45 protein-coding genes (2 of these 45 cut by a window edge) are annotated in these 57,671 nt (G+C 60.7%); 11 read left to right on the top strand and 34 right to left on the bottom strand.

Translation table 11 applies throughout. The features are described 5' to 3' along the window. Nucleotides 1-1,150, top strand: the 3' portion of a protein-coding gene (locus DMP08_RS00485) for an FAD-dependent oxidoreductase (RefSeq protein WP_123191057.1). It extends 563 nt beyond the left edge of the window; only the last 1,150 of its 1,713 coding nucleotides appear in the window; the start codon falls outside the window, past its left edge; its stop codon occupies nt 1,148-1,150. 65 nt (nt 1,151-1,215) lie between these two features. On the opposite strand, the gene DMP08_RS00480 is transcribed toward DMP08_RS00485, so the two are convergent. From DMP08_RS00480 to DMP08_RS00430, 11 genes are all read right to left on the bottom strand, one after another. Then, nucleotides 1,216-1,437 carry a hypothetical protein gene (locus tag DMP08_RS00480; protein WP_123191056.1) on the bottom strand — a complete coding sequence of 74 codons (222 nt, stop codon included), beginning with the start codon at nt 1,435-1,437 and terminating at the stop codon, nt 1,216-1,218. A 90-nt stretch (nt 1,438-1,527) separates the two neighbouring features. After that, nucleotides 1,528-3,120, bottom strand: coding sequence for a helix-turn-helix transcriptional regulator (locus tag DMP08_RS00475; protein ID WP_123191055.1), 1,593 nt, complete (start codon nt 3,118-3,120; stop codon nt 1,528-1,530). A gap of 484 nt (nt 3,121-3,604) precedes the next feature. Beyond that, complete coding sequence (locus DMP08_RS00470) at nt 3,605-4,462, bottom strand: hypothetical protein (protein ID WP_123191054.1); 858 nt, start codon at nt 4,460-4,462, stop codon at nt 3,605-3,607. 312 nt (nt 4,463-4,774) lie between these two features. Next, entirely contained in the window at nt 4,775-6,037 is a 1,263-nt protein-coding gene (locus DMP08_RS00465) for a 4Fe-4S dicluster domain-containing protein (RefSeq protein WP_123191053.1), read from the bottom strand. A 4-nt stretch (nt 6,038-6,041) separates the two neighbouring features. Further along, on the bottom strand, nt 6,042-7,085 hold the full coding sequence (locus DMP08_RS00460) for a 4Fe-4S binding protein (protein WP_123191052.1): 1,044 nt from the start codon (nt 7,083-7,085) through the stop codon (nt 6,042-6,044). Nucleotides 7,086-7,089: 4 nt separating this feature from the next. After that, nucleotides 7,090-7,731 carry a 4Fe-4S dicluster domain-containing protein gene (locus tag DMP08_RS00455; protein WP_123191051.1) on the bottom strand — a complete coding sequence of 214 codons (642 nt, stop codon included), beginning with the start codon at nt 7,729-7,731 and terminating at the stop codon, nt 7,090-7,092. Beyond that, nucleotides 7,731-8,441, bottom strand: a complete 711-nt coding sequence (locus tag DMP08_RS00450) for a TorD/DmsD family molecular chaperone (RefSeq protein ID WP_123191050.1) — start codon at nt 8,439-8,441, stop codon at nt 7,731-7,733. Before DMP08_RS00450 ends, DMP08_RS00455 begins: the two co-directional genes overlap by 1 nt. 14 nt (nt 8,442-8,455) lie before the next feature. Further along, nucleotides 8,456-9,217, bottom strand: coding sequence for a MarR family transcriptional regulator (locus DMP08_RS00445; protein ID WP_123191049.1), 762 nt, complete (start codon nt 9,215-9,217; stop codon nt 8,456-8,458). Nucleotides 9,218-9,259: 42 nt separating this feature from the next. After that, nucleotides 9,260-11,047, bottom strand: a complete 1,788-nt coding sequence (locus DMP08_RS00440; protein ID WP_123191048.1) for a DEAD/DEAH box helicase — start codon at nt 11,045-11,047, stop codon at nt 9,260-9,262. Between the two features lie 122 nt (nt 11,048-11,169). Then, nucleotides 11,170-11,703: a LysR family transcriptional regulator gene (locus tag DMP08_RS00435; protein WP_123191047.1), complete on the bottom strand. Its 534-nt coding sequence runs from the start codon at nt 11,701-11,703 to the stop codon at nt 11,170-11,172. 6 nt (nt 11,704-11,709) lie between these two features. Beyond that, the gene (locus DMP08_RS00430) at nt 11,710-13,173 is read right to left on the bottom strand and encodes a helix-turn-helix transcriptional regulator (protein ID WP_123191046.1); all 1,464 of its coding nucleotides are present in this window, start codon (nt 13,171-13,173) and stop codon (nt 11,710-11,712) included. A 376-nt stretch (nt 13,174-13,549) separates the two neighbouring features. On the opposite strand from DMP08_RS00430, the gene DMP08_RS00425 reads away from it, so the two are divergent. The 4 genes from DMP08_RS00425 (at nt 13,550) to DMP08_RS00405 (ending at nt 21,994) form a co-directional block, all read left to right on the top strand. Then, entirely contained in the window at nt 13,550-16,603 is a 3,054-nt protein-coding gene (locus DMP08_RS00425) for a molybdopterin-containing oxidoreductase family protein (RefSeq protein WP_123191045.1), read from the top strand. A gap of 3 nt (nt 16,604-16,606) precedes the next feature. After that, nucleotides 16,607-17,239, top strand: coding sequence for a 4Fe-4S dicluster domain-containing protein (locus DMP08_RS00420; protein ID WP_123191044.1), 633 nt, complete (start codon nt 16,607-16,609; stop codon nt 17,237-17,239). Beyond that, nucleotides 17,239-18,108, top strand: coding sequence for a dimethyl sulfoxide reductase anchor subunit family protein (locus tag DMP08_RS00415; RefSeq protein ID WP_123191043.1), 870 nt, complete (start codon nt 17,239-17,241; stop codon nt 18,106-18,108). The genes DMP08_RS00420 and DMP08_RS00415 overlap by 1 nt, the downstream gene beginning before the upstream one ends. Nucleotides 18,109-18,508: 400 nt before the next feature. Beyond that, a complete protein-coding gene (locus DMP08_RS00405; protein WP_123191041.1) occupies nt 18,509-21,994 on the top strand; it encodes an EAL domain-containing protein in 3,486 nt (1,161 codons plus the stop codon). On the opposite strand, the gene DMP08_RS00400 is transcribed toward DMP08_RS00405, so the two are convergent. The 5 genes from DMP08_RS00400 to DMP08_RS00380 form a co-directional block, all read right to left on the bottom strand. Further along, nucleotides 21,991-22,866: a dimethyl sulfoxide reductase anchor subunit family protein gene (locus DMP08_RS00400; RefSeq protein ID WP_123191040.1), complete on the bottom strand. Its 876-nt coding sequence runs from the start codon at nt 22,864-22,866 to the stop codon at nt 21,991-21,993. The genes DMP08_RS00405 and DMP08_RS00400 overlap by 4 nt on opposite strands. A gap of 9 nt (nt 22,867-22,875) precedes the next feature. Further along, nucleotides 22,876-23,541, bottom strand: coding sequence for a Tat proofreading chaperone DmsD (dmsD, locus tag DMP08_RS00395; RefSeq protein WP_244596705.1), 666 nt, complete (start codon nt 23,539-23,541; stop codon nt 22,876-22,878). 21 nt (nt 23,542-23,562) lie between these two features. After that, nucleotides 23,563-24,180 (bottom strand): 4Fe-4S dicluster domain-containing protein, encoded by a 618-nt coding sequence (locus tag DMP08_RS00390; protein ID WP_123191038.1) that lies wholly within the window; start codon nt 24,178-24,180, stop codon nt 23,563-23,565. A gap of 171 nt (nt 24,181-24,351) precedes the next feature. Then, a complete protein-coding gene (locus tag DMP08_RS00385) occupies nt 24,352-24,966 on the bottom strand; it encodes a 4Fe-4S dicluster domain-containing protein (protein WP_123191037.1) in 615 nt (204 codons plus the stop codon). Between the two features lie 29 nt (nt 24,967-24,995). After that, the gene (locus DMP08_RS00380; protein WP_123191036.1) at nt 24,996-27,443 is read right to left on the bottom strand and encodes a DMSO/selenate family reductase complex A subunit; all 2,448 of its coding nucleotides are present in this window, start codon (nt 27,441-27,443) and stop codon (nt 24,996-24,998) included. 633 nt (nt 27,444-28,076) lie between these two features. Between DMP08_RS00380 and DMP08_RS00375 the strand changes: the two genes are divergently transcribed. Then, nucleotides 28,077-29,651 carry a helix-turn-helix domain-containing protein gene (locus DMP08_RS00375; protein ID WP_420541178.1) on the top strand — a complete coding sequence of 525 codons (1,575 nt, stop codon included), beginning with the start codon at nt 28,077-28,079 and terminating at the stop codon, nt 29,649-29,651. A 176-nt stretch (nt 29,652-29,827) separates the two neighbouring features. Here the strand turns inward: DMP08_RS00375 and nrfD (DMP08_RS00370) are convergent, their stop codons facing one another. From nrfD (DMP08_RS00370) to DMP08_RS00355, 4 genes are all read right to left on the bottom strand, one after another. Beyond that, nucleotides 29,828-30,694: an NrfD/PsrC family molybdoenzyme membrane anchor subunit gene (nrfD, locus tag DMP08_RS00370; RefSeq protein ID WP_123191034.1), complete on the bottom strand. Its 867-nt coding sequence runs from the start codon at nt 30,692-30,694 to the stop codon at nt 29,828-29,830. Nucleotides 30,695-30,701: 7 nt separating this feature from the next. After that, nucleotides 30,702-31,238, bottom strand: coding sequence for a 4Fe-4S dicluster domain-containing protein (locus tag DMP08_RS00365; RefSeq protein WP_123191033.1), 537 nt, complete (start codon nt 31,236-31,238; stop codon nt 30,702-30,704). 1 nt (nt 31,239) lies between these two features. Continuing rightward, the gene (locus DMP08_RS00360; protein WP_123191032.1) at nt 31,240-33,435 is read right to left on the bottom strand and encodes a molybdopterin-containing oxidoreductase family protein; all 2,196 of its coding nucleotides are present in this window, start codon (nt 33,433-33,435) and stop codon (nt 31,240-31,242) included. Nucleotides 33,436-33,583: 148 nt separating this feature from the next. Then, the gene (locus tag DMP08_RS00355; protein ID WP_244596704.1) at nt 33,584-34,318 is read right to left on the bottom strand and encodes a molecular chaperone TorD family protein; all 735 of its coding nucleotides are present in this window, start codon (nt 34,316-34,318) and stop codon (nt 33,584-33,586) included. Between the two features lie 128 nt (nt 34,319-34,446). On the opposite strand from DMP08_RS00355, the gene DMP08_RS00350 reads away from it, so the two are divergent. Then, nucleotides 34,447-36,003: a helix-turn-helix domain-containing protein gene (locus DMP08_RS00350; protein ID WP_244596703.1), complete on the top strand. Its 1,557-nt coding sequence runs from the start codon at nt 34,447-34,449 to the stop codon at nt 36,001-36,003. 300 nt (nt 36,004-36,303) lie between these two features. Here DMP08_RS00350 and nrfD (DMP08_RS00345) read toward each other — a convergent pair whose 3' ends face one another. The 4 genes from nrfD (DMP08_RS00345) to DMP08_RS00330 form a co-directional block, all read right to left on the bottom strand. Then, complete coding sequence (nrfD, locus tag DMP08_RS00345; RefSeq protein ID WP_123191030.1) at nt 36,304-37,170, bottom strand: NrfD/PsrC family molybdoenzyme membrane anchor subunit; 867 nt, start codon at nt 37,168-37,170, stop codon at nt 36,304-36,306. A gap of 6 nt (nt 37,171-37,176) precedes the next feature. Next, complete coding sequence (locus tag DMP08_RS00340; protein WP_123191029.1) at nt 37,177-37,710, bottom strand: 4Fe-4S dicluster domain-containing protein; 534 nt, start codon at nt 37,708-37,710, stop codon at nt 37,177-37,179. A gap of 1 nt (nt 37,711) precedes the next feature. Further along, nucleotides 37,712-39,901, bottom strand: a complete 2,190-nt coding sequence (locus tag DMP08_RS00335; RefSeq protein ID WP_123191028.1) for a molybdopterin-containing oxidoreductase family protein — start codon at nt 39,899-39,901, stop codon at nt 37,712-37,714. A 66-nt stretch (nt 39,902-39,967) separates the two neighbouring features. Beyond that, nucleotides 39,968-40,573, bottom strand: a complete 606-nt coding sequence (locus tag DMP08_RS00330) for a molecular chaperone TorD family protein (protein WP_161555391.1) — start codon at nt 40,571-40,573, stop codon at nt 39,968-39,970. Between the two features lie 259 nt (nt 40,574-40,832). On the opposite strand from DMP08_RS00330, the gene DMP08_RS00325 reads away from it, so the two are divergent. Together DMP08_RS00325 and DMP08_RS00320 are read left to right on the top strand one after the other, a co-directional pair. Beyond that, entirely contained in the window at nt 40,833-42,455 is a 1,623-nt protein-coding gene (locus DMP08_RS00325) for a helix-turn-helix domain-containing protein (protein WP_244596702.1), read from the top strand. 20 nt (nt 42,456-42,475) lie between these two features. Continuing rightward, nucleotides 42,476-43,144 carry an aspartate/glutamate racemase family protein gene (locus DMP08_RS00320; protein ID WP_123191025.1) on the top strand — a complete coding sequence of 223 codons (669 nt, stop codon included), beginning with the start codon at nt 42,476-42,478 and terminating at the stop codon, nt 43,142-43,144. Nucleotides 43,145-43,165: 21 nt separating this feature from the next. Here the strand turns inward: DMP08_RS00320 and DMP08_RS00315 are convergent, their stop codons facing one another. The 3 genes from DMP08_RS00315 to DMP08_RS00305 form a co-directional block, all read right to left on the bottom strand. Continuing rightward, the gene (locus tag DMP08_RS00315; RefSeq protein WP_244596701.1) at nt 43,166-43,897 is read right to left on the bottom strand and encodes a SanA/YdcF family protein; all 732 of its coding nucleotides are present in this window, start codon (nt 43,895-43,897) and stop codon (nt 43,166-43,168) included. A gap of 150 nt (nt 43,898-44,047) precedes the next feature. Further along, complete coding sequence (locus tag DMP08_RS00310; RefSeq protein ID WP_123191201.1) at nt 44,048-45,103, bottom strand: NADH:flavin oxidoreductase; 1,056 nt, start codon at nt 45,101-45,103, stop codon at nt 44,048-44,050. A 32-nt stretch (nt 45,104-45,135) separates the two neighbouring features. After that, nucleotides 45,136-46,539, bottom strand: coding sequence for a helix-turn-helix domain-containing protein (locus DMP08_RS00305; RefSeq protein WP_123191023.1), 1,404 nt, complete (start codon nt 46,537-46,539; stop codon nt 45,136-45,138). A gap of 239 nt (nt 46,540-46,778) precedes the next feature. On the opposite strand from DMP08_RS00305, the gene DMP08_RS00300 reads away from it, so the two are divergent. Further along, the gene (locus DMP08_RS00300) at nt 46,779-48,593 is read left to right on the top strand and encodes a flavocytochrome c (RefSeq protein WP_123191022.1); all 1,815 of its coding nucleotides are present in this window, start codon (nt 46,779-46,781) and stop codon (nt 48,591-48,593) included. 84 nt (nt 48,594-48,677) lie between these two features. Here the strand turns inward: DMP08_RS00300 and leuS are convergent, their stop codons facing one another. Continuing rightward, nucleotides 48,678-51,251, bottom strand: a complete 2,574-nt coding sequence (gene leuS, locus DMP08_RS00295; protein WP_123191200.1) for a leucine--tRNA ligase — start codon at nt 51,249-51,251, stop codon at nt 48,678-48,680. Between the two features lie 435 nt (nt 51,252-51,686). On the opposite strand from leuS, the gene DMP08_RS12705 reads away from it, so the two are divergent. Further along, nucleotides 51,687-52,940, top strand: coding sequence for a Fic family protein (locus tag DMP08_RS12705; protein ID WP_123191020.1), 1,254 nt, complete (start codon nt 51,687-51,689; stop codon nt 52,938-52,940). A gap of 139 nt (nt 52,941-53,079) precedes the next feature. Here the strand turns inward: DMP08_RS12705 and yaaA are convergent, their stop codons facing one another. The 6 genes from yaaA to DMP08_RS00255 form a co-directional block, all read right to left on the bottom strand. Continuing rightward, nucleotides 53,080-53,835 carry a peroxide stress protein YaaA gene (yaaA, locus tag DMP08_RS00280; RefSeq protein WP_123191019.1) on the bottom strand — a complete coding sequence of 252 codons (756 nt, stop codon included), beginning with the start codon at nt 53,833-53,835 and terminating at the stop codon, nt 53,080-53,082. Between the two features lie 5 nt (nt 53,836-53,840). Beyond that, complete coding sequence (locus tag DMP08_RS00275; RefSeq protein WP_123191018.1) at nt 53,841-55,055, bottom strand: amidohydrolase; 1,215 nt, start codon at nt 55,053-55,055, stop codon at nt 53,841-53,843. A gap of 106 nt (nt 55,056-55,161) precedes the next feature. After that, entirely contained in the window at nt 55,162-55,941 is a 780-nt protein-coding gene (locus DMP08_RS00270; RefSeq protein WP_123191017.1) for a zeta toxin family protein, read from the bottom strand. A 1-nt stretch (nt 55,942) separates the two neighbouring features. Beyond that, a complete protein-coding gene (locus DMP08_RS00265) occupies nt 55,943-56,512 on the bottom strand; it encodes a helix-turn-helix domain-containing protein (protein ID WP_123191016.1) in 570 nt (189 codons plus the stop codon). A 178-nt stretch (nt 56,513-56,690) separates the two neighbouring features. Continuing rightward, complete coding sequence (locus tag DMP08_RS00260; protein WP_123191015.1) at nt 56,691-57,608, bottom strand: thiamine pyrophosphate-dependent enzyme; 918 nt, start codon at nt 57,606-57,608, stop codon at nt 56,691-56,693. A 2-nt stretch (nt 57,609-57,610) separates the two neighbouring features. Next, a protein-coding gene (locus DMP08_RS00255; protein WP_123191014.1) for a transketolase C-terminal domain-containing protein crosses the window boundary here: on the bottom strand, nt 57,611-57,671 show its 3' portion. 1,160 nt of this gene lie beyond the right edge of the window; the window shows 61 of its 1,221 coding nt (coding positions 1,161-1,221); its start codon lies beyond the right edge, outside the window; it ends in the stop codon at nt 57,611-57,613.

Raw genomic sequence — 57,671 nt, 5'->3', positions numbered from 1 at the left:
GTGCCTGGGCGAATACAACCCCGACGGCCCCAATTACGGAGCCTATGCGCACCTCGAGGTAATGAGCGAGGTCCTGAACGAGTTGGGCGGTCAAATCATGTTCCTCACCCCAGCGAACATGCTGGTCCAGGACGAATCCGGCAAGGTGACAGGCGTTATAGCCGAATCCAAGGACAAGGGCACCATCCAAATCAACGCCAGCAAGGGCATCGTCATGTGCACTGGCGGCTACGGCGCGAACGACGAGATGCTGCAGGATCTGTGCCCCGGCAACTCCAACTGGTGCGTCCTGCGCGACAGCATCAACGAGGAAGGCGACGGCATCCGCATGGCGCTGTGGGCGGGCGCAGAACTCGAGGCCGGCGGCGGCTGCATGATCTGGAACCGCGGCATCATGTTCGACGATACCGAATTCGACGGCTCCTACTCGGGCGGCGACATCTTCTTGCCCGGCAGCCAGCCGTTCCTGCACGTGAACGCCAACGGAGAGCGCTTCATGAACGAGGATCAGTGCTATCCCATGAGCTACGCCGGCGGAGCGAACCAGCCGGGACACTTCTCTTGGATCGTCTGGGACGGCAGCTATTGGGAAGACATCCAGAAATTCGACACGTGCGGATGCTCTCGTCTGGCCCCGGCTCCTTCGGGAACCGCGTTCAATGCCGACGTATACGACTGCGAGGCCATCACGAAAGAGCACTTGGACTCGTTCTGGCTGGAGCCGCGCATCGAGTCCGGCGCGCTCAAGAAGTGCGACACGCTCGACGAATTGGCCAAAGCCATGAAGTTCGACGCCGACCAGACCGCAGCCTTCAAAGCAACTATCGAGCGCTACAACAAGCTGGCTGAAGCGGGCGAAGACACCGACTTCGGCAAGCCGGCCTACCGTCTAAGCGCCGTTGACCAGCCGCCGTTCTACGCTGCGCGCATCGCCGGCGAGCTGTTGGTCACCATCCATGGCGTGATCACGAACACCGACTCGCAGCCGCTGCGCAAGGACGGAAGCGTGATCGAGGGTCTGTACGTATGCGGCAACGACCAGGGCGGCTTCTACCCCCACAACTACCCCAGCAACTTCACGGGCATCAACGCGGGCCGCACCGCCACGTTCGCCCGCATCGCCGCCAAGCACGCCTTGGGCGTTGCGTAAGCGCACGGCATCGGAGCAACCCTCCCTCCCAAGCAGGAAGGCCCCGTCCGGGGCCTTCCTGGCTTTCAGAGCTTGGCGAGCGTCTTGCTGCACAACTCTTCGACCGGCTTGGCAAGGCGCCTCCTCAGTTCGCCTGCACCATCGCAATCCCCCAAATCGACGAACATGGCGGACACTCGGCTTGCCGATCTCGTTTTCTCCCCAGCCTCATCGGCGCAGAATCGCACGGCGCCAGGACACTCGAATCCTACGTGCCCGAGCAAAGCAAACAGGCTGTTGTTCGACACCCGACACGCCAAACTCTTTGCCCATATATGTACAAAATAATGCACTTACAAGGATGTGAAGAATGTTGCACTTAAAATGCTACCGGGTCGCTAATGCACCAAGTCGATGAGTTCCTGACGAGAATGAACGTCGAGCTTGGCATAGACGTGCTTGGCATGGGTTGCGGCAGTCTCGCGCGAGATCACCAGGGCGTCGCGCACGTAAGGGATAGAGCGTCCGCGCGCCAGCAGATCGAACACTTCGGTCTCACGCGGGGTAAGGCCACTGCGTTCCGCAAGCTCAAGAATACGGGTGCTCAGCTCATCAGTGCCAGCCGTAGCCGCATCCACGTCCGCAGCGGCGTCCGTGCATCCCGCATGCGCAGACGCCACCGAACCGGAAGAAGCCTCAAGCGACGCGAACTCCTCCTTGCGCGCGTCGAAAGCAAACGCACGCCCGTCGCTCAGCACGAACATGGTGGAACTCACCAATAGCGCGATAGACACAGCTGCCACCTGGTCAATCGAAAACGCGTTCGCCGCCACACCGGATTCAACCAGCACAAGCGCGACCACGCCCAGCAGATCGCCAAGATGCACGAAAATCCACCCTAAGCCATACGATTGCACCGGTGTAGCTGCACCTTGCACGGCATAGCGCGCGAAATACATCTGCGTGATCAAGCAGAACGCGAACCGTGCGGCAATGGCCACTACGTAAGCAACGTACGCACCCGTCTCCTCTCCCAACACGATGAACGCAGCGAAGCCCACGACAAGAGCCGGGCACATCCATCGGTACAGAAACGACAGGGAAACGCGACGCGGCCCCGCCGTAGCCGATAAGCCAACCATCAGCATGAACACGATGCTCACGACAATCGCCATCTGGGAAGCCGTTGCATCCTGCCCCGCAGCTCCCGTCCAAAACGAACCTCCGACGCACACGAACAAGCATGCCGCAAGAATGCCAAACCCAGCCCGACCCATCGATTTCAACACGCGCGGCAGCCCTTTTCGCGCGCTATCGTGCGCCTCGACAAACGCGCGCCGTTCGGTAGCGCTTCGGTACTCGGCCGGCGCATCGCATTCCTGCGCATCGCGCCAAGAAAGCAAGAGGCATAGGCCCGAAAGAAGAGGGAGCGTCGTCACCACCGCAAGCGCTATCCAGCCCTGCATCGCAGAAACCGCAAGCACGAGCACAGCGGCCATCACCGCCGACGTCGGCGCAAGAAACTCTACTTCCTCCTGCGTCACCTTCGCGTAGTACTCGCCCCACATCACCCACATGAAACCACTGCCGAAGCCCGTGAGCACCGCACCCGTCACGAACAGCATCGTCGTTGCAGCGAAGCTGGGCAACTCGCAGAACAAAAGCGGCGTAGAGATTGCCGTAGCCAACGGCGCAACCCAGAACAACGACGCATGCTGCGTGGGCGACCCCAGCCGCTTTTCCAACACCACGATAAGCGCCAGCATGGCAACCGACATGGACACAGGCAGCCCCGTAAAGAACAGATCCCAACCCGCGCCTACCGTCAGCATCGAAGCCTTCGCACCGGTATAGCCGCTCACCGCATTGGTGTAGAACACGCAAAACACCCAAGCGAGCAAAAACGCCCAGCCCAAACGCCGAAGCGGCGAGAACCGCTCGACCGCCTCCACGAGCGACCGCTCGCGCCGTCCTTGCACGCTCTCAACCATGCGTCCCGTCCCCTTTCACCGTCGCTCACGCCCTGACTTTGTACCACAGCGGGCAGCACTTGGCAAAAGAGTTCGCACCGAAAGGGCAGCTGTCACAATGGGCGAACAGTCGACCGCACAAGATGGGGGCGCCCGACAAGAAGAAGAGCCTTCGCACCGCCGGCGATCCCCGCGCTATGCTGCCTCCCGACGACCCGCTCGGCGATCCGCGCGACGCGGAGCCGGAACTGTTGGAATTTGACGCTCGCCCCGCAGAGCCCTTCCAGAAAGCTGGGCGCAAATCGGCACCCATGACAATTTTCACCAGCATTTTTCGCCATGCGAAGGCTCGTGAAATTCCGTCATCTGGGGTTTTAGATGCTGTTGGTACCGAAAAACTCGTTCCAAACGCTCGAAAATTGTCATGGGTGCCGATTTGCGCCCAGCCTTCCCCGGTGCCGTTCGGGGCGACGGCCCGCAACGCCACCAGCCTGCGAGCAAACGCCTATCCTGCAGCGCGCATGACCAGGCGCTTGACGTCCTCGCGATACTCCGGCCGCACCAGATAGTACGCATACGCCTCAAGCACCGTAGCGAACGGCACGCCACGCCCGACGATCTTGAAGTGCTCGATGCGGTACGCATCATGCAGCGCACGCGCTTCGTCGTCGGTAAACATGACCGGATGACCAGGCTTGTGGTCGAAAAAGTCGGCGCGCTGCGCGATGCACTCGAACGGCCGCATGGCGCCCGACATCTGGTCCTGGCTGTTGTGGAGATAGTGCTCCTGGCGATGCGGGCAATTGCGCTGGCAAAACTCGTTGACCATCACCTCCACCCGGGCGGCATCCTCGATGGCCGCAAGGAAAGCCGGGTCTTTGTGGCGATTGTAGTTGAGCACCACGTAGTCGTAGCGATCAAGCATGCGGTTCACCGCGTCCGCATCCTCGATCGCGCGCGTGGTGGACAGCACCAGCTTCATTCCGAAGTTCGCGCGAATGTAATCGCCCACAGCATCCGCATACACGATAGCCTCAGCTCCGTGCCGCGCGCCGGCTTCCAGAATTTCGTTGAAGTACGCGTCGCTCAGATGCTCGCTTTTGGCAAGCATGTTCGTGAACGTGATCCGCGGCTTCACCCCGTGCTCGCTCAACAACGAGAACGCCTCGTCCATCTGCGCCTTCGACGCACGTTCGCGCACGTAAGCGCGACCGCCGTTCATGATGCAATCGGGAAAGCATCCGTACACGCTGTCGATGGCAACGCCGTCCTGGAACCAATCGGGGCGCTGTTCAAGCAGCCTGATGAAGAACAGGTTGAGCCCCAATCCCACCGTGAAATCCGGCAGCGTGTACTTGATCATACCCATCCTCAATCTCTTCCAGAAAACGTGTCGAATCATCTGCCCCGCAACGATAACCCGGCTCCCACAAACAGACGCCAGAACCAGGTTGACCCAGCAAGCCAGCGAGGGGGGGGGTTCCATCGGCTATCGGACCAACAAACCAGGTTGGCGTAGTAAGTCAGCGAGGGCCGTTGGGATGCCCGAGGTTGCGCCGTTTCGCGGCCGAGCGTGCTTTTGCACGCGAGGGTAAGCGAAAAAGGGGCAAGATTGGGTATCCCAACGTCCCGCAGCGTCGAGCAGTTCCGACGGCCGCCAGGCCGCCGGAACTGCTTAGAACATGCACATTTCCAAATCCTCGCCGATCATGGAATGCACCTTATCGTACATCGACGCGGGTCGGTTCGGCGTCCACGAAGGACGCTCCATCGCGTAGCACACGGCCTCTTTGCCCATGAACTGCCTGATGGGAACAAGGCCGCTCACTTTGATGGCCTGCTCGGGACAGATGCGCTCGCACAGGCGACACTGCATGCAGGCGCTCGGACGATGGATGACGCCGAACGCGTCGCTCTCGTCCATCTTCACGATGGCCCCGGTCGGGCAGAACACGGCGCACATGCGGCATGCGCTGCATTTCTCCGCATCGATCGAAACCGCACCGATCACGCGCGTCTCCACCTGGTCGGCCACAGGTTCTCCGATGTGCTTCAGATAGTTGTACAGACGCAAGCGCCTTGTGGGAACGAAATGCGACAGCGTGCCGTCCTTGTTCACCTTTCGATAGGCAACAGGCACCGGCTTCGCATCCTCCCCTAAAACCGCAGCAACCTCCTGCTGCACAGCCGCACCCGCCGCTCGCGCCGACCCGTCCTTCGCCGTGCGCAGAAAGTCGCGCCGCGACACGCCTCCCGCATCGCGCGAAACGCCCCCCTGGACGCAGCGCACGCGCTCCGGCACCTGGTCAACCAGGTCAACAGGCATGTTTGACCCGAACGCCTCCAGCATGCTGCACGCACTATCAACCACCTGGCGAACCAGCGCGCCGCCAGGCGCATGCGCGCACGACGCGCAATCCCCGCACACAAGCGTAGCGTCAAACGCCTTGTAGGCAGCTATTCCCACCAGCGCCGACTCGTCCACGCGGCCCAGGCACGGCAACGCCACCACGCACGCCGCGTCGTAAGCCGGCTCTTCGCAACCGTGCGCGCCGAACGGCTTGCGCGTCTTCTGCGCAGTCGCCGCAGCCTGAGCCTCGAAAGCGACCAGCGCGGCTTCGCACGCGATGACCGGATGTCCCTTCGTAGCCACGATCGATCCTTTGATCAAGGAGGTCAACTCGTCATCGGTGGGGTTGCGAATTTCGATGGCGCAGGTCGGGCACGCAGTGGCGCACGTCCCGCAGCCTATGCACCGATCGGGCTCCACCTTCAGCTGGTTGTCGCGATACGCTATCGCACCCGACGTGCAGGCCTCCACGCACCGCAAGCACGACGCGTTTCTATTGCGCACCGAGATGCACCGCTCTTCACGCACGGCCAGCGCATCGCTTTCGATAGCGCCCAACATCGCCAGCAAACCGTCGATCAAGGACATAGCGCTACCTCCCTTCCGCCTCGAACGAGGCCGCCTCGTCAGCAGGACCATCCGCCCGAACAGGCTCGGCTTCGCCAGTAATCATCGATATCTGCGCTGTCTTTTTCGGAAACAGGGGAAACGTGATGGCATGCTCGGGGCAAACGTCTGCGCACGCCCGACACTTGCTGCAATCGTTGAGCGTCGTCTCCCCCGCCGCAACGTCGTGCAAGTTGATGCCCTCAGGGCACGCCTTCTCGCACAGGTTGCACGCCTTCCCCTGCGACTCGCGCAGGCACGTCTCCGCGTTCACCTGGGGGCGAAACGTTCGGTTCAACCCGCTGAACAGGGAAAGCAAAGCTCCTAGAGGGCAGAAACGCTGACACCATTTCGGCAGCAACAGTATCTCGATAAGGATGATGGCGGGAAACGCGAGCACCGTCCACGTGACATCGCCGAACGCGAACAAGCGCATGACCAGCAACACCGTGGCAAACGTCAGGCCGATAGGACAGATCAGGCAGAACACGGGAAAACCGAAGATCAGCGTCGAGCCCAGCGCGGCCGCCAGAATGCCGTGACGGCTGTCTATCTTGACGCCCTTGCTCTTTCCGCACGGAGACGCGCAGGTTGCGCACCCGCCCAAAGCCTTGCGCTCGGACGCCGTCAAGGGAGCAGGCTCGAGAAACGCCTCCGCCTCCGCGGCATCCGACGCCTCCGCAGCCAGGTGAGCCGCGCCTTCGGCTGCGCGCTTGCCGGGAGCCTTCTTGTCCTTCTTTCGGCGCAAGCCCGACATGAAGTGGACCGGGCACACCCACGAGCAGAACACCTTTCCCAGAGCAATGCAGGCCACAAGCACGGCCACCACGCTCACAACGGCCATCGGGATGGCCGTCCGCTCCGCTATCATAGCCAAAAGCGCGCCCAGCGGGCACAAAAGCGTAATGGACTCGAACCCGATGCCGCACAGGTTGCCGATGCCGCCCGCCGTGAAATACCCCATGGCGACAACCGCAACAACGGCCAGCATGATCAGAAAGCGAAGCCGGTACGTGTTGAACTTCTTCATAGCCTTACGCCTCCACTTCATCGACCGGCCTGATGACGATGGCGCGATCGGTCGCGCCCACGCCAATGGAGCCCGCACTCAACGAAATGCACGCCAGCTCGCACGCGCCGCATCCGTTGCAGGCGTCCATGTCCACTACGGGAACGCCGTCGTAGCCCAGCTCGATCGCCTCGTACTGGCACACGTCCACGCATTCGTGGCACCCCATTCCGCGCTGCGCCAAGCACCAATCACGCACGAGCACCGCTTTGCCGATGATGGCTTTCGACGGATCAGGACTCGAAAGCGCATGGGTGGGGCACACGGCCACGCACTTCGGACCGCCCGGCTCGTTTTCGCAGAAATCGCACCAACCCGCCTTGAAATCCATGCGCGGCGTACGGGCGTTCAAGATGCCGTCTTCCAGATGAGCAGGGGCGATGGCATGCTTCGGGCATATTTCTCGGCACCGCTCGCAATGCAAGCAGCCTCGAACAAGCTGCTCTTCGTCCTGGCCTCCCGGAGGGCGCAGCAACGTCTTGCTGGGAAGGTACTTCACTCCGCCCAGGCCGATGACGGCGCATGCCCCCACCGCCCCCAAAGCGAACGTGCGGCGCGACACCGCAGGGCCGGCGCCGGATTCAACCTCTTCGTCATGAGCGGCCATTACGCAACCTCGCCCTCGACAGCAGCGACCGCTTCCTTCCTTTCGGCCAAAACAGCGTCAAGGAACTCCAGGTCGTTCTGCAAAAAGCCCAACGTCAGCTTGCCCAGCCCGCGATAGAAGTCGGTCTTGGGGAATTTTTCCATGTCCTTCGCCATCATGGGGTACCACGCCAACAAATGATCTTCCAGGAAGTTGCGCTGCGACAAAAGCAGCTTGAAGCACGCGTCCTCGTCATCGGCCTCGCATGCCGAAACGGCGCGCTCTATAAGAATCTGCTCGAATTCCAACTCCAGCGCAATGTGGTCCTCGCCCTCTTTCCAACTTTCCTGCTTGTCCAAGCCGGCGGCGTGGTACAGCACCAGCACCTCGTCGCGCGCGTCCTGCATCATGAGGCGCTTCGGGCTGGTGTACACCGACTCGAACGGATACGCAGCGGAGAACCCGTCGTTGCCCGACCCGATGAACGCATGCACGTAATCGACGGCCAGCTCGGTGAGAACCGGGCCGTCGGCACGGCTCAAGTACCCGCATATCAGACGATACCCCTCGTCTACCAGGTTGTTTCCGGTGTTTGCTGGGAAGCGCATCGCCAGCAGCGTGTCGTAGAGCTCCTGGTCGACCTCAACGCGAAACAAACGCGAGAGAAACTGGTACGTTGCCATGCGGCCGCGCAGAACGTCGACGAAACTGATTTCCTGATCCTGAGACATGATGCTCCCCCGTTCTAGTTTGCGAAGATATCGGATGCGAACACGCGCGCGCCCAAGTCGGTAACCACCCAGGCATCGCGCCAGACCAAAGCGCCAGCGGTTTCGAGCTTGCCCAAAAAGTACGTGCAGAAACGGCGCGGCTCCTCGCACAGCGGGTCCACGTCGACGACCGCGTTCAGCTCCTTGGTGCTGCCGCCGCCCTCAACCGAGCACATCTCAAGAATGGTGCGGTACAGCGGCAGGTACTGCGGCTCTTCGTTTAACATGTCCACGACCACGCGCTCTCCCACATGGTCGGCAACCGCCTGCAGCCCCGCCTCCGTCGCAACGAAGCGAGCCAAGGGAGCAGGCGTCACCACCAGGTAGTCCGCCTCCGGATCCTGCTCAACCGGCGGCTCATCGGCCGACGCTTCGTCCTCAAGCCGCTCCAGCGCGCCGTCGCGCTCCAGCAGCCGCACCACCTGCGCGGCGTCGTACACGCTCGCGCGCTGCGGATACTCGACGTCAAGAACCTCCACCACCTCGTCGAGCGTCTTCGGCTCGGCGCACAGCTCCACTGCACGCAGCAAGCGGAACTGCTGCCCCGGAATACCCGCCAGCAGCTTTTCAATGCGCTCCTGGGGCGTCAGGGGAATCACTTCAGGCATCACGCTTTTGTCGGCGTCGGGGATGGGAGGCATGTAGTCGGTTTCCTGACCCTCGCCCTCCTCCACCAACTCGAGATCAGCCAGGGGGTCGAAATCGTCGTCGATAACGAACACGTCCATATCGCTCATATCATGTTCCTTTCAATTGAACGGTGCAAAGAAGTTGTCCTGCTAAGATGTCAGGCCGGAAACGAACTCGGAGGGAACCAGCGTCGCGTAGCGCACGTCATCCTTCACGAACACGCGCCCGGTTTGCATGTTCAACGATGCGGTGTTCTCCAAGAGGTCGCGCTTGAACCATGTGCATACCGTCTGATCCTGAGCCGTAGCGGCAACGTCCTCGAACAGCGCGCGCTCGCGCTCCAGGGCAGCACGGCGATGGTCGATGGTGAATTTGTCGTCCACCGCGTCAAGCGCTGGAAGAAACCCGCCCACCAAGCCGGTCACGAACGTCGCGCGCGAGAAGCGCCCGTGGCAGCGCCGGTACGGCGCAACCACCACGCCGGTCCCGTCGCCCGATCGCACCGGGCCGCCGAACGCGCTCGCGGCAAGTCCGTCAATGTCAGCATGGTTGGGATCGTCGCCCAACAGCGCCTGCTGCGCAGGCGTAAGCAACATGCCAGCGCCTTCGAACAGCGTGATGGCCTGGTCGCGCGTCAAACCGGATCGACAAGCATCCTGCAGGGCGGCAAGCTCGTCCAACGGAGCGTCCAGCTTCCCGAACACCTCGGAAGCGCGCTCGGCATCGGGCACGCGACGTAAATCCGCAATAGCCTGCGGCACCGTCGTCTCATGGTTGCGCGCATACGCCATAAGCTCCAAAAACGCATCGGAGCGAAGCAGCCAATCGCCGAATCCCAGCCATGAGCGCAACGCCGGCAAGTCGTTCGGGTTTCTCAGCAAGCGCAGGAAAGAGGCGAGCTTCATGTGAGAAAACTCGCCTGGCGTGCGAGGATCCCCTTTGATCTTCGCAGGTCCTGCGTCCACGCAGACGGCCACGCCGCGCCGTTCGAGCGCCGATGCAATCTGGGACGCCCATGTTTTGTTGGGAACGGCCACCAGCACGTCGTCCGGGTCCATGCCCTCCTCCAAGCGCTGCGCAACGGCATCGGCCACGAACGCGAATTCGTCCACCGGGCTGTCCAGCACCGCGCACGTGCGCACCGGCTGGGCGGCTTCGCCCACGCGCACGCATGCAGCATCGCGACGCTCGGCAAACGTTCTAAACCCCTCCCCGCACGGATACGCTTCCTCGGCGTTGCATACGGGGGCAGTCGTTCCTGCAACCACCATCCCGTCGGTGGCGAGGTGCTCGATAAGCCGTTGCGACGCTTTGCTCAGCGTGCCGTAGTCGTCCACGAGCACCGTCAAAGGCTCGCGCTCGACGCCCGCATCTACCATGCCGCGATACGCCAAGGCCGACACCTCGAACGGAAGCATGGCGCGACGCACTTCCATGTTCTCCGACAGCATGGCGAACAAATGCTGCTCTTCGTAGTTGATCAGCCAATCGTTCTGCTCGTTGGCATACTCGCTCAAGCCTTTGTAGAAGAATTTGAGCATTTCGCGCAGGCGACGCGGCTTGAGGCCGCTCACCTTCATGTCCTCCATGAGCACGTCGAGCTCGTTGGCGTCCAGGATTCGCGGATCGCGATTCGTCGCCGCGCGCACTTCGTCCAGCGCCGCCACGCTAAGCGCAACGCGTTCCATCGTGGAAACGGCGGCAGCGTCCAAAGCCGGATACGCGGGCAAGCGGTCAAGGTAGCGGCGCTCGGCCACGGTGTCTGCGCACACGACGAGCACGCGCGCGCCGGCAGCAGCCCGCTGGTTCGCCTTCGCAAGAAACGCATCGGTGAGATCGACGGATGAAGGACGCTCGATGCGCGCACAGGCGCCGTCGTCCAAATCCAAAAGAAATCGCATCACGTCTTCGACTGATGCAACAGTATCAGCACTCATTGTCAGGCCTCCATCTTCTTGCAGTTCCAAAGATGAAGCCCTCTGCCTTGAAGCCCCCCAGCTTCGTATCAAGTGCTCAGCTACCGTCCCAGTATGCCCAACCGCTTCGGTCGGGTCTACGATCATTCCGAAATGGAATGGATGAGATCAAGGGCGTCCTGCTTGCCCTCCGCGCCCAGCTTCCGGTACGCGCCGCCCAGAACCTCGGCCACGTCATCGCGCCCGACACCCAGTTCTTCCTGAATGCCGTCGAACCCGCGTTCCTCCAGGTAAAGAACGAGCGCCCCTGCTTCCCGATCGGTCAAACCGAACTTCTCGGCCGCTCGACGGCACTTGCAACGCAGCTCGGTGTTGCGTCGAACGTCCCAGGCCACGCCCATATCGGAAACGACCCCCGAAGGCACGGCCTGCAAAAGCGCTCGGGTTTGCGCAAGCACGCGTTCTAGCTTCACGGCCTGGGCATACAGAACCCTTCCTGCCTCGGTCAACCGCACGCCGCTGCGTTCGCGCACGAACAAATCAACCCCGTACTCGCGTTCGAGCACGGCAATGTGCTTGCTCAACGTCGACTGGGTAAGATGCAGCTCGCCCGCAGCAGCCGTGAAACTGCCCAGCCGCGCAACGCATACGTATTCGTGAAGGTAAGTCGTTTCCATCGCGCGCTAAACCGCCCCGTCCTCGAGCGAGCCGTGCGCCAAATCGATCAGCTCTTGGCGGTTGTTCACGCCGGTCTTCTGGTAGATGTGCCTGATGTGCGTACTGACCGTTCCCGCCGATATGAACAGCGTCTCCTGAATGCGCGATATGGTTCGCCCCTCCAGCAAAAGCGGCAAAACGTCGGTTTCGCGCGGCGAAAGCCCAAAGCGACCGGCGATAACATCGCAGGGATCAACCTGGCTCTCCCGGCTTTCCTCGACGTCCTCCGAAACGGGCGCAACCATGCTGACTTCGCCAATGCCTATTTTGATCAGGTCGGTTTCCGTAAACAGGAACAGATGCGCAATGAACAGGATCGATACGGCCACCAACGTCACCACGGTGAGGTCGAACAAGGGAATGCCGGTAGCCTCCAGGGAATGAGCAAACAAAGATCCCATGGTTTCGCCACCGTACAGGGCAACGAATCCCAGCCCGATCGCCCGTGCGGCCCCAATCTTGAAACTGGTTGCCACGTCGATGCACACCACGCACAGCACCATGACGTAGCAGTGGTACCCGCCGAATATGAGCGCGCTCGAATACGTGTTGTTGTCTGCCAGAAACGGCGTGGACAAGCAGCCCAAGCACAGCATGAGCATGGAAAGCCGATACGAGAAGAATATGCTGTCGCGATGCAGAAACACCGCGATCAAGCACACCGTCAGCGCGCCGATGAACCCGGCAAGAAACAGGTACGCTCCGAAAATATCCTGCACTTCATAGGTTTTGCACCCCGAGACCACGTCGAAAAAGCCCGCCAGCGCGCCGATAAGGGCCGCCCCCGCAAGCGACTTCACGAACAGCGCGATCGTATTCCGAGACAAAGGCTCTTCGGTTTCCTTGACAAGCTGAGCGTCGCTTTGCGAGCACGATCGAAGCAGCCACGCCGATCCAACGGGAACCGCCGCTACGGTCACGATGGCGGGAAGCGGCGGAGTGGCAATGAGAATGAAGCCCGCAATGAACGCCATGCACAGCGACAAGGCAAGTTCCACCAGGGCAAGACGTCCGCCCAAACTGGACAGATGTTCAATCCAGCACAGGAACAAAACGGCGGACCCCGTGCCGGTCATGATGGCGCTGATGCCCAGAACAAGCATGCCCGTCGGCGTGTTCGGATCGGAGAACGGCGTGAGCGCGCTGCCCAAGCACATCATCACAGCCGACCCCGCCACAACAGACCGGTTCCGACATATCCGCTCGCGCCGCACGATCACAACCACGAACAGCATGGTAACCACCATGGTCACCAGCGATACAAGCAAACTCGCGTACAAAGAACCACGCACGTCCGACGAAAACCCGTACGGCACAATGCTGTAGAACATCATGATCATCCAAAGCCACAGCAAGGCCAGGCCCGCTACGCGTTTCAGGGAAAGATGCTTTCCCAACGTGGAATCCCATGCAGTACGAAGCTGCTCCATGCTCCCCCCACCCCTCGAGCCAATGAGAAACGCCTCTTGCGCCAGCCCCTCTGCCGGCGCGTTCGATTATACGAAAAAGCAGTGCGCGCGTTCGTGGACACATTTATCCTAGTTTCGAGATATTTTAGAGACCGCTGAATAAAATACCAGGTCAAACGTGCCTACTCTTTTTCATGATTGCAAAATCATAAGAATTTATGATGCGTTGATCACGCCCTCGCAAGCTTTAAGCGATGCTCGCAACCCCCTCGCATCCGTAAGGTCATGACCGCGGAAACGAGGGACTCTGCACCGTCGGGCCACGGCCCACGGCAGCCCCCTTCCCTCTCATCCGCAAACGAGGAGAAGACGAGAAGCAAGGAGAAGGAGGAGGAGTATGGATACACTGACCATGTCTCGACGCACGTTCGTCAAGACCGCAGCCATCACGGGCGCAACCGTCGCCGCGTTCGGCGCGTCGACGCGTACGGCGTTGGCAGACCAGACGTACAGCGAAGTTTCCGGCAACGACACCGTCGCCGTGAAGACCTGCTGCCGCGGCTGCGGCAAGATGGAATGCGGCGTTAAGGTCATCGTCCAGAACGGCCGCGCCATCCGCATCGAGGGCGACGAGGGCGCGTACCAGTCGATGGGCAACTGCTGCACGAAGTCGCAGTCGTCCATTCAGGCCGCGTACCATCCCGATCGTCTGCACTACCCCATGAAGCGCACCAACCCCAAGGGCGAAGAGCCCGGCTGGCAGCGCATCACATGGGACGAAGCGATGGAAACCATCATCAGCAACTTCATGGAGATCAAGGGCAAGTACGGCGGAGAGTCTATCGCCTGCCAGGTAGGCACCTCGCGCATCTGGTGCATGCACTCCGAGTCCATTCTGAAGAACATGCTGGAAACGCCGAACAACATCGAGGCGTGGCAGATCTGCAAAGGCCCGCGCCACTTCGCCACCACCATGGTGTCGCAGTTCGCCATGTCCTGGATGGAAACCATCACCCGCCCGAAGGTATACGTGCAGTGGGGCGGCGCGTCGGAGCTGTCCAACTACGATGACTCCTGCCGCACCACGGTCGACGTCGCGTCGCGCGCCGACATCCACATTAGCTGCGACCCCCGCATGGCCAACATGGGCAAGGAAGCCGACTACTGGCAGCACCTGCGTCCCGGCACCGACGGCGCACTGGCGCTGGCCTGGACCAACGTCATCATAGAGAAGAAGCTCTACGACGATCTGTACGTCAAGAAATGGACGAACGCGCCGTTCCTCGTATGCGAGGACATCGAGCCGTCCGGCTTCCCCACGGTCCGCACCGACGGTTCGTACTGGGACGTGAAGACGCACCTGCTCAAGGAGAGCGACGTCAAAGAGGGCGGCAGCCCCTACAAGTTCCTCGTGTACGACAACAACTGGGAGAAGCTGAAGGCCCAGGGCATCGAGCACGAGTACGGTCCCTTCACTTGGTTCAACGCCGACCAGGAAGGCGTTATCGATGAGACGGGCGGCTTCTGGGAAGGCGAGAACTACGACTCCGAGAAGGCGCGCCAGGGCCGCGAGGCCGCGCAGGACAACCTGCTGCCCGGCCAAACGCAGGGCTGGCTGCCCGACCCCATGCCGTTCGATCCCGCCATCGACCCCGCTCTTGAGGGCGAGTTCGAAATCGAGCTCAAAGACGGCAAGAAGCACAAGGTCAAGCCGGTTTGGGAGCACTACAAGGCCCGTGCCGCCGAGTTCAAGCCCGAGGTAGCCGCGGAAATCACCGGCATCCCCGCTTCCGAGATCGAAGCCGCCGCCACGGCGTACGGCACGCGCCTCGACCCGTCCACCGGCTACGGCAACGGCGGTATCCAGTACATGCTGGCCGTCGAGCACGGCTGCAACGCCATCCAGAACTGCCGCGCCTTCGACAACCTGGTGGGCATCACCGGCAACATGGACACCCCGGGCGGCAACCGCGGTCCGACAATCGTCCCCATCGACGGCGACCTGCAGGGCTTCAGCGCTTGGGCTCCGGGCGCATCCACCCCGCCGGCGGAAGTCAACCAGAAGCAGATCGGCATCGAGAAGTTCCCGCTGATCAGCTGGTGGCAGTACTGGTGCGACAGCCATTCGCTGTGGACCGCCGTCCTCACGGGCGACCCGTACCCGGTGCGCGCGCTGTGGAACGAATCCGGCAACTTCATGAGCCAATCCAACAGCACCACCGCTTGGGAAGCTTTGCTGTCCCTGGACTTCTTCGTGGACCTCAACCTGTGGCACACGCCGCAGAACGACACCGCGGACATCATCTTGCCGGTTGCGCACTGGATCGAGCTCAACTCGCCGCGCGCCAGCCAGGGTTCCGCCGGCGCCATGGGCGCCACCGTCAAGTGCGTGCAGCCGCCCGCGGAAGCCAAATACGACCCCGAGATCGTCATGGATCTGGCGCGCCGCATGAAGTGGAAGTGGACCGACGAGCCGGGCAACGAGTGGCCCGACATCCAGTGGCAGCTTGACGACTCCATCAAGCTCTTGACCGACGACGAGCTGACCTACACCACGTGGCACGTTGAAAACGGCGTTCCCACCTACGAGCGCCACGGCGTTCCGATGGCGGAAGTCAAGCCCAAGTACAAGACGTGGGACGAATACGTAGAAGCCTTCCAGAAGCATGGTTGGTGGCAGGCCAAGGACATCGAGCCGCGCAACTGGGGCACGTACCGCCGCTACCAAACCGGCGCGATGCGCGCACGCGACCGCGTATGGGCCCGCCTGGACTACACGGCCGGCAAGGGCATCGGTGACTGGAAGCCCGGCTGGTTCACCCCCACGATGAAGCAGGAAATCTGGTCCACCGTCATGGAATCCCACCATCCCGATCGCAAGGATTGGTGGCTGCCCAGCTGGGTCGAGCCGCCTCATGGCCCGAAGGACGGCGACCGCATCAAGGAGTACCCGCTGACCGCCACCACCGGCCGCCGCATTCCGGTGTACTTCCACTCCGAGCATCGCCAGCTTCCCTGGTGCCGCGAGCTGTGGCCGGTCCCCCGCGTGGAGATCAACCCCAAGACGGCTGCGGAATACGGCATCGAGCAGGGCGACTGGGTATGGATCGAGACCGAGTGGGGCAAGATCCGCGAAGTGGCCGACCTGTACTACGGCGTGGACGAGGACGTTATCAACCTCGAGCACACCTGGTGGTACCCCGAGGTGCAAGAAGCTGGTCACGGATTCCAGTTCTCGCAGGTCAACCAGCTGATCGACCACGACGCCCAGGACCCGCACTCCGGCACGTCCAACCTGCGCGCCTACCAGGTGAAGATCTACAAGGCAACGCCCGAGAACTCGCCGTTCAACAACCCGGTGCCGTGCGACAGCAACGGCACGCCCATCATCCATACCTCCGACGACCCCCGTCTGAAGGAATGGCTGCCCGTCTACGAAGGGAGGGAGTAAGACATGACGAAGGCTATCATCACCGACCTCAACCGTTGCGTGGGCTGCCTGGCCTGCTCGGTTGCATGCAAGGCCGTGAACAACGTGCCCATCGGCAACTACTGGAACAAAGTCGTCCGCGTGGGGCCGAACCCCATCCCGGGCGGATCGGGCCAGTTCCCCGATGTGTACATGTACTTCCTGCCCATCGGCTGCCAGCACTGCGAGAACCCCGAGTGCGTGAAGGTATGCCCGACCGAAGCCTCGCATGTGGCCGAGGACGGCTCCATCCAGATCGACAAGGAAAAGTGCATCGGCTGCCAGTTCTGCGTCATGGCCTGCCCGTACGGCGTTCGCTACCTCAACGAAGAGGAGAAGGTCGTCGAGAAGTGCACGCTGTGCGAGCAGAAGCTTCTGCAGGGCGAACTGCCCCAGTGCGTCAGCCAGTGCGGCGGCAACGCTCGCTGGGTGGGCGACACGGAAGAGGGCTTGGATTCCTACGTGGGATCGTTCGACTCGGCCGACAAGCAGCGCAAGATGACGGAGTTCCTGGAGCCTTTCGAGGAGTCCGACATCTATCACCTGCCCAACGTGGGCAACGACCCGGCGTTCTCGTTCATCTTGCGCGACCATCATTGGGAAGGAGGTGATGAGTAATGGAAACTCAGTGGCCTTTGGTTATTTTCACCCTGTTCGTTTGCCTGACCTGCGGACTTCTGGCCAGCATGTCCATCTTGGCCATCAAAGGGCAAGGTCGCGATCTGCAGATGCCGGCGCTCATCACGTCGTTCGCGTCCCTGATGATCGGCGGCATCGGCGCCTTCCTGCACTTGGAGCATTGGGAGCGCATCTTCAACGGCTTCGGCCATATCACGTCCGGCATCACTCAAGAGCTTATCGGGTGCGTGGCGCTGGGCATCGTGATCGTGGCCTGGTTCGTGATGCTGCGCGGTGACAAGGCCCTGCCCAAGTGGCTGGCCATCGTCACGCTGGTCGTGGCCGTCGGCATGGTGTGCGCGACCGCCCACTCCTACCTGATGCCGGCCCGCCCCGCCTGGGGTCTGGCGCTCATCGCCTTCTACCTGGGCAACGCCTGCCTGCTCGGTCCGGTGGCCCTGTGGTGCCTCGCAGTCCTCAAGAAGGACGAAGCCGTCGAGAAAACGGCCATCAACCTGTCTTTCTTCGGCGCCATCGCCCAGCTGGTGGGCGACGTGATCTACGTGGCCGCTTGCGCCACCGCGACCATCGCCTCCTACGGCCACTACCTCGACCCGACGCAGATGACCACCGCGCCGGTGCATGTGGACAGCCTGCTGGCAGTCATGACCACCGGCGACGCAGCGATGATGTTCTGGCTAGCCCTCGCGTGCGCCGTGCTGGCCCTTGTATGCGCCCTCGTGGCCAAGAAGAAGGTCGGCGCGTCCAAGACGCTCATGATCGTGGCGGCCATCGTGGCTGTGGCAACGTCGCTCCTGTTCAGGGTTTTGATCTACCAGCTGGGATACTCGGTGTTCCTGCTGTACTAATGCTTCACCCCGGCGCCTTCGGGCGCCGGACGCCCGATCTTCCCGGCATCAAGCTGCAAGCACCGGGAAGATCGGCGGAAACGGGGCCCCTCTTCCCCCAACGCCCCGTTTCCGCCGATCTATCGTTGCGTTGACAAGGTCCTCCTCCCTCCCTTCCGAATCAACGCGACAGATCAACAGCCGGCCCCTGGTTTTACGCTTCCCCCTTTCTCCCTCCGCGCTGGAAAGCCAGGGGCCGGCATCTTTAACGAACGAGCCCCGAAAGGAAGCGGTCGGCATCGTTCGCTTCCCGCGCATCCGGATTTCTCCCTTGAGAATGCCCGTTTTTTGCCGCTGCTGGTCTTGATCATTACGCAAAGGCTCTACAATGGAGCAACCAGCAGAACCAAAGGGAGACCACATGCCGCGCACTCGCCTCCACGACAATGCGTCGACCGGACATGTATACGTCATAGACCGCGAATACCGTATCGTGCACCTCGACCAAGCAGCCCAAAGGGTATTTCCCAACGGGCGCATCGGCGCGCGATGCTACGAAAGCTTCCGAAACCAATCGGAACCGTGCAAGGACTGCCCCTGGCAGCCAGGCGCAAGCGAGCGCGTTACGCAAGCCGCCGTGTTCAGCAATCGGTTGCAGCAGTGGTACGAAACCACCTGCCTGGAACTGGATTGGTTCGAGCACGGTCCCTGCGTCTTGTTCTCCAGCCGCCCGATTAGCGTCGGAGGAGAAAACTTGATCACAGCACTCAAAGAGCCCCTCTCCTACGATGAGCTGTTCGAGATCAACCTCACCGAGCAAACGTACAAAACGCTTTGCAGCGAACCCGGAAAATTCAAAACGCTGCCGCCTGAAGGCTCGTTCGGCGGTACGTCGGGAAAAACGTTCGAGGAATTCGTGCATCCCGACGACATGCAGCGGTTTTTGGAATTCTGGGACCTCGAAACAATGCCCGAGCGCCTGGACAAGGCCGGCGGAACGCTGCAAGGGGAATTCCGCAAAAGCTTGCAATCAGGCGACTGGGCCTGGACATCGCAAAACGTTGCTTCCGTAAAGCGAGGACCCGACAGCGAAATCGTGGTCATGTGCTTCGTCTGCGACATCGACGCAAACGTGAAGCTACGGGAAGACAGCCTGGAGAAGGCCCATCTCGTCACCTTGAGGGAACGAGATCAGCTAACCGGCCTGTACAACGCGAGCACGCTGTACAGGAAGGCCGAAGAACTGCTGGAAAGCACGCCTGGCATCGTGTACGAAGCCATCTACGTGGACATCGAGCACTTCAAGCTGTACAACGAATGGCATGGGCACGAAGCCGGCAACGACATGCTGCGCGCCATAGCCGATCACGTGTCGGATATCGCAGGCGCCAAGGGCGGGATCGCCGGGCATCTTGGCGGGGACGATTTCGTCCTCATCCTCCCACGCGGCCTGGTCACGCAGGAAAGCATTGAGAAGCGGCTGAAAATGCCCCCGTTCGACTCCGAAGACGCCATCGGCTTCCAGCCTGCCCTGGGAATCTGCGAAATCGATTATCCGCGAACGCCCGTCATCACCGCCTGCGACCACGCCATGACGGCGATGAACAACGCCAAAGGATCGTACACCAAACGCGTATCGCACTATCGGCCGTTCATGACCGAAGCGCTGGAAAGCGAAACGAAAATCCTTCTGGAAGTCAAGCGAGCCCTGGAAAACCGCGAGTTCGTTCCCTACTGGCAGCCGCAATGCAGCACACGCACGGGGCGCATCGTCGGGCTGGAAGCGCTCGTGCGGTGGAAGCACCCCGAACGGGGGATCGTCGCGCCCGGCGAATTCGTCCCGGTGCTCGAACGAAACGGGTTCGTGACATCGCTTGACCTGTATGTATGGGAAGCCGTATGCCGCCAGCTGCGCGACTGGATCAACCGCGGCATAGACCCGCTGCCCGTCAGCGTGAACGTATCGCGCGCAGACATCCATACCATTGAGGTGCCGGAAGCCATCGAGGATCTGACCAAGCGTTACGGGATTGACAGATCGCTTCTGGGAATCGAGATAACCGAAGGCGCGTACGCTGAAGACGAAAAAATAACCGACATGGTCAATCGGTTGAGGAACTTAGGGTACGTCATCTTCATGGACGACTTCGGCAGCGGGTACTCTTCGCTCAACATGCTCAAGGACATCAACGTCGACGTGCTGAAAATCGACATGGGATTCCTCTCCCAAGAACGAAACGCTCGTCGGGGCGAAAGCATCTTGGAAGCCATCGTATCCATGGCCCGGCTCGTTGACCTTCGCGTTGTCGCCGAAGGAGCCGAAACGGAACAGCAGGTCGCTTTTCTGCAGGACATCGGCTGCGAATACGCCCAGGGCTACCATTTCCACAAGCCCATGTGCACAACGGATCTCGAAGCGCTTTTGAACAATGAAGACGCCATCGATCGCCACGGCATTCTTGATGCCACGGTGCCCACCATAGACATGCAGGCCCTCATGCGCGACAACGGCGTCAGCCGTACCATGCTGAACAACCTCATTGGAGGCATGGCCGTTTACGCCGTATACGACGATCACTACGAACTACTGCAAGTGAACAACGCCTACTATCATGTGACCGGTTGCAACCCGGCCGCCCTCAAGGAGCGCCGGGCTGTCATCTGGAAGCAGATTCACCCTGATGATCTGGGCATGGTGATGAGCGTCTTCGACGAGGCGGAACGCCACCCCGTCACCGGGGCGCAAGGCGTAGCCCGTCGCTACCGCATCAACGGCGATCTCATGTGGATGAAAGCACGCGTGTTTTTCCTGAGCCACCAAGAGGAGCGCCGCCTGTTCTACGCTTCGGTGGAAGACGTAACCAACCAGCGCACGCACGCCATGGCCTCGCTCGGCTCTGTAACGCAGCTTGGCCACGCATTCGAGCTACTGGGCGCTCCGGCGATGAATCATTGGTACATCAACCTTTCGCGCAAGGCATTTCTGAACGAGCAGGACCGAGCGCTCCTGAACGAAAAACTTGGCGTGCGCTTCGAAGACTGGAGCATGCACGACGTGGATGACGTTTTGAAAAGCGTCATCCGAACGAACCACGACGAAGAAGCAGTGCGCAGGTTCCTGGACCAAAACCGCATGCTCGACGATTTCGCGCAAGGCATAAGCTCGCGAAAGCTGGAATACCGTCAAGCGAAGCTTGAATTCTCGCCGTTTTACGAAAACGGTGAAAGCGCCGACGAAGACCTGATCGACGACACCGCGTTTTGGGCCGAGCTCAATTACCACCTGATCCGCTTCGACGAAACCGGCGACGTGTACGTCTACCTGTACGCAATTGATATCGACCAGCGCAAACGCCGCGAACTAAAACTTGAAAGCCAGGTTGACCACGACGCTCTTACCGGCCTGCCCAACCGCCAAACGGGCATGACGCGCATCCATAACCTGATTGAGAAAACGGTTGAGAGAAAGGCCGTGGGAGCCTTCGCCATCATCGATCTGGACAGCTTCAAGTCGATCAACAACCGCTACGGATACCTGTGCGGAGACACTGCGCTCTCGCACATGAGTCGCCACCTCCGCACGGCCCTTTGCAAGGAATCCCTTATCTGTCGTTGGGACGGAGACGAGTTCGTGGCGTACTGCGAGGGCGTTTCGAAGGAAGAGGCTTCCGAGCGCATGCGGGCGCTGTGCGAAAGAACCTGGGAAACGGAAGCCGAGCCCGGCCAGTTCATCGGCCTTTCGGTGTGCGCAGGCGTCTCCCTTGTTCCCGATCACGCAACCAGCTTCGAGCAGGCTTACGAAAAAGCCGATGTGGCGCTACGGCAGGCAAAGGAAGCGGGAAGAGGCCGCTTCTTCGTATACGATCCCGACCAGCAGCAAGCGCGCGGCCACGACCAGCTTCCCTAGATGCTTATTCCCACGGTCATGTGCATCATGTAGAACGCAAACCGCATGACGAAAATGCCAACCAGGGCAGACCCCGCCGCGGCAAGCGCACCGGGCACGCTCAAGCGCGAACAACCCCATAAGGCGAACGCGTCCAAACCTACGGCCAGCGCGCCCGCAGCGGCGAACACGCCGACCATCGCCCCGAAACCCGGAACCAGGTCGGCCGCCGTGGTAAACGAGTTATCGATAAGGGGAAGCTCGGCCCCTTGCAAAGCAAAGCCTCCCACATTGAGCGCAAGAGCAGCTGCAGCTGCAGCAACCAAAACCCGGCCCCAACGACCGCGCACGCCCCCATATCCTGCCGCACACAGGCCCGCGATCGCAAGAACAGGACCTCCGACCAGGGAATTCAATACCAAGTTAAGCGGCACGTACACCGTGCGCCACGACACGATGGTCTCGGCCGCGTACGCAAAAGCAACCGCAATCACAAATCCAACGCCAGCAGCCATCGCCGCCATCAGCCACAGACGCTGCAACAGCGGGCGCGGGTGCTCCGCAAAGCAGTACAGCCAGTACAAACCGGCAAGCGCCAAGAACAGCACCGCGCAGAACACCTCGGTGGAAAGCGGACTGCGCCCGACGCCTACAAACACGTAGAGCGCGTTCGCGGGATTACCCAGATGCGTGGCCGAAGCCACCAAGCCCGCCATGGATACGATCAACGGAGCAGCAAGAAACACATTGAGGCGCTGGCGCATGGCCGCATCGGTGCTGCGCGCCAGCACGGGCAGGGCCATGCACAAGTACGCGACAACGCCCGATGGCGCAAGCGTCGTGAACAGCACCAGCGTGATCTCGCTGAAAGCGGTGTCGAATCCCGTGATCACAAGCGTCCTTTAGCGATAGAACCGCGGGTAGACAACCTCGAGCCCCAGCTCGTCTTGAATCCCCTCAAGCGACGCTTTCGTCAGGAGGGCAAGGCCCTCGTAAAACGGCTGCTCGGCTGCTTCAGCCAGCTGGCCGAGAAAATGAGAAGACCAGGTAAGCAGGTGCAAGCGCATAAAATCGTCGAGTATTTCCGGCTTCTCGCGGGCAATCCAGGCCATGAGCGCAAGCATCAGGCCGATGTGATCCTCGGGCGTCTTATCGTCGGTGAGGCGCTCGATGCCCTGCTCGCGCATCCAGGCGCGCAGCTCAAGCGTGCTCTTGCCGAACACCACGCACTCGCGATCCGTGTACACCGAGCCCCACGGGGGAGCCGGTTTCACGGCGGGGCCGATGAACAAGCGACGATATTCCCAGACCAAAGCCTCATCGTCAATGCCGTTCGCAAGCCCTTGCACAATCAAGCCTAGGTCGCGACGCGCCTCTTCCTTGTCCGCAAAGGGCCATTCAGCGGCGGCGGCTTCAACATCGAGCGCAGCCATCGCAGCGAACGCCTCCTTCGCATCGCCCGTTTTCGGATCCTGTAAGAAAAACGGCGCGAGCGTTTCGCCCGCAAAGGCAACGGCTTCGAGCACCAGATCCTTATGTTCCTCCATGAGCAGTCCTCTCTCCCTCATGCTTGTTTTCTATCGGCTCGCTTACAGCACTTCAAGCGGATTCACGATGCGCCCGTCCTTCGACCCCGATGGCCTTGCGTCCAAGCACGGCCGCACGAACAGGTTCGGAGCCGTTGCCGAAGCCTCGGGAAGCGGGGCGATATCCGCACGACGTCCAAGCTTTTCCATGGCTTCGAACGGGCCGAAATCCAAAGCGCGCGCCGGGCAAGCCTCGACGCACACCGGCTTCTTTCCCTCGTCAAGGCGATCTCGGCAACCGTGGCATTTCACGGAATGCCCTTTTTTGCGATCGACCTTCGGGGCGTTGTACGGGCACGACAGGTGACAGTAACCGCAGCCGATGCAACGGCGCGCATTCACCAGCACCAGACCCGATTCAGCTTCCTTGTGCATAGCCTCGGTCGGGCACACCCGCACGCACGCCGGATTGTCGCAATGGCAGCACGACACCGACACGCTGTATGCGAAGCACGTGGTGACGAAGCCGTCTCCCAGGCGAACCGTTTCGCCTCCGGTGTATTCGTACACCTTGCGATACGCCGTGCCCACGTCAAGATCGTATGCGTCCTTGCAGGCGAATTCGCAGGTTTTGCACCCGGCGCAACGTGACCCGTCAAAAAAGAATGCCTGCTGAGACATGCAACGATCCCCCCTTTCGTCAACATCCGAGCGCACACGCCCCTACCGAAAAGGCGGGGCACGCCTATTTTAGCGTACCCCGCCTTTGTCCTACGGAGCGTCAAGCGGATTCACGAACCCTCGGCAAGAGGGTCGCACATCCGTCGACCGTCCGCATGCAGGCGATCGAACCTACGCAACCTCAAGCGGGTTGACAACCTCGGCGCCGCCCACCGGCTTTGCATCCGCAGAAGCCTTGATGAAGAAGTTCGGGGTGGTTTCCGATACGTCGGGCAACGGCGCGATGTTGGCGCGCTCTCCCAGCTTCGCCATCTCCTCGGCCGTGCCGAAGTCAAGGGCGCGAGCCGGGCAGGCCTCCACGCACACCGGCTTCATGCCGGCGGCAACGCGATCGGCGCAACCGTGGCACTTGACCGATTTCTTGGCCTCTTCGTCGACCTTCGGAGCACCGTAAGGGCACGTCAGAGCGCAGGTGCCGCAGCCGATGCACTTCTCGCGGTCGACCTCGACGAAACCCGTTTCCGGATTCTTCGAGATAGCCGCCTGCGGGCACTTGGACATGCAGACCGGGCTGTCGCAGTGATTGCACGACATGGACACCGGATAGCTGACGCACGTCGTGGTGATCGCGCCGTCGGCGTCGCGCGTGGTCTCGCCCAGCGTGGCCTCGAAGACCTTGCGGAACGTCAGGCCCACGCCCAGATCGTTGAAATCCTTGCACGACATCTCGCAGGTTTTGCAACCGGTGCAGCGCGTGCCGTCAAAGTAGAATGCCATTTGAGACATGATATATCATCCTTCCTGAAGCTCGCCGCTTACGCCTTCGCAACCTGGCAGATGTTCGTGTGCTGGGGGTTGCCCTTCGACAGAGGAGAGGGGCGCTGGGTGGTCAGCGTGTTGATGCTGCCGCCCTTGTCCACGCCGCCCTTGCGATCGCCGTCGTACCAAGCGCCCTGGGACACGGCCACCACGCCCGGAAGCGTACGCGGCGTGACCTTCGCCAACAGCTCGATGGAGCCGAACTCGTTCTTGACCTGCACGGTATCGCCCTGCTTGATGTTGCGGGAAGCCGCGTCGGCCGGGTTGATCCATGCCTCCTGCGGATTGACTTCCTTCAGCTCGGGCATGAAGCCCCACGAGGAGTGGATGCGGCCGCGATAGTGGAAGCCGTTGAGCACCAGCGGATACTCGTCGGTGGTCGTCTCCACGCCGTACCACTCGGGAATGTATGCGGGGATCGGGGGCAGCGTATCCATACCGGGCAGCGTATCGCCGTCGGTCAGCTCCCAGCCCTCGGTGAACTGCAGCAGCTTCTCGGAGAAGATCTCGATCTTGCCCGATGGCGTCTCAAGCGCATTGGCCACGGGGTCGTCGCGGAACTTCTTCATGGAGATAACCGGAGCGTAGTCGCGCGTGTACACGCCCATCTCCACGGCCTCGTCCCACGTGGGAAGCTTCTCGTCCTTTTCGCGAGAGGTTTCGTAGATGCTCTTGATCCAGTCATCCTCGGTCTTGCCCTCGGTGAACTGGTCCTTGACGCCCAGCTTGTCGGCCATGAGCTCGGCCATCTCGTAGGCGGTCTTGCGCTCGAACTTCGGCGTGGTGCACGCCGTGCCCGTGATCATGTAGCCCGTGTCGGAACCCGTAGAGATCTGCGACGTCTGCTCGAAGCGGAACAGGTCGGGCAGGATGACGTCGGCGTACATGAGCGAATCGCACAGCACCGTGTCGATGCCCAGGATGAACTCGCACTTGGACTCGTCGGCCAAGACCTCGTGCGCCTTGTTGATGTCCGAATGCTGGTTCGTCAAGCAGTTGCCGGCGTAGTTGATCATGTACTTGATGCCGGTGGACAGCTGGTCGACGCCCTTGACGCCTGCGTTCTTCGAGGTCATTTCCGGACCGTGATCGATGGCATCGGTGAACAGGAAGCACGGGATGGAAGCCTTTACCGGGTTGTCGCCCTTGGGCAGCGATCCCAGCGAAGGAGCGTTGCGCGCTTCACGCGTGCCGTTGCTGGTGCCCGGCAGGCCCACCTGGCCGACGAGACACGGCAGGGTCATGATGGACCACGCCGTCCATTCGCCGTTGCTGCGGCGCTGCGGACCCCAGCCCTGGTTCACGTAGAGCGGCTTGGTGGTGCCGATCTCCTGAGCCAAGCTGCGGATGCGATCGGCGGGGATGCCGGTGATCTTCGCGGCCCACTCGGGGGTCTTCTCCACCATGTCGTAGCCCTCGCCCATGATGTAGGCACGGTAGGACATGTTCTTGCCACGGTACGATTCCGGCATGGTCTCCTCGTCGTAGCCCACGCAATACGTATGCAGGAAGTCAAGGTCAACCATGTCGTTGGCGATCAGCTCATGGGCAATGCCGGCGATGAGCGCGGCGTCGGTGCCCGGGTTGATGGGCAGCCACTGATCGGAGTGGCCCATGATGGAGTCGTTCATGCGGGGGTCGATCATGTAGATCTTCGCGCCGGTCTTCTCGCGCAGACTCACCCAGTCGTAGTGCGTGGTCAGGCCGCCCTGACGCGTTTCCGTGGGGCTGGAACCGAAAATCAGGATAAGGGCAGAGTCGCGCGCGGCGCTGAACGAGCTGCCGCCGCTGCCCTTGGCGCCGTACATGTACGGCGTGATGCAGGATATCTGCGCCGTGGAATAGCTGTTGTAGTAGTTCAGGTAGCCGCCCACCAAGTTCAGCACGCGGTTGAACGGACGCGACGTGGTTGCGGACACGCCGGTGGCGTACGGGACGTACACGGCCTCGTTGCCGTACTTCTCGATGACTTCTTTGAGCTTCGTCATGGAAGTCTCGATGGCCTCTTCCCAGCTGATCTGCTCCCACTTGCCCTCGCCGCGCTTGCCGACGCGCTTCATGGGATAGTTGAGGCGATCCGGGCTGTTCATCCAGCGACGATAGCTGCGGCCGCGCAAGCAAGCGCGAGGCTGCGGATCGTCGAAGCCGGCATCGGAGCTGGTATAGGTATCCACCCATACAACCTCGTCGTCCTGCACGTGGAACTTCAAGCTGCAGCGGCCCGGACAGTTGATGGCGCAGTGGCCCCAGGTGATGGTCTCCTCGGCGCCCACGGTGCTCGCACCCGTCACCTTCGCGTCGGCGGCCTCGTCCTTCGGCGCTTCCGCCTTGGGCGAGCAACCGAACAGCGCGCCGCTTCCGAGCGCAGCAGCGCCCAAACCGGCGAGCGTCGAGCCCTTCACGAACGTGCGGCGCGACAGCGTGGAGTCATTAGAACCTAGCATGTTCCCTCCCTCTCCTCTATCTTCCTCGTCTTGCCAACCGGCTCGCCTCGTCCTGCGAGCCGTAGCCTTCCAAGCGGGAAAGAAACGGCAACCCGTGCACCAGGCAACGATGCGCCCGATCCCTCCCCCTTGCTCAAAAGCTACCGTCATTCTAGGAGAGGGCGCTTGTCGGCGTGTCACATAAAATATGCGAATTTGAAGTATGTCCAGGTCAGAGACTATCACATACAGTCGCTTCGGGGCAGATAACCTTGTAGGCCCCTCGTTATGCAGCACGGCGCGCCAACGGCAATGCCGTCGCAGGAGGCTTCTTCCGCGTGCCGCAGGGCGCACCTCGCTTGCCCGACGCAACAACCTCAAACCGTCAGAACCTGCCAGCGAACCCGATTTGCGAACGCACGTCCCCTCTCAAAGCGGCGCCAACGCCGCGGACGTCATGCAATCGAACGCGTCTCGGCCGTGCGGACCCCTGCGCCGCCAAGCCAAGCTCCAGAACCGCTTGCCGCGCCATCAAAGTCGGGTATACTGCACAGGCACAAACGCTCTTCAACTCAGCAGGGAGCAATCGTGTCTTTCAAGAACATCGTCCATATCCTGAAGCCGAACGTCACGTCGCTTGGCTACGGACTGTTCATCGCCATCAACGCAGCCGGCGTCTGGGGCGGCGTGTTCCCGTTTTTGCCCATGGAATTCCAAACGCAGGAAATCGTGTTCTGGTTCTTTTTGGCGCAGTCGCTCGTATTCTCCTTCAGCTATTTCGCAAGCGCACTGGGCGTGTACTTCTTCCCCGCGCCCACGCGCACGTTCATCGTAAGGCTGGCCACCGCGCCGTACCTGCTAGGGTGGTGCTGCCTGATAGCCGCCATCTACCTTGACAGCTACAAGCTTTCGCTCGTCGTTGCCGGCGGCGCGCTGCTAGGCCTGGGTTCCGCCGGATTCTACATGCTGTGGCAGCGCCTGTTCGCGAGCCAAGACTCCGACTCGGGCAACCGCGACCTCATCCTGGGCACGGCATGGGGAGCGCTGCTGTACTTTTCGCTGTACCTCATACCCCAAGCCGTCACGGCGTTTCTCATCCCTTTGGTGTTTCTTCCACTGTTCGGCCTGACCATTGCGCTGAAAAGTCGCCGTATCGATCGCGACCAAGCCATGTTCCAAGACGTGCCGCGCGACCATCCGCGCGTGTACAAGCGCGTGATCGAAGACTACTGGCGCAGCGCCCTGTGCGTGGGCGCGCTGGGATTTTGCACGGGCATCATGCGGGCGCTAGCCATCGGTGAACCTTCGGTGGGATCGCTGGTGAACGTGCTGTCCATGGGAGGATCGCTTACCACCGCGGTGGTGCTTCTGGCGTTGTGGCAGTTCAAGAACCTGCGCGTGAACGTGGTGGGAGCCTACCGCATATTCTTCCCCTTCGTCATCACGTCGTTTTTGCTGCTGCCGTTTTTCCCGGTGGAGTATCAGCGCTGGCTGGCCGCCGTTTTGTATGCGGTGTACAGCGTGGCCATCATGCTCATGATGATCCAGTGCGCGCAGGCGTCGCGCGATCGCGGCATCAACCCGGTATTCATCTACGGCTTCTTTGCGGGCATCGTGTACGTGCTGCACGACGTCGGCTTTGCGGGAGGCGTATTCGCAGAGCGGATCATGGTCATAGGCATTACGCCGATCGCGGTCGTTGCCTTGGTGGCCGTGTATTTGCTGGGCCTCATGTACTTCGTGGGACAAGGCGGTTTCAAGCGCATTCTGCGCCATGCGGAGAAAGGCGCGCAGCACGAGGCGGCAGCAAGCATCGAGCTGGTCGCCCTGCGTCCGCGCGGAGAGAAAGCGCGGCCCATCGACGAAGCGGAAAGCGCCAAGAAAGCGGCGAAAGACCCCGCGGAAACGCCCGCAACCTCGAAAAAACGGCAATCCACACGCACGAAGCCAGCCGAAACACGAGCCGACATCGCCCCCGTATACCAAGACCGCATCTCGAAGCAGGCGGCGCTTTTGCAGCAGCATTACCGCCTGAGCGCACGAGAAGCCGAGGTCATGGAACTTATCGCGCGCGGAAACACGGTCGCGCGCATCGCGGAGGAGTTGGTCGTATCCGAAAACACCATCCGCACCCACTCCAAGCGCATTTACACCAAGCTGGCCATTCACAAGAAGCAGGAGTTGTTGGACTTGATAGAAGCCTTCGACCCCAACGATTTGAAGGAATAGCCGCGCATCTAGCGGCCAAAACCAACGAACGACAGCGAAGAAAACGAGGGGGCGCCGCGAAGAGAAAGGGGAGGAAGTCGCGGCGCCCCAGGGAGGAAGACCAGCGGCGCCGCAGGAGGGGGAAGCGCGGGCCGCCTTCGCATCCGCCGAGAAACCCGGCGGATGCACGAATATGCTTACAAGTACATGACCGGAAGCGCCGCCAGAATAACCAGCAGGCGCAACAGGAAGCCGCCCACCAGCACGCCGGCCTCACCCACCGCGCTCACCGCAAGCGAGGTCGTGGACGTTTCCACGCGCTTCGCGATGAACACCGGATAGCCCTCGATCAGAAGCGGCGCCATCAGGCCCAGCAGCACAATGCCGCCCCAAAACGCCGGCGCATACGGACCGGCCACCAGCGACTGCACCGACGCGGCGCCTTCGTAGCTGCCAGCGCTCACGATAACCAGCATCGTCGCAAGAACCACAATCTCGACAACGGACAGAACCACGTGCGACTTCTTAACGAGCCACATCTGCTCGAAGCGCTCGCGATCCACGATAAGCCCCACCAGCGACGTTGCCGCCAAACCCGCAGACAGCGCCGACACCACGAACAGGATGGGCAAAATGGCGTTGTTCCACAGCGGGAACGCCTTCACCACGCCCAGCAAAAAGCCCGTGTAGGCCGCCACGGCAAACGCGAACACGACGCCGATCCACATGAGCCACTTCGGCACGCGCCGCTTCAAAAGCTCAAGCACCGCAGCTGCCAGGGCGACGGGCATGTAGATGCAGATGAAGTACACGCCCAGCGTCATAACCGACCCGGGATTGGAAACAAGCAGGAAAAAGCGCAGCGGATTGTGCAACCCGGCTTCAGCATCCAGCATGAGCATGAGCAGGCCGATGCCCAGAAAGATGGGCGCGATAATGCGCCCGGCCACGCGCATCTTCACGCTTTCGGGGTACTTGGCCTCGACGAACGCGGCCGTTAGAAACGCCCCCGCCGACGCGCCGGCCAAAAACAGGTACCACGCGATCATAGGTCCCCAAACCATGGCTTCATCACCTCACGTAATAGATTTTCGAAACGGTCAGATTGTCAGCGAGCGGCTGCGCATGGTAATGCGCGATAGCCTGGTTGATCTCGCTGTTGGGATCGTCCAGATCGCCGAAGATGCGCGCGCCCGAAATGCAGGTTCCCACGCATGCCGGCGGGTTGCCCGGGTTCTGGCCGTCCCAGCAGAAGCGGCACTTCTCCACCACGCCAGTTGACTCCTGCACGATGCGCGCGCCGTAAGGACACGCGGCCATGCAGTACTTGCAGCCGATGCACTTCTCCGCGTCCACCAGCACCACGCCGGAATCGGTGATGTAGGTGGCGTGCGTCGGGCAGACTGCCGCGCACGGCGCGTCCTCGCAGTGCATGCACTGAGTGGGAACGACCTCGTTGTACACGTTGGGGTACTCCCCCGTTTCGATCTCGTGATACTTGATGAACGATTCCGTCGGCTCCAGATGGTTCTTCATCTGGCACGCTACGCGGCACGCCGAGCATCCCACGCACTTCTTTGTATTGATAAGCATTCCGTACCGTGTCATGCTACGCCCCCGCCTTCTTCACCGTAACGGCCACTTCCTGGCTCATCATCGAGCCCACGCCCGGCTCCGCATCAAGCGGAATGAAATCGGTCAGGCTGATGCCGTACCGATACGCGCGCGTTTGAGCAGGGGAATCTCCACCGTAATGCGTTGGCAGGAACACCACGCCCGGCTTGAGGCGCTGCGTCACGCGAACTTCCACCTGGCCGGTATGCTCGCTTGACGACACCTCGACCGTATCGCCGGTTTCAACGCCTATGTCCTGGGCGTCCTTGGCCGACATCCACAGCCGCTCCATGTGATACTCGCGCGAGATGGCATGCAGCGCTTCGATGTTCTGCGTCATGGTATGGGAGTGAATGCCCTGCTTGCCGCCGACGATGGCGAACTCCCCTTCCTTGAACACCACCTTGCGCGGAATCCAACCGATCACCGGGTTGAGTCCCGCTTCGGCGAACTTGTCCGTTTTGAACTCGAACTTGCCCGATGCCGTCTTGAACTTCGGAGGACCGTATTCGAAGGGGGCAGCGGAAAGCTCCATCACGCCCTCGCGCTTCAAATCCTCAATGTCAACGCCCACCGTAGCCAACTGCGCAGCAGTCCAGTCTTCAGCCGTGAACTGGAAGAATCGCCCTACACCGCACGCCTGCGCCAAGCCGTTGAATATCTCGTCGCACGTCTTCGTTTCCGGATGAATCCGGTCCAGGACCACCGTGCGCATGCCCACGAAGTGCTTCTTGCCGCCCACGAATTCGGGCAGCTCCAAACGTTCGAGATACGTCACCTCGGGCAGCACGTAATCGGACTGAAGCGCCGTTTCGGACATCTGCACGTCAATGGTCACCACAAGGTCGGCCTTGCCCAATGCCTCGGTCCACGCCTTCGGCTGCGCGTAGCCCTTCGCCGCGTTGGAATTGTAGAAGAACAGGCCCTTCAGTCGTCCGTCAAGCGCTGCCTGCAGTGCAGCCACGTTCGTGCCCGCGCTTGGAAGCACCAGCGGATACTCCTCGTCGCCGATGCGCTTCGCCTCGGGCTTCGGCGGCTCGGCGAAACGAGCGTCAGAAATGGCGCCGACCTTGGGCGAGGACGTGATCAACGCGCCGCCCTTCGCGCCCCAGCTGCCCAACAGGGCATTGATCGCCGTGATGGCGCGCGCCGTTTCGAGCGAGTTCTTGTACGAACAACCGATAACCGAACGCCATCCAGACTCGATGGACGCGGCGGGAGCGGCAGCGGCCATGGCGCGGGCCAGCTCCTTGATGCGCTCAGCCGGCACGTCGGTTATCTCCTGAGCCCAGGCCGGCGTGTATTCTTTGGCCTGCGCGGCGAACTCGTCGAAGCCGTAGGTGCACTGCTCGACGAAATCATGGTCGTACAAGTCCTCTTCAATAAGCACGTTCGCCATGGCCATGAGCAGCGCCAGATCGGTTCCAGGATTGATGGGAACCCAATCGGTGGCGAAAATGCCGGAGTTGTTCAGGCGCGGGTCCACCACGACCACGCGCGTCCCCTGTTCGGCGGCGTCGGCCAAGCTATGCACCGACGACGGGCGAATGCCGTCGCCGTAGCTGCGGCCGATGAACATGACCATCTTCGCGTTGGCGAAATCGTTCGAGAAACCCGTAGCCCCGATGGCCAGCTGATAGGCGCTTTCCTTCGACAGGTTGCACGACGAGGAGTGCGCGTACACGTTCGGCGACCCCAGCGCGTGCATGAAGCGCTTGGAGTACTGCTTGCCCGACGGACGCGGATCCTGGATGATGGCCAACGATTCCGGCCCGCTTTGAGCGATGACGTCCTTCACCTTCTGCCCTATTTCGGCAAACGCAGTGTCCCAGTCGATGGGCTCGAACGAGCCGTCCTCCTTGCGGCGCAGCGGCTGGGTCACGCGCTCGTCGGAATACGCCAGCTGAGCCAAGCCGTGGGCGCGGGCGCAGATACGGCCTTGGGCGTACGGGTGAATTTCGTTGCCGCGCAGCGTCCACAACCGCCCGTCAACCGTTGTGGCAACCAGCCCGCACTTGCTGGAGCATCCGTTGCACAGCGACGGAGCCTCCACCGTCTTGCCCGCTTGCCCACCGACCTCGGCAGCTTGAGCGCGCCACGCGCCCACCGAAAGCGAACCCGCTGCTGCAAGGGCCGCCGTCGCCGCGGTTCCCTTCAGAAACGTTCGCCTTGAAACATCCGAAATGAACATTCCGCCTCTTCCTTTCCTTGTTGTCGAATCTCGTCTTTGCTCGTCTATCGGCGTCGAAACGCCTCGAATACTCGAACACCGCTGCATGCAGCGGATGATCCCTTGGAACGGTTCGACGCGCGCATGCGTCGAACCGCCGGAAAAGCCCTCACGCCAGCGCAGGCTGACCCGATCGCGCAGCAATCTCGTTCGCCAAGCGCTGCGTCACGCCGAGCAGCGCTCGCACCCGTGCGATGCCGCGCAGCACCGCGTCAAGCGTATCGGCATGAACATGGGCACCAGAGCCGAATAGCAGCGGCGCTTCTTCAGCCCGACGGGAAAGAGTCCCGTCGTAGCTTTCAAGCCAATCGAAGTGGTCGGCAACAAGATCGCGCGCAGCAACGCGGTTTTCGCACTTCACGTACAAAGCCAACAGGTCCAGCAGCAGCGAAAGATGATCGGGAGCAGCCGCGAACCGCGCGGGAACGTCTATCTCGAGCGAGCGGTACACGACCTGCATGTGCCGGGCGGAATCCCCCAGGAACAAGCCGCGCGATGCCCCATAGCCGTTGCCCGGCTCTTGGGACCACGGCTTGTACAAAGACTCCACGGGCAACGCCGCAAGCGGCATCCCGGATGAGAGCACGCTATACTGAAACGCAGCGCGGTCGGACCAGCCGAACGACGCCGACAGCGCTCGCTCCCATGAATCGGCCTCATCGCACGACCGGGCCAAGCTGCGTGCAACGCTTCGCGCGCACTCCCCCGCACCGCTTTGCAGAACCTGTGCGTATTCCTCTTCGCTTAAACATGTAAACAGGGGCGCAATAAGTGATAATGTACGTGCCAAAGCCAGTTCCGCCTGCATGATCTCGTCCTCTCTCGTCGGGACAATCGTAGGCATCTGGAAAACCTGGCAGGTAATCAGTTTCTGGTGATTTAGATATTTTGCCTGGTAGATAAGCCATTATTAGGAAACTGCAACCAAGGGCGCGCACTCGTCGAAGCGCGTCGCTGCAAGGAGGTAAGCTTTTGAGCGATCCGCTGATCGCCACTCGTGGGCGGCGCAGCATGCGCATGGTATGGAAAACGCTGAGGCTTCGTCATGTCGGGCTTGCGTTTTTCTGGGCATGCAGCATGCTCACGTTCCGCAGCTCCATTCTGCTTGCGGGTCCGGCGAACACGCCCGGGTACGAAACGTTTGTCGTGCTGGTTTCGTTCGTGACGAACATGACCACGCTCTTCGCCATGGCCGCTTTCATGGAACGCAATCCCTCCGCCATCGACCGGCTTCCCGGAAAGCTGTTCTGCGCATGCATCATAGCGGGAATCATCGCCCTTGCAAGCGCGGGCCGCATGGGAAGCGAAGAGGCGATAATCGTGATGCTAGCAGGCGGCGGCGCGCTGACCGGCATCGGCTACGGATACTACTGGGGAAGCTGGGCGGAATGCCTGGGACGCATGCACCCGTCACGAACCTCGTTTTACATCCCGGCGGCGTTTTTGGTGAGCGCAGCGCTATTCCTGGCGATCTCGCTTGCCGCCGAACTTGCCGGCGTGCCGCCTCTTGCACTCATGATCCCGCTGCCCGTTCTGTCGCTGGCGTGCCTGCACCGCTGTCGCGACGAAGCTCCTGACGGAGGCCACGCAAGCGCTACAACGCCCAAGCGCTACCTTTCTGCGCTCGGTTCGCTGGTAACGCTTATCGTAGCAAGCTTGGTATTGTCGCTGTTGTTCGGGTTCGTATGGGAAATGACCGTGTTGTCGGTCGGCTCGGTCAACGAAGCCCACCAGATCCCGCTCGTCGCAGATCTTGCGGTAGCGGTCGGGCTCATCGGCTTGGTGCTCTACGCGAACAAGCGAATGGATCTGGCACTGGCGTACCGCGTGATCGTGCCTGTCATCGTGGTCCTGTTCGCCGTCATGCCGTTTTTCTGGGAGACGAACCCCGTGGTTCTTAACGTTGTGATGAGCGCAAGCTACGGCGTGTTCGACGTCATCATCTGGTACATGGTGGCTTCGACCGCCTACGATTACGCCGTGTCGGGATTCGTGGTGGGCGGCATCGTGCGGGCGCTGTCCATCCTTGCGCGACTGGTGGGCATCGGCATCGGGTATCTGCTCATGCTCATTCCCGGCACCCCCTCCATGCTCATCGTCGGCGTGTCCACCGGAGGCGTATACGTGCTGGCCATGCTGGGCCTTTTCTACGTCGCGCGCAAAAAGTCCGAGGGCGCAACGCCCGCGGAACCCTCCGAAAAACGCATCGAGGCCTCCGCCGACGCGTCGAAATCGCAAACCGCACCGCCGCACGCACAGCCCGAAACGCCAGGATCCCAAGCTCCTCCTGGGCCGAATTCGCCGAGTTCAGACCAGGCCATCTACGACATGATCGCCGAGGACTTCAGCTTGACCCGTCGTGAATCGGAAGTGCTTCCCTATTTGGCACGCGGACGATCAGCCAAGGTCATCGCAGAAGCGCTGTTCGTGTCGGAGAACACCATTCGCACCCATACGCGGCGTATCCTGGAAAAAACCGAGCTGCATTCGAAGCAGCAGATCATCGACCTGATCGAAACGTACCGATAGCGCACCGCGTGGGCGCGAATCGGCACCTGTGACAATTTGCGCAGCGTATGGAGCCATATACCGACCGCGTTTCAAAATGCGACCAGGCCTTTTGTCAACAAGCTGCCAGAAAGCACGCCCTCGGCGCCCGATTATTTTGTCACAGGTGCCGATTCGCGCCCACATTCCAAGATTCCGGGGCGCCACCGCTTAACCCCAAGCGCAGCTCCAGCGAGCGCGGCGCATTCGAAAAGAAGGACGCCGCCCGAAAAAGGCGACGTCCTTCGAGGAGGGGTCTGCGGTAGCGAGTGAAGCAACGCGCTACAAATACGCCACGGGCAGCGCGGCCATCACCACCAGCAAGCGCAGCAGGAAACCGCCCACCAGCACGCCCGTCTCGCCGATGACGCTCACCACCATGGAGGTCATCGAGGTTTCCACGCGCTTGGTCACGAACAGCGGATATCCCTCGATAGCGAACGGAAGCACCAAGCCGAACAGGACGATGCCAACCCAGAACGGCACGGCGTACTGGCCGGTCAACAGCATCTGCACGGACGCTGCGCCCTCATAGCTTCCAGCCGAGACAATGACCAGCATGGTGAACAGCACCACCAGCTCGATGGCCGACAGGATGACGTGCGACTTCTTGATGAGCCACATCTGCTCGAAGCGCTCGCGATCCACCACCAAGCCAACGAAGCTGGTCGCAGCCAAGCCCGCCGACAGGGCCGACACCACGAACAGGATGGGCAGCACGGCATTGTTCCACAAAGGATACGCCTTCACCACGCCCAACAAGAAGCCGGTGTAGGCCGCCACGGCGAACGCCGCAACCACGCCGATCCACGTGAGCCATTTCGGCACGGGCTTCTTGAGAACCTCCAACAGCGCGGCCGCCAAAGCAACCGGCATGAACACGCAGATGAAGTACACGCCCAAAGTCATGACCGATCCGGGATTCATGATCAGGTACACGAACCTCAAGGGGTTATGCAGTCCCGCTTCCGCATCGAAAATAAGCATGACCAGTCCGATAGCCAGAAAAACCGGAGCGATGATGCGCCCGGCAATGCGCATCTTCTTGCTGTCAGGATACTTCGCCTCCACAAACGCAGCCGTCAAAAACGCACCGGCCGACGCACCTGCCAGGAACAGGTACCAAGCAATAAGGGGTCCCCATACCATTGTTCATCACCTCACGTAGAAGATCTTGGATTCGGTCAAATCGCTCGCAAGAGGCTGAGCGTTATAGCGCGCGATCGCCTGGTTGATCTCGCTGTTGGGATCGTCCAGATCGCCGAAGATGCGAGCGCCCGTGATGCACGTGCCCACGCACGCCGGAGGATTGTCCGGCTCGCCCTCGTACCAGCAGAAACGGCATTTCTCGACCACGCCCGAGTGCAGCTGCACGCGAACGCCGTAGGGGCACGCCGCCATGCAGTACTTGCAGCCGATGCACTTCCCTTCCTCCACCAGCACCACGCCCGAATCGGTGGTGTAGGTGGCGCCCGTCGGACACACCGACTGGCACGGAGCGTCTTCGCAGTGCATGCACTGCACGGGAACGTTCTCGGCGTACACGTTGGGATACGACCCCGTCTCCAACTCCTCGTAGTGAATGAACGCCTTGTCGGAATCCAAGCCGTTGATCATCTGGCAGCCCACACGGCAGGCGTAGCAGCCCACGCACTTCTTCGTGTTGATGAGCATTCCGTAACGAGCCATGTTATGCCTCCACCTTCTTCACCGTGACCGCCACTTCCTGGCTCATGGTCGAGCCGACGCCCGGCTCGCCGCCGTGGAACGGCACGAACTCGGTCATGCTGATGCCGTATTCGTACGCCCTCGTCTGGTACGGCGACGTTCCGCCATAATGCGTGGGCAAGTACAGCACGCCGGGCTTGAGGCGCTCCGTGACCTTCGCGCGCACTCGGCCGGTATGCTCGCTCGACGCCACTTCCACCATATCGCCGTCGGCGATGCCGCGATCCGCCGCGTCCTTCGCGCTCATCCATACGCGCTCAAGGTTGTATTCGCGCGAGATGGCGTTCAAAGACTCCACGTTCTGCGTCATGGTATGCGAATGGATGGACTGCTTGCCGCCGATGAAGTGCAGCTCATCGCCCTGCGGCATGACCAGGCGCTCCACATAGCCGATAACCGGGTTCAAGCCCGCGTTGCCCGCCTTCTCGCTGACGAATTGGTACTTTTCCGTCGGCGTCTTGAACTTCGGCACGCCGTATTCGAACTTCTTGGACGTCACGTCCACGATGCCCTTTTCCTTAAGCTCGTCAAAGCTCACGCCCAGCGTGTCAAGCTCGGCCTTCGCCAATTCCTCAACCGTGAAGTCGAAGTACCGGCCCACGCCGCACGCCTGGGCAAGCCCCGTGAATATCTCGTCGCACGGCTTGGTCTCAGGATGCAGACGATCGATGACCTGGTCGCGCAGAGCCACGAACTGCTTCTTTCCGCCGATGTAGTCCGGCGCCTCCATGCGCTCCAGATACGTGCATTCCGGCAGCACGTAATCGGCCTGCATGGCCGTCTCCGACATCTGCACGTCAATGGCAACCACCAAGTCGAGCTTCTCGAACGCCTCGGACCATACCTTGGGCTGCGCATAGCCCTTCGCCGCGTTGGAGTTATAGAAGAACATGCCCTTGATACGGCCGTCCAGCGCGGCTTCAAGCGCCGCGATGTTCGAGCCGGAGCCGCTGACCGCACCGTATTCCTTATCGCCGACGCGTTTCGCTTCAGGCTTGGGCGGTTCGGCAAAACGCTCGTCGGCGATCTTGCCAGCCTTCGGCGAGGACGTGATCAACGCGCCGCCCTTCGCTCCCCAGCTGCCCAAAAGCGCGTTCACCGCAGTCACCGCGCGCGCCGTATCGAAGGAGTTCCTGTACGCGCAGCCGAACGCCGCGCGCCAACTGGCCTCCACCGCCGCAGCCGGGGCGGCCTTCGCAAGCGCCCTTGCCAGCTCGCGGATGCGATCAGCGGGCACGTCGCAGATCTTCTCGGCCCATTCGGGCGTGTATTCCTTCGCTTGCGCGGCGAACTCCTCGAAGCCCACCGTATGCTGCTCGACAAAATCGCGGTTGTACAGGTCCTCCTCGATGAGCACGTTGCAGATGGCCATGAGCAGCGCCAGGTCGGTGCCGGGATTGACGGGCACCCAATCGCTGGCGAAGATGCCCGCGTTGCTCAGGCGCGGATCCACGATGACCACGCGCGTGCCAGCCTCGGCTGCATCCGCCAGGCTCATGGCGTGAGACGGACGGATGCCGTCGCCGTAGCTACGGCCGATGAACATGACCATTTTGCACGATCCGAAGTCAACCGAATAGTTCGACGCGCCGATCGTCTCGGTCAAGCCGGCTTCCTTGGACAGGTTGCATGCCGCCGCATGCGTGTAAACGTTCGCCGACCCCAAAGCGTTCATGAAGCGCTTGGTGTAGTACTTGCCCGACGGACGCGGGTCGTGGATGAGCGCAAGCGACTCCGGGCCGCTTGCAGCCACGATGGCCTTCACCTTTTCGCCGATCTCCCTGAACGCGGTATCCCAATCGATGGGTTCGAACTCGCCGTTCTCCGTACGGCGCAACGGCTGCGTCACGCGCTCGTCGTTGTACGCCATCTGCGCGAAGCCATGCCCGCGAGCGCACAGCTTGCCCTTGGAATACGGATGCTGCTCGATGCCGTTCAGCGTGAACAGCGTGCCTCCCAGCGTGGTTGCCGTCAGACCGCACTTGCTCGAGCAGCCGTTGCACAGCGACGGCGTCACGTTGCGCTCGCCTCCAGCCGCATGCGCACGATCGGCGCTCCAGGCGCTCAGCGAAAGCGATCCGGCTGCTGCGACCGATGCAGCAGCAGCCGATCCCTTCAGAAACGTTCTGCGCGAAACCGTTGAATCGAACATTTCTCCTCCTTACCATCTCGTCTTTGCCGCGAACGAGCTCGCGGCATCCTCCCCGTCGGCTCGGGATCAAACCCGCAGCGAAGCCCCCTCGTGCACGGCACGATCGACCGCTGCCACAAGGTTGCGCAAAAAGGCGATGCCCTCCGCAAGATCGCGTCGCTTCGCCTCGCCGAAAACAGGGGCCTCGGCCGCACGCTCGGCGCGATCGCGCAAAACGGCGTCGTAGCCACCCAGCCAGTCGAAGTGATCCCGAATCAGGTCGCACGCGGCCTGACGGTTGCCGACCTCGAGAAAAAGCGCCAGCAGCTCCAAAAGCAATGTCAGATGATCCGGCATCGCCGCGAACTCGCGCGGAACCTCAAGCCCGCAGGCATCGAACAGCGCCCGTGCATGACCCGCCGTTTCGCCGCCGTACAAGCCATGCGACGCGCGCACGGTTCCGTCCGGAGCGCGCCACGGCTTGTACAGAGACTCCACCGGCAACGCGGCCAGAGGCAATCCCGGCACGAGCAACTCGCACTCAACAGCATGCCAAGCGGCGGCCGAAGGGGCTTCGACGACTATGCCTGCACACGCCGCCGCGCCTTCCCATGCGCGTCGATCGACCGCATCGGCGAAGGCGTCGTCGCCCATCCGCACGAACAGCGGAGCAACTTCAACGCAAGCATGCATAAGGGCTTCGTTCATTGGCTCTTGGGAATCCACTAGCGTCCTTTCTCGCGTCGCAAAAGGCTAAATCCAGCAAGCCGCTTGCATATCATCAGTTTTTGATGATTCTGCGTTTTGGCTGGTAAACTATAGTGTGACAAGCAAAGAAGCGTAGGGGCGATCACGGTGCGCAGCAACGACCGCGACAAGCTGAAACGTTATCGGGGGGCATCGATTCATGACTGAAAACTCACGTGCCAGCGCAGACCGGCGGAGCATGCGCATGATCTGGAAAACGCTGCGCCCCCACCATGTGGGGCTCGCGTTTTTCTGGGCGTGCAGCATGCTGACGTTCCGCAGCTCCCTTCTTCTTGAAGGGCTGGCCGACAACACCTCGTGCCAAACGCTCATCGTCATCGTGTCGTTCGTCTCCAACATGACGACGCTGTTCCTCATCGCCTCGCGCATCGAGCGCGATCCTTCGTATTACAACCGGCTCAAACCGTCGATGTTCACCGCTTTCATCCTTGCAGGGCTGACTCTTCTAGCGGCAACAGGGCCGCTCACGCACGCCGGGCTGCTGCCCGAATCGGCGCTTCCGGTCCCCCTTGTGACGGGATCCGTCTTGACCGGTATCGGCTATGGGTACTTCTGGGGAAGCTGGGCGGAATACCTGGGCCGCATGCATCCGTCCCGAACCTCGTTCTACATTCCGGTCGTGTTGCTGGTAACGTCTTCGCTCTTCGTCGCGGTTTCCCTTTGCGTGGATCAGGCAGGCGTACCGGCCCTCCTTTTGATGGCCCCGCTGCCGATCCTCTCGCAGCTATGCCTCGCCCGTTGCAAAAAGGAAGTGCCCGAAGGCAGATACGCGCTCAAGGCGGATTCGCAGCGCTATCGCACCGCGCTCGGGTCGCTTGTAAGCCTGATCGTGTCCAGCTTGGTTTTATCCTGCCTGTTCGGCTTCGTCTGGCAGCTGACGGTCGTATCCGTCGGATCCGCAGACCACGCCCATCGCCTGCCCTTGATCGCCAACATCATCGCAGCCGCAGGGCTGATCGCGCTCGTGCTTCTGGCAAGGCGGCGCATCGACCTCTCCTTCGCATTCCGCGTGATCGTTCCAGCCATCGTCATCCTGTTCGCCATCATGCCGTTGTTCTGGGAGTCGAATCCCATCATGCTCAACGTGATCATGAGCGCAGGCTACGGCATGTTCGACGTGATTATCTGGTACATGGTGGCGTCCACTGCTTACGACTTCGCGGTATCGGGCTTCGTCATAGGAGGAATCGTACGCGCGCTCTCCATCATCGCAAGACTGGTGGGGATCGGCATGGGATACATCATCATGCTCATACCGGAGCGCCCCTCCATGCTCATCATAGGCATTTCGGTTGGCGCAGTGTACGTGCTTGCAATGCTGTTGGTGTTCCAGGGAACGCGTCACCGTTTTTCGTTTTTCCAGCAGGGCGCCCCAGACCAGCAGGAAGAACACGGCGAATCCAAGCGCGCCGTCGAACTCCCCCATGTCGGCAAGGAGGTCGATCGAAGGCGGGAAGTGGATGAAGGCGGCGGTGCGACCCTAACCGAGCAGAAATCAGAACCGTGGCAGACGGTCGAGCCCTGTCCGGGAGCCGAACGCTGTCGCAAGGCCGCAGCCGACCATGCCAAAACCGATCCGAATTTTGCGTTCGACCAGGTATGCGAGCAGATTGCCGAGTACTACGGCCTGACAAGACGCGAAGCGGAAGTGCTTCCGTACCTGGCGCGCGGACGTTCGGCGAAAGTGATCGCCGATGCCCTGTTCGTATCGGAAAGCACCATTCGCACCCATACGCGGCGCATTCTGGAAAAGACCGCGCTACACTCGAAACAAGAGCTGATCGACCTGATCGAACGATACGAATAGCCACAGCAAGGAGCCCAGCCATGGATCGCGTGCGCACGATAGGCGTCATCCGCGTCATCACGCAAGACCAAAACCAAGTCGAAGCGCATGGACGCCTGATCGAGCAATGTCTGCCTTTCGTGAAAACGGTTTCGCGCTGCATCCCCGACCAGCCGCAGGGCGTCCACAGCGCAACGACGAAAGGCTCCGCCGTGCCCAAAGTGGTAGCGCTTGCCCGACAGCTGGAGGCGGAAGGCGTCGAGGGAATCATCGTAAGCTGCGCCGACGATCCGGGCGTCGCCGAAGCGCGCTCCGTTTTGAGCATCCCCATCGTGGGCGCGGGCGAAAGCACCGCAGCTGCAGCGGCCCGATTCGCCCAACCGGTAGGGGTGCTGGGCATCACGCGCGAGGCGCCGCCGGCCTTCAGCCGCATCCTTGGGCAGCGGCTGATCGGCAACATGGTCCCCGACGGCGTGAAAAACACGCTGGACCTGCAAACTCCCGCAGGACGGGCAAGCGCCCTTGCAACCGTGCGCGCCCTGGCCGACCGCGGCGCAAAGGTCGTCGCCTTGGCGTGCACCGGATTCGCAACCATCGATCTTGCCCCCGAGCTCGAGCGCGAAGCCGGCGTCCCCGTCTTGGATGCGGTGCAGTGCGAAGCGTGCGCGATGCTCCAAGAATTGCTGCGCGTACAATCGACAAGAGATTAAAACGCGCTCGCGCAGATCGGCCTAGTAGCCTTCGGTGACATCGCCCGATTGATCCAGGCTGATAGGATCGCCTACGAACGTCGAGGGAACTTTGAACATCGTCTTGAAGAAGTCCTTCGTTCGCGCGGGAACTTCGCGAACGTCGTACTGCGCCTGCTTCGCATACGCATGATAGTCGCTCGGTACGCCAACGGCCTCCAACCCCAGGCCATGCGCTGCATAGAGCGCGCGATACAGGTGGTAGGTCTGCGTCGCCACCACGATGCGCTCGGCGCCGAACACATGCTTGGCCCGGTACATGCTCTCATACGTCGAAAAGCCCGCATGGTCGCAGAACACGTCTGCGCTGGGGACTCCCTGCGCAACAGCGTAGTCCTTCATCGCCTTGACCTCGTTGTAGGCGACGGTGCTGTTGTCCCCGCTCATGATCAGCTTCGGAGCGGCCCCGGATCGGTACAGCGCGATCCCGTCATCCAAGCGGTCTTGCAAGATGCTCGACGGCGTGCCGTCTGCGAACACGGACGCGCCCAGCACGACAATGGCGTCAGCGTCATAGCCAACCGCCTCTTGGGAATCGACGATGCTGCTTTTGGTTGCGACCACCGTCACGACGTTCGTTATCGCAAACGTCGCCGCAACAACAAGCATGCATCCAAGCACCAAACCCAGCATCGCTTTTACCCATCCATGTTTCTTCGCCTTTGCCATAGGCGTCGATGATAGCAAAGGAGCGGCCTTTTCGCGCAACTGCATCGGCCTTCGCCATCGAAACTCAAGGGGGAATCCACGCAAACTGCGAGACAGAGCCCCCGAAGGCGTACTTCCAGCCACCGGCCGGTCGCCCCGTTTCGCTCGCCCAGATTTCAATCCTTATCGACTTCAGCCTAGCGCCAGTGCGAACGCCTACGGCACTATGCAGCGATGTCCTGGCGAGGAACTGCACCCGTTGCACGATACGCATCGCGGGACGGCGTTCGAGTCGGCCCGCCACCGCCGCACGAGGCGCGGCTCGCAAATAAGCGGGCGGCACAAGCCGAAGCCCGCGATGCCGCCTTCCGCTGCAAGGCGCTCCATCGCAGCAAAGCTGCGATTGCCGCCCGTCAAGATCACGGGAATGCCAAGCTCGCGCGCAAGACGCTGCGCGTAGGGAGCAAAAAACGGCTCGCCGGCGTAGTCTTTCGTCCGACAGGAACGCCAATTCCCGCTTACGTCGATAGCCGACACGCCATGCGCCTCAAGCAGCTTCGCCACCTCTACGCTTTCGCTTTCGGTCAAGCCGCCCTCCACGCCGTCAGAGCTGTTCAGCTTCACGATCAGGGGAAACGCCTTACCCACTCGATCACGAACGGCATCGACGACCTCGGTTAGGAAGCGGGCGCGATGTTCGAGCGATCCGCCGTACGCGTCCGTGCGCCTGTTGAGCAGCGGGTTCAAAAACTGGCTGAGCAGGTAGCCGTGCGCCGCATGCAGTTCCACGCCGTCGAACCCTGCAACCTGGGCGCGCGCGGCGGCATCCGCAAACGCATGCGCAAGCGTTTGCAGGTCGGCCGCCGTCGCCTCCACGGGGACGACGCCGGTCTTCGGATTGGCGACGGAAGACGGGCCGAGGATCCGAGCGCTAGGAGGATCGAGCCTGGTGGCAGAACCGCCGTACACGATCTGCGAAACAACGCATGCGCCTTGAGCATGCAGGTCGTCAACGAACGCGCGGTACGCAGGAACGAACGAATCGTCGTAGATGCCGAGCATGCGCGGGTTCGGCTGCTCGTCGCGCGTGACATACGCGTAACCCACGATGATCGTGCCCACTTCGCCGCAGGCGAGCTCCTTGTAGACAGCCTGCAGTTCCGGGGTCATGCGCCCATCGTCGGTAGCCAATCCTTCGTAGGTTGCCGCACGCACAAACTTATTTCGCGCCCGGAGCGTCTCTATCTCCAGGCTCTCGAACAACGCATTCATCAAGCCGTCCCCTTCGCACATTTTCACCCTCGTCAGTCCTCAATGCCCAACAACTCATAAAGCTCGTCCCGGCTGTGAACCCCAAGCTTGCGATAAATGCGACTCGTATGGGCTTTCACCGTACCGCGTGCTACAAACAAGTTCTCCTCGATCTGCGCCGAGGTTCCTTTGCGTGCAAGCAACTGCAGCACTTCTTCCTCACGCGGACTCAAGCTATGCTCGCGCGACAAGTCGGACACGCGCATAGCGAGCAATCCCGGCGAGAATACGTCATCGCCATCGGAGCTTTGCTTCAGATTGATGCCCCATTTGGCAGACAACCGTTTTTCCGTAAAGAACAGCACCGCAAACGCCAATGCCACAACCGCCACGATCCCCAGATGCACTCCCGTTACGATATCTTTCGGCAGGTAAAAGGAGGTAACCGCAAATAAACTCCAACCTCCTGCTTCCACCAAGTAGCGAATACCACGCTCAATGCCATTCAACCAGGCAGCCGAAATGCCGAATCGGTACGTGATATTGCTCAAAACAATCATGATGAAAATGGACAACATGGTATAACCCGCATCGTAGCAACCCGCTACCGTTTTCGCATCGAGCGAGAATTGTGGAGCAATGAGCAAAAGTCCCACGATCATGAGAGGAAACGCCAGTTGATATATGGTGTCGAAGTTAAACCACTTCGACGACGAAAGAACGCCGAAGAACACGAGCGCAGCAACCGACATCGTGCCCACGGTGTTCCCCATCGCTAAAGGCTGGTCAGGAAGAACCCCAAACCCTGTCGCAAACGTGCAGATTCCCATGAGCGCAATCGGTTTCCAAGGAACTTCGGAAAGTCCTGACTTGCCCATGGGTTTAGGTAGGTCGATTTCCGGCAGACGCTTCATGGAGCGGCGCACCCAATCAAGAGAGACAAGCGGAAGAGTTACGGAAAACACGGCAATATACGCCGGTTCTAACCCACTGAACAGCCACTTGAGAACCTCTCCCAAAAAAATAGCCGCAGCATAATATGCAGCCACACGCATGGGGTTAAGCGATCCGAAAAACTCTGTCCACATAAGAATGAGCAATCCGAGTCCCGCGCCCGCCAACATAAGCCCAAGATATTTGAGCATCGCAATCTGCACCCAGAAACACGCAATGACGCACAGCGCCGAACCGCCCACCATGCCGACAGCAACCAGGACAACCGCTACCCGGTTCGACCAGAGCGGAGTAACGCGGCGCGCAAGAAAGACAACCGCAAACGACGCAACGCCTATGGCACCTTCGAATAACGCATAATCAAAAAAGTCGATGGTAGGAAATGCGCCATACCGAAAAAACGTCGCAAGCCACGCACGATACAACCCAATACCGAGAAACGCAACGGGCATAGACCCGATGCGTATGAGCATGTCCTTCCAGCGGTCATACGGCTCCTTCATGCAGAACCTCCCCTTCCTGCAATTTCGGTTCCTCATCTTACCCTGAAAACATGCGTCGCACCGAGCGTTTTACCCAGGGTTACCTATTTAAACCAGGGCCGGGTTACATATTGAACCCCTTCGACGACCATCCGGTGCGACGCTGCGGTGCTATGTTCTCGTCGTCCCGAACAGCGCAGCCGAAAAGGCCGACGCATCATGGGAGGCGGGACTGGATACAACAAGGAGGATGAACAAAAATGACAGAGCTTTCACGTAGGCAGTTTCTTACGGGTGCTGCACTAGCGACGGCAGGAAGCGCGCTGACATTGAGCGGATGCGCGCCATCAGGGAAGGCCGAGAAAGAGCGTTCTGCCGACGCAAGCACCGCAACCGTCGGCGGCGGCATGGGAAAACACGGTGCTATACAAATCGAAGTGGTCACGAAAGATGGGGTCATCGAGCGTATTGACGTATTGGATTCTCGCGAATCCGCAGGATTGGGCGATGTATGCATGGAAAAGCTAGGCAAGCTCATCGTCGACAATCAAACGTTGAACGTTGACGTCGTGACGGGCGCCTCGTTATCCAGCATGGCGTACCTCACCGCCGTTGCCGAAGCGCTTGATAAGGCGGGCGAAAAGTCATCCGAATGGAAGAAACGCGATAAAGCCGTGCAGCAACCAGAAAGCGATATCCCCACAGCGTTTGATGTTGCAGTCGTGGGGGCAGGCGGCGCAGGATTTACCGCCGCTATTAGCGCAGCCAACAAAGGCAAGAAAGTGTTGCTCATGGAGAAGTTAGGGGTATTCGGGGGTTCCACCGCATTGTCCGGAGGAGAGATGGCCGTGCCCGGAAATTGGATTCAGCAAAACTCAGGATTAAGCGACAGCCCCGAACAACTGGCAAACGACATGCTGGAAGGCGGGGACCACCGCGGCGACCCTGCCTTGGTGAACGTCATCGCCAACGGCGTGTACGACGCAGCACAATGGCTCACTTACGAGGGAGGAATATCTTGGGAGCATAATCTGCTGTTCTTCGGCGGTCATTCGGTCAAGCGCTCCATCATTCCTTCGGGACACATCGGCAATGCCATGACGACCAAGCTGACCTCCCGGGCCCAGTCGATCGATGACATCACGCTCATCGACAACACGAAAGCAACCGCGCTCGTGCAAGATGCGGATGGAGGCATTATCGGCATCAAGGCAACGAACACCGTCACCGGCGACGAATACGCCTTCGAATGCAAAGCCGTCGTACTAGCATGCGGCGGGTTTGGCGCGAACGTCGAAATGCGCGAAAAGGCAAATCCTGAGTTTGGAAAGCAATTCAACTCAACCGACTCGGTGGGAGCGCAGGGAGATGGTCTTACCATGGCCTCCGCTATCGGTGCCGAGCTCGTAGATATGGAGCTCATCCAAACCTATCCCATCTGCGACGTAAACACCGGCGCGCTGCTGTATTTGGACGACATGCGTCTGGACGAGCGCACGGTCATGTTCAACAAAGAAGGAAAGCGCTTCGTCGAAGAACTTGGCCGACGAGACGTTTTGTCCAAAGCCATTCTCAAACAGACCGACGAGCGCGCTTACGAAATCTGGGATCAGGCGGCTGCAGACGAGACTAAAGTAGTCGACATCCATGCAGACGAATTTGAAAACCTCGTTTCACGGAATCTTTGCACGAAGGCAGATACGCTCGAAGAAGCCTGCGAACCTTTCGGCATCGATGCCAGCGCACTCGCGAAGACAATCGAGCAGTGGAATGGATACGTAGATGCGGGCTCTGATCCTGACTTCGCTTACCGCGGGGCTATGCACAAGATCGATACGCCGCCGTATTACATCATGGCCTACAAACCGGCCGTGCACTACACCATGGGAGGCCTGCACATCAACCCGAACGCCGAAGTGCTCAGCGCCGACAACAAACCTATCCCCGGACTCTTCGCCGCGGGCGAAGTCGCCGGCCACAAAATGGGAACGAACCGCCTGGGATCCACATCCATGGCAGACATTTACACGTTCGGTCGCATAGCAGGAAACAACGCCGCCGACTACGCAGGATAACGCTTCGTCAAACCCTCCCTCCCCTTCAACGAAAGGGGCTCGGATATCCGAGCCCCTTTCGCATTATTCGCCTTGTCTGTTATCCTACTTCGCCACGATATTGACCAAACGGCCGGGAACCACGACGACCTTTTTGACGTCTTTGCCCGCCAAGGCAACCTCGACGGCAGCCAAGCCATCGGCCTTGATGTCGTCTTCGGCAGCGTCGGCAGCAACCGTGATCTTTGCCTTCACCTTGCCGTTCACCTGCACCGCAAGCTCCACTTCGTCAGCCTTCGCTTGCTCGGGATCAAAATCAGGCCAAGGCTGCACGTGCACCGATCCTTCATTGCCCAGCACGTCGTGCCACAGCTCTTCGGCCCAGTGCGGGGCGAACGGCGCCATGAGCTTGACGATGACCTCGGCAACCTCGCGATCGAACGCATGCATCGACGCGCTCGCGGCACGATCTTCTGCAGAGCATTTGCGCACGTAGTCGCTCGTCGCGTTCGTCAGCTCCATGATGGCGGCAAGCGCCGTGTTGAAGTTGTTGCGATCGAAGTCGTCGGCCACTTTGCCCACCACGCGATGGCGCTCGCGCACCAGCTTCTCGAACGCCTTGCTGCCCTCGTCTTCCGACGAGCCCGCTTGGAACAACGTTTCGTCGTCGGCAGCGCCCATCAAGTCGCACACGATGCGCCATGCACGGTTCATGAACTTGTAGATGCCAGCCAGACCGCCTTCATCCCACAGCAGATCCTTGTCAGGCGGAGCCATGAACAGGATGTACGCGCGTACGGCGTCGGTTCCGTATTCGGCGATCATGTCCTCGGGAGCAATCACGTTGCCCTTCGACTTCGACATGGTCTCGCCGTGCTCGTCCTTGACCATGCCCTGGCACAGCAGGTTCGCGAACGGCTCGTCCACGTTCAGCAATCCCAGATCGCGCAGCACCTTCGTGAAGAAGCGGCTGTACAGGAGGTGCAAAATGGCATGCTCGATGCCGCCGATGTACTGGTCAACTTGCATCCAGCGATTCGCCTTCGCGGGGTCGAACGGCAATTCGTCGTTGTGAGGATCGGTGTAGCGCAGGTAGTACCAGCTCGAGCACGTGAACGTATCCATGGTGTCGGTCTCGCGCTTGGCCGGGCCGCCGCATACGGGGCACGTCGTGTTCACGAAGCCCTCGTGCGTGGCCAGCGTCTCGCCAGCGGCCAAATCGATATCCTCGGGCAGACGCACCGGAAGGTCCTCTTCGGGCACGGGCACCAAGCCGCACGTCGGGCAATGGATGGCGGGAATGGGATCGCCCCAGTATCGCTGACGGCTGATGAGCCAGTCGCGCAGGCGGAACTCCACCTTCGTGCGGCCCTTGCCGGCCGCCTCAAGGTCGGCGATGATCGCATCCACAGCCGGGCTATGCTTGCCGCCCGCCATGCCCGTGTACGTGCCGGACTGCACCAGCACGCCCTCGGCGTCGTAAGCATGATCCCAATCGACCGAAGTGACACGACGATCCTGCACCCCGTTCAACTGGGCGAACAACGGATCGTCCTCTCCCAGAATGATGGGAATGATAGGCAGGTCGTACTTGCGGGCGAATTCGAAGTCGCGCTGATCGCCGCACGGCACGGCCATGACCGCGCCAGTGCCGTAATCGCTCACAATGTAGTCGGCCACCCACACCGGCACCTTTTCACCGTTGATGGGGTTCACCATGTAACGGCCGGTGAACGCGCCGTGCTTCTCCCGATCGCCCTGCGCGCGCTCGACGGCGCTCACCTTGGACGCCTGCTCGACCACCTCTCGGACGGCAGCTTCGTATTCCGTCCCCTCGACCAGATCCATAAGACCCTTGTATTCGGGAGCCAACAGGAAGAACGAGCAGCCGAACAGCGTGTCGGGACGCGTGGTGAACACGGTGATCAGGTCATCGTCGGTCGGGTTGGCCGGAACCTCGCCGTCGGGCCCGCACAACGTGAACGTGACCTCTGCGCCCTCGGAGCGGCCGATCCAGTTCGCCTGCATTTGCTTGACGCGATCGGGCCAGCCATCAAGCTGATCCAGGTCGTCAAGCAGTTCCTGCGCATAATCGGTGATCTTAAAGTACCACTGCGTCAGGTCGCGCTTCTCGACCGCACCGTGGCAACGCCAGCACTCGCCCTCGGTCACCTGCTCGTTCGCCAGCACGGTTTCGCAGTTCGGGCACCAGTTCACCGGACTGTTGCGACGCTCGACCAGGCCCTTCTTCCACATCTGGAGAAAGATCCACTGGCCCCAGCGATAGTATTCGGGATCGCACGCCACCACGGTGCGGTCCCAGTCGTACGAAAAGCCCATGCGCTTGAAACTGGCCTTCTGGGTTTCGATGTTGGCATACGTCCACGTAGCCGGATGGCTGTTATGTTTGATGGCCGCGTTCTCGGCCGGCAAGCCGAACGCGTCCCAACCCATGGGGTGCAGCACGTCGAAGCCGCGCATCTTGGAATAGCGCGCGATCACGTCGCCGATGGTGTAGTTGCGCACGTGGCCCATGTGGATGTCGCCCGAAGGATACGGGAACATTTCGAGCACGTACTTCTTAGGCTTCGATGCATCTTCGGCCACTTTGTTGAGGTCGGTGTCGGCCCATTCCTGCTGCCAACGGGGCTCGATCTCGTGCGGGTTGTAAGGTTTCATGGTCATGTTGCTTTCCTCGTCAGGTCGGCACCGCCCGCGCGCGTCCGCGCAGGGGGTCGTTTATTCGCGAATGTTCCCATTATAGTGATTGCGGCGCGAAAGCGAAGCATTATCGATCGACTTCACGACTTCGCAGACGCGATCAAGCCCCTGGGGTTCAACTTCGATTGCTTTAATCGCAAGCGGACGAGCAACGCCTCTCCTGCATCAGCAGATCGAAGCCGCGCTCCCTTCGCAAGCTTCCTCGACGTCGTCGAGAGTCTCCTTCGCGTTGATCCGCGTTTTTAAGCTATTGACCAACCGCTACCGGACAGGCTCATTCATCATAAAATGCCTTGAGATGCTCTCTAATAATGAAATATCTAGATTTTTCATTATTAGAGAGTTCGACGTGCGTTAAAATCGTGAAAAACATTCGAAAAAAGGTCTTACGATATGACGTACAAAAGAATGGACAGACTGTTTTACGAAGACGCCTCGAGCGATCGCAAGGGTGAAAACGAGCGCGAAGCCCGCAAGCGCCTCACGGCCGCTTCGTCATTCAGGACCGGGATCAACGTAGAGACAGGCGAGCTTTTTCTTGCCGTGCCGCGCGAGCTGTCTCTTGTCACGGAGCAGGTTCTTCGCGCCGAGCGAAAGGTGTCAAGATCATGGAGCGCCTTACCCGGCATTGCGCGGGGCGCTTACGTACGCAACCTCATCGTCGACGAAGTGGTATGCACGAACGAAATGGAAGGCGTTCGCAGCACCCGCAAGCAGATCAGGGAGGCTATCGACAGCATCGAGCAGCCTGTCGGGGAAAATCGGCGGACAAAGCAGTTCATGGAATTCGCCCACTTGTACCTTGGCCTGACGAGCGGCGACGTCGTGCCGCCCAAGACTCCTGAGGATATCCGTGCGCTGTACGACGCCGTCGTGGCGGGTACGCTCGACCCGGACGACGCGCTTGACGGCCAGCTGTTCCGCGCCGATGGCGTGGACGTCAAGGCGTCCTCGCAACGGATCATCCATCGTGGCGTGCAACCCGAATCCGCCATAATCTCGCACCTCAACGCTATGATCAGGCTAGTCAATTCCGAGGAAGTGCCGGAACTGTACAGTGCGCTGCTTTCGCATTACCTGTTCGAGTACATCCACCCCTTTTATGACGGAAACGGGAGAACGGGCCGATTCTTGCTAGCGCTGTACTTGAGCAGTCCGCTGTCCCTACCCACCACGCTATCGCTTTCGCGCGTTATCGCCGAGCATAAAGGAGTGTACTACCAGGCGTTTTCGGTAACTGAACACCCCCTTAACCATGCCGAGGGCACGTTCTTCGTGCTGCAAATGATGAATTTGATCAGGACGGCTCAGGACGAGCTGGTAGCCGAGCTGCAAGCAAAGCGGGAAGCACTGATGAAAGCCGAAGAAAAACTCGGCAGCGTGCGCGCTGAGTTCGACTTGTCAGAGCGGGCATGCAATGTGCTGTACCAAGTGGTGCAGGTGTCGCTTTTCGGCGCGAACGCGGACGTGACGTTGCAGGATGCCGCGAAGCACCTTGAGGTCACAGCCCAAAGCACTCGCAAGTACGTATCCGAGCTAGAGCAGGCCGATCTTGTTGAAACGACAAGCCGCCGACCGCTCAAGTTCAAACTGAGCAGCCAGGGTGAAGAGACGTTCGGCGTGGCGAACGCGGCCGGGATCCGTTAGCCGTACGCCAAACCGCAAAAAGAGCTAGCCGATCCGGAAGAGGGCACCCAAGCCCGCAAGCCGTCAAGGACATCAGACGTTTGCCCGCCGGCCCAACGCTGATTCGCAAAGCGAGGATCGCCGCAAACGCTTTCCGCCCCTACTGCACAAACACCAGGCAATCGTCGGTAGAACGCGCCTTGTCGAACACATAGCCGGCTACGTCGAACGAGCGCAGATCAGTGACGGATTCGACGGCGCATTCGGCGCACCAACGCACCATGGAACCGCGAGCAGCCTTGGCAGCCGTCGAACGCTGCACCAGGCGGCCGCTCGCATCGATCGCACCGAACAAGCACGTCACAGCTTGCAAGCCAAGACGCTTCGCATGCGGAAGCACCGCTTTCGCATATTCGACCGAAGCTAAGTTCACCACAACGTCAGACTCCGAAGCCAACGCGCGAGCCAGCGAATCGCCCCAAAACTCGTACAGGTTGCGCGCCTGGCCCACTGCTAATTTGGCCTGCATCTCAAGGCGGTACGGCACCACGCCATCGAACGGTCGCAGCACGCCGTAAAGACCCGACAGAATGCGCACGTGTTCCTGCACGTATTCCAACTGCGCGACGGTCATAACGTGCGGAGCCAGATGTTGGTACTGGATGCCTTCGTACGCAAACACCGATGGAACAAGCGAGTCCGCGCTACCGGACACGTCCATCGTGCGGAAGCGTTCGAAATTGAGTTCGGCAAGCGCGTCGCTACACTGCCATAGCGTCTTCGCATCTTCATAGGAAAGCGATCCCACCGCGCAAGCCAAGCGCTCAGCCCGGTCGACGAACGCCGGCAGATCGCGCCATGCGAACATATCGTCCGTTACGTTCATCTTCTTGGCGGGCGAGATAATGAAGCGCACGACCCCTACCCCTCTCCCAGCATGTCGACCGCCCACTGAGCGGCCACCATGGATCCTTTGACCAGCACGCTTTCATCCACTTCGTAGTAGCAACTGTGCTGGGGATGCTCGGCGCCCACGGCAGGATTGCGAGTCCCCACAAAAGCCAGGACCCCGGGAACCAAGCGCAGGTATTCGCTGAAGTCCTCGCCAGAAAGCGTGCCCTCGTATCTGCCGACGCCCTCTTCGCCCAGCACCTTCACCACGGCAGCGCGCGCCACCTCGGCGCAAGCCGGGTCATTCGCCAAGCCCGCGTTTCCCAGCTCGAACGTGAACCGAGCTTGAGCATTGAACGCACGGGCAATCTTTCCCACGATACGCTCCAGACGGTCAGGCACTTCGGCGCGCAGCTTGTCGCTCCATGTACGCACCGTGCCGGTCAGGTACGCCGTCCCCGCCATGATATTGCGCGCCTCGCCGCCATGGAACTCGCCCACGGTGATCACCACGGGTTCGAACGGCGACACGTCGCGACTAACGAGGATCTGCAACGCCGTCACCATCTCGGCGCCCACCACGATGGCATCGATGCCCTTGTGCGGCATGGAGCCGTGTGCGCTCACGCCTTCGATGTCGATGCGGAACCAGTCGGTATGCGCCATACGCTGCCCCGGCTCGCACGAGAACACGCCCGCATCAACCTCGCTCCAAATATGGGCTCCGTACACGGCATCCACCCCGTCCAGCGCGCCGTCGTCGATCATCTTCAACGCACCGATGGAAACCTCCTCAGCCGGCTGGAACAAAATGCGAACCTCGCCGCGCAACCGGTCGCGCAGTTGATCGAGAATGCGAACGGCTCCCAGCATCATGGCCATATGGCAGTCATGCCCGCAAGCATGCATGACTCCCTCGCTTTGCGAAGCGTAAGGCGCACCCGTTTGCTCGGTCACGGGAAGCGCGTCGATGTCGGCACGCAGCGCCACGCGCCTGACCGGATTGCCGTCGACGTCGTAGGCTCCCGACGCTTCACCGCGAATCGTGGCGATAACGCCCATCCCGGCCGCACGTCGGTACGGTATGCCGAGCTTGTTCAGCTCGATGCAAAGGGCTTCTTGCGTCCGCGTTTCCTTGCCGCTCAACTCGGGATGCTTATGCAACTCGCGCCTGAGTGCAATGACTTCCGATTCGATATCCGCACCGATTGCGCGGATGCGCTCGGTCGTGCTGGCCGTCCCCATATGGATCCCTTTCGCCGTTCCCTGTGTTCAGCAGGGTACCATATTCCGACATGCACGGTTTTGACCAGGATGAATCCCGTCAACACAAACGTCGAAGGCAAGGCGGTCAGCGAATGGTTTTCAGCTCTGCCAGCCTTCGCTCCAAATACGCTAAGTGCAAGCGCTCTTCGTCGCTCCATGCACCGAACAAGATTCGTTCGAGCGCATCGCATGCAAGCCCGCCGTCATCTTCGCTGAAGAACAATCGACGCTCAGCGCGATCGTACAAGCTCACGGTATCGAACAGTCCCGACTCCTCGAGCACCTTCAAGTTGCTGACGATGCTTTCAACGATCAAAAGATGGTGACTCGGGTCGACCGCCCGAGGCTCCGTTCCCGCAATGCGCATTTGCTCGTATCGCAGCTGGCAACTTACCAGCGATAGTTCCGGCTTCACCGCCATCAGCGCCAGCGAGACGTCGTATCCCCGATCGCGCAAGAGCCTTGCCGTCTTGAGAGGGACCTCGGATGTCCGCAGCGTTCCTTCGATGATCAGGTTGTACCCCATCACGGAAAGAGCGTCAACAACCGCTTCGACCATCTGACCCGCCCAGGCAGCCGTATAGGAAGGAGCATCAACACCGTATTGCTCGCCGATTTGCTTAAAAGACGGGTGGAAAGAACGGTATTCGTCGCCGTTGACAACAAGTATGTCGCCCGAAAAGGAGTCCTGAATCAATCGATGCAACGTCGTCTTTCCAGCGCCGCTTTGACCTCCTAGCAATACTGCACAGGGACGCTCCGCAGGAGCGCAACGTTTGTTCGAAAGTAGCACACTGATGATCGTCTGCAACCCTTCGCCAAACTCGTCATCCGAGTAATCCGAGTAATCCGCAAGATTCTCCATATCAGGCAACCTTTGCCTGGCGCGCTTCCGCGAGATTGCGCAAGCACTCTATTTGCCCCCTGATTTCGGAAAGCTTGACATCGTTCAAATTCTCTCGATAGGTGATGCTCGGTCGTATCAAGGCAAGCTGCTTGAGCACGTCCTCGAATACAGCTTCGGCCACCACATCCCCTCGCCGCTGGGCAGCGCCGCGCAAACGCGCCACCTTCCCCATTATCTGCGCAGCCTGCTCGTTAAGAACTTCCTGCTGAAGCGTGATTTCGTACAGTTCGTTGATGTCCATGGCGTCTCCATCCTTGTCGAAAGAAACCAGCGCGTACACGATCTTCTCGGTTTTCTCACGCTGGCTGTCCGCAAGCAAGGCCCCGTCGCGCTCAAGGCAATCCGCAAGAAACCTGGGGTCCTCCGCAGCACGAATGAGGTTCGCATTCGCCTTGCTGGGAGTTTGGCCGTTTTCGTACCGAACCACGCTGGCCTCGCCAAGCCCCAGCAAGCGCGCAAACCCTTGCTGCGTCAGCCCGTACTTTTCCCGGATCCTCTTGATATCCTGCGAAGTTAGATCATGTGACATGATTACCTCCCAATTACTATCTTTTGATAGATCAAACTATATCATACGATTGTTCTATTGTACAGGGAAGGCGCGACAAAAAACGAGACGGAGGGCAGAGCCAGCAGCCCGTCCCTCCGTCTCGTAAAAAAGTCACCGCTGTTCAAGCGGCGCCCTTTCGCATCCCGCAAATCCCTGATCACGCCCAATCTCGGCGCATGACCTCCCACGCAGCGTCACGACCCGCTTCAACGCTGGCGATCTCGTCATCGGAAAGCGCCTTGAAGCGGCCCTGCCTGCGCAGGTACGCCTCAACGCTGGCGAACTCCTTCGGGTTCCTGTTCAGCTTGAAACGACCCCCGTACTGGCCGCACACCGCTTCGCCCTCGTACTCGGCCAAATACCACAAGCCCGTGTCCACGATGTCCTTCGCAATGTCCACCATCTCATCCACGCCGCAACCCCACCCCGTCGGGCACGGAGCCATCACATGGATGTAGCGCGTGCCTTTGATGTCCCGGGCGCGCTCCACCTTGCGGACGAAATCGTTCAAGTAGCCGACGCTTGCCGTGGCCGCGTACGGGATGCCGTGCGCGGCTACGATTTCGAACATGTTCTTCTTCTGCGTCAGGCAGCCGTGCACGTTGCGACCGGCAGGCGTCGTGGTGGTCTTGGCGCCAAAAGGCGTCAGCGAGCTTTTTTGGATGCCCGTGTTCATGTACGCCTCGTTGTCGTAGCAAATGTACAGCACGTCGTCGTTGCGATCGATCGCCCCGGACAGCGCCTGAATGCCGATGTCGGCCGTACCGCCATCGCCCGCAAAGCCCACCACGGTGCAGTCGTCGAGCTTCTTGCCCTGCGCGCGCAACCCGGCCTCGATGCCGGTCAGCACGCTTGCCGTAGCCGCAAAAGGCGTGATCATTGCGTTATTGGCAAAGGAAAGCTGCGGAAAGTTGAACCCGACGGCGCTCATGCATCCCGCAGGCAGCGCAGCAACGGCGTTCGGGCCCAGCACCTTGAGCGCAGCGCGCACGACAAGGGATCCGCCGCATCCCGCGCACGCCTTGTGGCCGAAGAAGAACTCGTCGTTGGCTATGGTCTTCGCGTTGAGAGCCATTTCTATCGCCCCCCTTCCAAACCCAGCGCATCAGCCGGCAAAACGTCATCGACGCCCAAAAAC

Origin of the sequence: Paraeggerthella hongkongensis (genome assembly GCF_003726035.1) — a bacterium.
In the GTDB taxonomy this organism is placed as follows: domain Bacteria; phylum Actinomycetota; class Coriobacteriia; order Coriobacteriales; family Eggerthellaceae; genus Paraeggerthella; species Paraeggerthella hongkongensis.
This window is presented reverse-complemented; position numbering and strand designations above follow the sequence as displayed.

Excerpts from the sequence above, each read along its gene's own strand:
- DMP08_RS00475 (WP_123191055.1), bottom strand. The coding sequence starts at position 3,120 with ATGGTTGAGAGCGTGCAAGGACGGCGCGAGCGGTCGCTCGTGGAGGCG.
- DMP08_RS00470 (WP_123191054.1), bottom strand. The coding sequence starts at position 4,462 with ATGATCAAGTACACGCTGCCGGATTTCACGGTGGGATTGGGGCTCAAC.
- DMP08_RS00465 (WP_123191053.1), bottom strand. The coding sequence starts at position 6,037 with ATGTCCTTGATCGACGGTTTGCTGGCGATGTTGGGCGCTATCGAAAGC.
- DMP08_RS00460 (WP_123191052.1), bottom strand. The coding sequence starts at position 7,085 with ATGAAGAAGTTCAACACGTACCGGCTTCGCTTTCTGATCATGCTGGCC.
- DMP08_RS00455 (WP_123191051.1), bottom strand. The coding sequence starts at position 7,731 with ATGGCCGCTCATGACGAAGAGGTTGAATCCGGCGCCGGCCCTGCGGTG.
- DMP08_RS00450 (WP_123191050.1), bottom strand. The coding sequence starts at position 8,441 with ATGTCTCAGGATCAGGAAATCAGTTTCGTCGACGTTCTGCGCGGCCGC.
- DMP08_RS00445 (WP_123191049.1), bottom strand. The coding sequence starts at position 9,217 with ATGAGCGATATGGACGTGTTCGTTATCGACGACGATTTCGACCCCCTG.
- DMP08_RS00440 (WP_123191048.1), bottom strand. The coding sequence starts at position 11,047 with ATGAGTGCTGATACTGTTGCATCAGTCGAAGACGTGATGCGATTTCTT.
- DMP08_RS00435 (WP_123191047.1), bottom strand. The coding sequence starts at position 11,703 with ATGGAAACGACTTACCTTCACGAATACGTATGCGTTGCGCGGCTGGGC.
- DMP08_RS00430 (WP_123191046.1), bottom strand. The coding sequence starts at position 13,173 with ATGGAGCAGCTTCGTACTGCATGGGATTCCACGTTGGGAAAGCATCTT.
- DMP08_RS00425 (WP_123191045.1), top strand. The coding sequence starts at position 13,550 with ATGGATACACTGACCATGTCTCGACGCACGTTCGTCAAGACCGCAGCC.
- DMP08_RS00420 (WP_123191044.1), top strand. The coding sequence starts at position 16,607 with ATGACGAAGGCTATCATCACCGACCTCAACCGTTGCGTGGGCTGCCTG.
- DMP08_RS00415 (WP_123191043.1), top strand. The coding sequence starts at position 17,239 with ATGGAAACTCAGTGGCCTTTGGTTATTTTCACCCTGTTCGTTTGCCTG.
- DMP08_RS00405 (WP_123191041.1), top strand. The coding sequence starts at position 18,509 with ATGCCGCGCACTCGCCTCCACGACAATGCGTCGACCGGACATGTATAC.
- dmsD (WP_244596705.1), bottom strand. The coding sequence starts at position 23,541 with ATGAGGGAGAGAGGACTGCTCATGGAGGAACATAAGGATCTGGTGCTC.
- DMP08_RS00390 (WP_123191038.1), bottom strand. The coding sequence starts at position 24,180 with ATGTCTCAGCAGGCATTCTTTTTTGACGGGTCACGTTGCGCCGGGTGC.
- DMP08_RS00385 (WP_123191037.1), bottom strand. The coding sequence starts at position 24,966 with ATGTCTCAAATGGCATTCTACTTTGACGGCACGCGCTGCACCGGTTGC.
- DMP08_RS00380 (WP_123191036.1), bottom strand. The coding sequence starts at position 27,443 with ATGCTAGGTTCTAATGACTCCACGCTGTCGCGCCGCACGTTCGTGAAG.
- nrfD (WP_123191034.1), bottom strand. The coding sequence starts at position 30,694 with ATGGTTTGGGGACCTATGATCGCGTGGTACCTGTTTTTGGCCGGCGCG.
- DMP08_RS00365 (WP_123191033.1), bottom strand. The coding sequence starts at position 31,238 with ATGACACGGTACGGAATGCTTATCAATACAAAGAAGTGCGTGGGATGC.
- DMP08_RS00360 (WP_123191032.1), bottom strand. The coding sequence starts at position 33,435 with ATGTTCATTTCGGATGTTTCAAGGCGAACGTTTCTGAAGGGAACCGCG.
- DMP08_RS00355 (WP_244596704.1), bottom strand. The coding sequence starts at position 34,318 with ATGCCTACGATTGTCCCGACGAGAGAGGACGAGATCATGCAGGCGGAA.
- nrfD (WP_123191030.1), bottom strand. The coding sequence starts at position 37,170 with ATGGTATGGGGACCCCTTATTGCTTGGTACCTGTTCCTGGCAGGTGCG.
- DMP08_RS00340 (WP_123191029.1), bottom strand. The coding sequence starts at position 37,710 with ATGGCTCGTTACGGAATGCTCATCAACACGAAGAAGTGCGTGGGCTGC.
- DMP08_RS00335 (WP_123191028.1), bottom strand. The coding sequence starts at position 39,901 with ATGTTCGATTCAACGGTTTCGCGCAGAACGTTTCTGAAGGGATCGGCT.
- DMP08_RS00330 (WP_161555391.1), bottom strand. The coding sequence starts at position 40,573 with ATGCATGCTTGCGTTGAAGTTGCTCCGCTGTTCGTGCGGATGGGCGAC.
- DMP08_RS00325 (WP_244596702.1), top strand. The coding sequence starts at position 40,833 with ATGATCTGGAAAACGCTGCGCCCCCACCATGTGGGGCTCGCGTTTTTC.
- DMP08_RS00320 (WP_123191025.1), top strand. The coding sequence starts at position 42,476 with ATGGATCGCGTGCGCACGATAGGCGTCATCCGCGTCATCACGCAAGAC.
- DMP08_RS00315 (WP_244596701.1), bottom strand. The coding sequence starts at position 43,897 with ATGCAGTTGCGCGAAAAGGCCGCTCCTTTGCTATCATCGACGCCTATG.
- DMP08_RS00310 (WP_123191201.1), bottom strand. The coding sequence starts at position 45,103 with ATGAATGCGTTGTTCGAGAGCCTGGAGATAGAGACGCTCCGGGCGCGA.
- DMP08_RS00305 (WP_123191023.1), bottom strand. The coding sequence starts at position 46,539 with ATGAAGGAGCCGTATGACCGCTGGAAGGACATGCTCATACGCATCGGG.
- DMP08_RS00300 (WP_123191022.1), top strand. The coding sequence starts at position 46,779 with ATGACAGAGCTTTCACGTAGGCAGTTTCTTACGGGTGCTGCACTAGCG.
- leuS (WP_123191200.1), bottom strand. The coding sequence starts at position 51,251 with ATGAAACCTTACAACCCGCACGAGATCGAGCCCCGTTGGCAGCAGGAA.
- DMP08_RS12705 (WP_123191020.1), top strand. The coding sequence starts at position 51,687 with ATGACGTACAAAAGAATGGACAGACTGTTTTACGAAGACGCCTCGAGC.
- DMP08_RS00275 (WP_123191018.1), bottom strand. The coding sequence starts at position 55,055 with ATGGGGACGGCCAGCACGACCGAGCGCATCCGCGCAATCGGTGCGGAT.
- DMP08_RS00270 (WP_123191017.1), bottom strand. The coding sequence starts at position 55,941 with ATGGAGAATCTTGCGGATTACTCGGATTACTCGGATGACGAGTTTGGC.
- DMP08_RS00265 (WP_123191016.1), bottom strand. The coding sequence starts at position 56,512 with ATGTCACATGATCTAACTTCGCAGGATATCAAGAGGATCCGGGAAAAG.
- DMP08_RS00260 (WP_123191015.1), bottom strand. The coding sequence starts at position 57,608 with ATGGCTCTCAACGCGAAGACCATAGCCAACGACGAGTTCTTCTTCGGC.